Source organism: Nioella ostreopsis (assembly GCF_004000255.1).
Lineage (GTDB): Bacteria > Pseudomonadota > Alphaproteobacteria > Rhodobacterales > Rhodobacteraceae > Nioella > Nioella ostreopsis.
In genome coordinates this window covers 1-56430 of record NZ_RCIQ01000018.1, presented here as the reverse complement: position 1 = coordinate 56430, position 56430 = coordinate 1, and the positions used below count along the sequence as shown (strand labels likewise).

The window sequence follows — 56430 nt, the reverse complement described above, 5'->3', positions numbered from 1 at the left end:
GTTCGGTTTCGCGGCCCTCGGGCGCTTTCAACTCTCGGCCCACCACCGGGGCGCTGTCCGCCAGCAGCTTGGTGTAGGGATGCCGGGGGGCGGAGAAGATGCGTTCCGCCGGGCCAAGTTCCACCAGGTCGCCGAAATAGAGCACCGCGATGCGGTCGCTCACCGCCTCCACCACCGCGAGGTCATGGGTAATGAAGAGGTAGGTGAGGCCAAATTCCTGCTTCAGGTCCGCCAGCAGGTTCAGCACCTGCGCCTGAACCGACACGTCGAGCGCCGACACCGGTTCATCGAGGATCAGGATACGCGCCTCGGCGGCCAACGCCCGCGCGATGCCGATCCGCTGCGCCTGTCCGCCGGAGAATTCATGCGGGTAGCGGTCGAGGAATTCCTCCCGCAGGTTCACGGCGGCGAAGATCTCGGCGATCCGTTTGCGCCGCTCCGGTGCGGCCATCCCGTGCAGGTGTTTCAGCGGCGCGTCCATGATCTGGCGGATTGTCTTGCGCGGGTTGAGCGAGGACAGCGGGTCCTGAAAGACATACTGGATCTTCTTGCCGAACTCGGACGGATCGGCGGTGTCGAGCGCCGCGCCCTCGATCTCGATCGTGCCTTTCGTGGCGGGCAGAAGCCCCACCAGCATCCGCGCCAAAGTGGACTTGCCGCATCCGGATTCGCCCACGATGCCAAGGGTTTCGCCCTTGGCGACCTCCAGCGTCACCGGCTGCACCGCGTGCACCACCGCGCGGGGCGGGCCGAAGAGGCTCTTGCCGACGGGGAAATCTTTTTTTAGCTTGGTCAGCTTCAGGGCGGCGGTCATGCGGGCAGCTCCTCGATCTCCGGGGCAATGCAGCGGACCCGGCGGGTTGCACCGATTTCATCCAGCGTGATGTTGCCCTGACGGCAGGCCGCGCGGACCTTGTCGCAGCGGTCGGCGAAGGCGCAGCCTGCGGGCAATTTATCCACGACAGGGGGCAGGCCGGGAATGGCCTCCAGCCGCCTGCGCCCGCCGCCCAGTTCGGGGACGCAAGCCATCAGGCGGCGGGTGTAGGGATGGGCGGGGTGGGCCAGGATGTCATCCGTGGTGCCCTGTTCCACGATCCGGCCCGCATACATCACCGCCACCCGGTCACACAGCTGCGCGACGACGCCGAAATCATGAGTGATGAACAGAATCGCGACGCCACGATCCCGGCGCAAATCATCCAGCAGCGTCAGGATCTGCGCCTGCACGGTCACGTCAAGCGCGGTTGTCGGCTCATCCGCGATGATCACGTCGGGGTCATTGGCCAGCGCCATGGCAATGCCCACGCGCTGGCGCATGCCGCCCGACATCTCGTGCGGGTAATTGTCCACCCGGTCCTCGGCATTGGGAATTCGGACGGATTTCAGCAGCTCGATGGCATGGGCGCGGGCCTCGTGCTTCGGCACGCGGCGATGAACGCGGACCGCCTCGATCAGCTGATCGCCCACGGTATAAAGCGGATGGAGCGTCGCCAGCGGGTCCTGGAAGATATAGGCCACCTTGCGCCCGCGCAGGCTGCGCAGCAGTTCATAAGGCGCACCGACCAGTTCCTCGCCGCGATAATAGACGGACCCGCCGGTGATCTTGCCCGGCGGCGAGGCGACGAGCCCCATGATGGACAGCGCCGTGACCGACTTGCCGGACCCGCTTTCGCCAATGAGGCCGAGGCATTCGCCGGGCTGGATCTGCAGGTCGACGCCGCCCACGGCGCGGTAGATGCGCGGGCCGATATGGAACTGGGTTTCCAGCTGAGACAGCTCGAGCAGGGCGGTGCCATCTGCTGTATCGCCGGGTTGCCGATCCCGGTCCACCAGCGTGGCGGGAAGGGGGCGGCTGAGCGCGCCGGACTTCAGGCGCGGGTCCAGCGCATCGCGCACCCCGTCGCCAAGCAGGTTGATCGCCATGACGATGATCAGGATCATCACACCGGGAACCAGCGAGGTGTGCGGGTTGGTGATGAGCGCCGAGCGCGCCTCCCCCAGCATCGACCCCAGATCGGCCTGCGGCGGTTGAGACCCAAGCCCGAGGAAGGAGAGGCCAGCGGTTTCAAGGATCATCCAGCCCACGGTGGTGGACATGGCGATGACGATCACGGGCAGCACATTGGGCAGGATCTCGGTCAGGATGATCTTGGTATCCGACAGCCCCGCCAGCCGCGCCGCATCGACGAATTCCTTATGCGCAATGCCGACGGTGATGCCCCGGATATTCCTTGCGAAAAACGGGATGTTGACGGCAGCGACAGCAATCAGCGCGTTCATCAACCCGGGGCCGAGGGCCGCCACAATCGCCAGCGCCAGCAGGATATAGGGGAAGGCCATCAGCACATCGACGAAGCGCATGATGATGTTGTCGGTGCGCCCACCGTAGTAGCCCGAGATGATGCCGATCGCGGCCCCGATCGTGGCGGCGATGAAGGCGGCGGCGAAACCCACGGCGAGGGATAGCCGCGTGCCCCACATCAGGCGGGACAGCAGGTCGCGCCCCAGGTGATCGGTGCCCAGAAGCGCGCCTTCGGAAAAGGGCGGCGTGAAGCGGGCGGGGGTGTTCGTCACGTCCGGGTTGGCCAGCGGCAGGATCGGCGTCAGCACGGCCAGCAGCACGACAAGGCCCATGACGATCAGCCCCGCCAGCGCCAGCTGGTTGCGGGCGAGAAGCTTGAGGAACGCCATCATGTCTTGATCCTCGGATCGAGCAGGCTTTGCGCCACGTCGACGATGATGTTGAAAAGAACGTAACAGGCGGCGACGAAGACCACGCCGCCTTGGACCAGCAGGATGTCACGGCGCAGGATCGCCTCGACCAGCATCTGGCCGATGCCGGGCCATTGGAAGACGCGTTCGATATAGACTGCGCCCGACAGGACAAAGCCCGCCTGGATGCCGAGAACGGGGATGATCGAGACCATCGCGGCGCGCAGCGCGTGACGCCAGATGATGCCGCGCTCATGCACGCCCTTGGCGCGGGCGGTGCGGATGAAGTCCTGGCGCAGAACCTCCAGCATGGCCGACCGCGACAGGCGGGCGATCACGCCGGTGGCCACCACGGCGAGCGCCAGCGCGGGCATGGTCAGGTGATCAATGAGCGCCCAGATGTCGCGCGTGCCGTAGATCGGCCACATGCCCGAGACCGGGAACCAGCGCAGGTTCACCGCGAAAATCAGGATCATCATCATGCCAAGAAAGAAGGAAGGGATTGATATCCCTAGCAAAACCGCGAAGGTGATCGCCTTGTCCGCAAACCCGTACTGACGCGCGGCGGAGATCACGCCCGCCGCGATGCCGAGGAATGAACAGAGAATGAACGCCGTGCCCGCAAGGATCAGTGTTGCATTGAAGCGTTCCAGAACCTCGTCCAGTACCGGGCGGTTGAGGTTAAAGGACCGCCCCAGATCGCCTTGAACAAGGTTTCCGAGCCAGATGAAATAGCGTTGCACCAGCGGCTCATCGAGCCCCAGATCGCGGTTCAGTTCGGCCACGTTTTCGGGTGTCGCGTAGCTGCCCAGAATGGCGGTGGCGGGATCGCCGGGGATCATCGCCATGATCACGAAAACCACGATCGAGATGCCGATCAGCACCGGGATCGCGGAGAGAAGTCGGCGGAGGATGTAGCGGCCCATGGCGGGATTATCTCCGGTCGGCGGGGGCTGAAAAGAGGGGGGCGCCCCCCGTGCACCGGGCGTACACCCCCTGTACACCCCCCGTGCAGACAAAATCGCACCGCGGCGAGGGGAAGGGAGACCCCCGCCGCGGCGCTTAGCTTAGGCTCAGTTCTTCACCACGTCATGCAGCAGCAGGAAGAAGGAGGGTTCAAGCGCGAAGCCTTCGACCCGGTCATTGGTGACTGCGTTCTGCACCCAGTTTGCCACGAAGACCCACGGCGCGTCCTCCTGCACGATCACCTGCATCTGGCGATAGAGTTCCGCGCGGCGGTCCTGGTCGGTCGAGGTGCGGGCCTCTTCCAGCAAGGCGTCAACCTCGGGGTTGGAATAGTAGCCGGAGTTGAAGCCACCCTGATCGGGCCAGGCATCGGTGCGCAGCGCCAAGTAGGGCAGGGTGTCGGGGTCGTTCGTCATCCACGCCATTTCCGCCATGTCGGCCTCACCCTCAAGGCCCGGATTCACGCGGCCAAGGAAGGTGTTCCATTCATAGGTTTCGATGGTGACGTCGAAGCCCACGGCCTCCAGATCCGCCTGAATGGCGGTGCCCATGGCGACGGGGTCCAGCATGCCCGATCCGCCCTCGGTCACGTAGAAGGTGATCTCGGGGTTCTCGACACCGGCCTCGGCCAGCAGTTCACGGGCGCGGTCGGGGTCGTAGGGATAGGGCTCCAGTTCCTCGTTATAGGCCCATGCGAAGGCGGGCGGGGTCGGACCGGCCGCAACGGCGGCGGTGCCTTCCAGCACGTCATTCACGATGGCTTCCTTGTTGATCGCGTAGTTCGCGGCCTGACGGACGCGCACATCGGCAAACGGGCCTTCCAGAGCGTTGAGGATCAGGAACCAGACGTGGGGGCCTGCCTGTTCGACGATCTGGAAGCTGTCGCCGCCGAATTCGGACAGGGCCACCGGCGGAACTTCGACCATCATGTCGATGCCGCCAGCGAGCATTTCGGCCACGCGGGTGTTGGCGTCGGTGATCGGGCGGAAGACCACGGCCTCCAGCGCGGGCGCACCGCCCCAGTAATCGGGGTTACCGGTCACGACCACGGCCTCATTCGCGCGCCATTCCTCGAAGACGAAAGCGCCAGTGCCGGACGGGTTGCGGCCGAAGTCCTGGCCATGCTCCATCACAGCGGCGGGCGAAACGATGAGGCCGGTGGGATAGGCGAGGTTCGACAGGAACGGTGCGTAAGGCGCGTTCAGGGTGAACTGAACGGTCATGTCGTCGAGCGCTTCGACCTCTTCCACGGCCGAGAAGAAGAAGGACAGCGGGAAGGGGCCGGTGTCATGGTAGGGGTGGTCTTCATCGAGCATCCGGTCGAAGTTGAACACCACGGCCTCTGCATTGAAGGGAGAGCCGTCATGGAAGCTGACACCTTCGCGCAGGGTGAAGGTGTAGACGGTGCCGTCCTCGGAGATGTCCCAGGAGGTGGCCAGCGCGGGCTCCACTTCCAGAGTGCCGGAGGCGTAGCGCACCAGCCCGTCATAGACATTCATCAGAATGCGGAAGTCGTTGACGGCGGTCACGGCATGGGGGTCGAGCGCCTGTGGCTCGGCCACCTGGCCGACGACGAGAACGCCGGGCGGGGTTTGTGCGGCGGCGGGATTGGCCCCTATGGCCAGCGCCGAGGCCGCCACGGCGGCAAGCAGCGCGCGCCGTGTCATGGACAGCAGTTTCATGGCAGATCCTTCCCTGTGGAATTTATCATGATGAATTGCATTCACGCAAATGATCATGATAAATTCAAGAGAAATATTAGCGGGAGCCCGGCATGACCTTCTCGATTCTTGCCCATGACCAGAAAACAGGCACTTACGCGGCGGCGGCTGCGACAGGCAGCCTGTGCGTGGGCGGATGGGTCATTCGCGGCGATATCGAGCGCGGGCTGTCGGCCTCTCAGGGGACCGCGCCCAGTACGTTCTGGCGCGATGAGGCGATTCGCCTGATGGGTCAGGGGGTGAGCGCAGGCGATGCGGTTTTCGCTGTGACTCAAGGGGATGCGGGGCGCGGGCACCGGCAGCTGATCACGCTGGATGTGGCGGGCCGGGCCGGAGGTTTCACCGGCGGCAAAAGCGTGCCCGCCGCTGCGCATCGCTGCTTTGGCGGGCTGGCGGTGGCGGGGAACATGCTGAGTTCCGAGGCGGTTCTTGACGCGCTTGTCGCGCGCTACCGCGAGGGCGAGGGCGAGGACATGGCCGAGCGGCTGCTGGCGAGCCTGCGGGCGGCAGAGGTGGCAGGGGGTGATTCGCGCGGGCTGCTGTCTGCGGCGATGCTGGTGCTGCGCCCCGATGCGCCGCCGCTGGATCTGCGGATCGACCGGAGCGACCAGCCGCTCGACGATCTGGGCGCGTTGCTGCAGGCCGCCCGGACGCCCCCCTATGCGGACTGGCTGGACGAGGTGCCGGTGCTGACGGACAAGGTGCGCGCACCGGGATGAGCTGGGGCGAGAACGCGATTTCGAAATCGCGTCCCCCGCGCTCTGCAAGGCGTGCGGCTCCCCGGGTCGGACTGGTGCGCCTTGGCATCGGCAGGGGCGTGGCCTGGGATCTGGACACAAGGACGCGATTTCGAAATCGCGTGGTCGCGCTGACCTCACCGCCTATTCTGCGATGAAGCGGCGCATGACCTGCGCCTCCTGCCGCTGCATCAGGGCTTCGGCCCCCAGCATATGGGACCGCATGATCGCCTCGGCGCGCGCCGCATCGCCAGCCTCCAGCGCTTCCACCAGATCGAGCTGGTGCCTTTGGCCGCGCGCGCGCAGTTCCTCGTTATGGGGTTCATAGAGGCGGCGGTAAACGGTCAGATCGGTCAGGATCCGCGCCATGAAGGAGACCATGAAGGCGAGCAGCGGGTTGCGGGAATACTCCGCCAGCTTGGCGTGGAACTTGAGCGAGTCGATATGCTGGTCGCGTTCCTCTTCGGGTGTCTCCGCGGGCCGGTCATATTGCTGGACCAGCCCCCGCAGCTCGGCGATCTGGCCCGGGCTGAGTGTACCCGCAAGCGATGCGGCCAGTTCCGGCTCCACCACCTTGCGCATCTGGTAGATGTCGGACACCGACAGATCCTGGAAATAGAAATAGTTGGCCAGCAGCGACTTGGCGCGTTCAAGGCTGACCTCGCCCACGAAACTGCCGCCGCCGGGGCCGGTGCGGGTGACGATGAGGCCCTGCGCCTCAAGGATCCGCATCGCCTCGCGCACGGTGCCTTTCGAGACCCCGAAAAGCGTAATCATCTCGGCCTCATTGGGCAGCTTCGCGCCCTGTTTGAGGTCGCGTTCCACGACCCATTCCTTGATCTGGTCAGCCACTTTCACCGGTCGGGACCGTCTGGGAAGGGCTGGTTTCGAGGATGTGTCGGTCATGTGGCTCTGACGTTGATTTATCATGATGAACCTAGACCCAAGCGCCATGCTTGTGTAGGGCCTAATTTATCATGATAAATTTGGATAGCATCATGGATTGGGGAGAAGAGGCCGCGCGGCGGCTGCGGGAGATCGCCGGATGCAGCGGGCCCGGGCCGGGGGTGACGCGCTTTCCCGTCACGGCGGCGCATCGCGCGGGCGCTGGTGGAGATGTGACGCGGGGGAGCGCGCCTCCTCAAGCCCCCTTGTCAGGGGAGCCCTCGTCGGCGCGCGTTGCCACGGCTGCGTGGCGGGGGCGGTGCTCAACTAGCCCAGTTTCGGGTTTGGCACCGGTGCGCGGCGTCGGATCAGCCGATCTTGTCGCGCCATTGGGCGGCCTTGGCGGCAGCCTCGCGCCGCAGCAGCACCATGTCCACATCGACAGCGATGAATGTGCCGCCCGCCTCGTTCACCGCGTCCAGCATCACCGGATCGAGCGACAGGAACCCGGCGGGCAGACCGGCGGTGGTGATCCGTTTCACCGCATCGACAACGGCGGCCTTGACCTCCGGGTGCGAGCCCTGCCCGGGATAGCCCATGGAGGCCGCCAGATCGGCGGGGCCGATGAAGATGCCATCGACGCCGTCAACCGCCGCGATGGCCTCGATATTCGCAAGCGCCTCGGCGGTTTCGACCTGCACGAGCAGGCAAATCTCTTCCGAGGCCCGTGTCGCATAGTCCTTGACCGCACCATAGCGGGTGGCGCGTGTCGTCCCCGCCATGCCCCTTATGCCATGCGGCGGATAGCGGGTGGCGGCGACGGCGGCAGCGGCCTCATCCGCGTTCTGGACATAGGGAATGAGCAGCGACTGCGCCCCGCAATCCAGCAGCTTCTTGATTTCGACCGCGTCATTCCAGCCGGGCCGCACCACGGTGCTGATCGGGTAAGGCGCGGCGGCTTGCATCAGGGGCATCGTGTCGACGGCACCCATGGCGGAATGTTCCGTGTCGATCAGCAGCCAGTCATAGCCGCAACCGGCCAGCAGCTCGACCACGCCATTGTCGGGAATCGAGACCCACATGCCGATCTGTTTCTCGCCCGCCTTGATCGCGGCTTTGAAGGCATTCCTGGGCAGGTCCATGGCGGTGTGTCCTTTACGGTTGCGTGTTAGTTGACATGTTCAGAATTGCATGGGGACGCCGGGAAGGAAAGATGCTGTGCGGGGACTGTGCGGGCTTCTCAAGCCTGTGGGGGCGGGCTATGCCCTAGGGATGAGCACGGACCCTGACCATTTGCCGGGATTGCACCTGATCGTGGACCTTTACGGGGCCATCGGTCTGGATGACACGGAATTTCTTGAAACCACCCTTCACGCGGCGGCGGGGGCGGCGGGGGCCACTGTTCTGGCGGGGCATCTGCATCATTTCGGCGAGGGGCATGGGGTGACGGGCATTCTGCTGCTGGCGGAATCGCATATCTCGATCCACACCTGGCCCGAGACCGGCTATGCCGCCGTGGATATCTTCCTCTGTGGCCGATCCGATGCGCATCGGGCGGCGGCGTATCTGCGTGAGGTGTTGCGGCCCGAACGGGTGGTGATCACCGAGATCGCGCGCGGTCGGGGCTGATCAGGGGAACCACTGGTCCCAGCCATCGAGATAGTAGCCCACAAGCGCATGGGATTGCAGGGTGTTGGCCTCGGCCTCGATCCGCGAGACATCACCCCCGAAGAGCCGCGCGGCCTGCCATTCGTCTTCGTTCAGATAGCGCAGGCCCTCGGGCAGGGGCAGGTTGTCCGCCCCGTGTTCCAGGGGCGCGGCGATGATGAAGCCCCATTCGCCGAAACTGGGCACATAGGTGTGATAGGGCAGCGTCCAGAGACCCGCCGTGCCGGGGGTCAGGGGGTTGGTGGCGCTTTCAAACGTTTCGACGAGAGACCAGAAGGCCTGCCGCGCGAAGAGTGGTGATCCGGCCTGCGTCACGATCAGCCCGTGGGTGGAGAGACGCTCGGCCAGCAGCCCGTAGAAGCTGCGGGAATAGAGCCGCGACAGGGCGAGGTTCTTGGGGTCGGGCAGGTCGAGGATGATGACGTCATAGAGCGCGTCGGCATGTTCGATGAACTCCCACGCGTCGGAATTGATGATCGTCACGCGCGGGTCGCTGAAGGCGTGGTCGTTCAAGGGCGCGAGGTCGGGGTGGTCGCGGAAAAGCGTGGTCACGGCGGGATCGAGATCGACCAGCGTCACGGACTCAACACCATCGTGGCGCAGCACTTCGCGGGTGGCCATGCCGTCGCCGCCGCCGAGGATCAGGATGTTGCGGGCGCGCGGCGCAAGGCCCATGGCGGGATGCACCAGAAGCTCGTGATAGCGGTATTCGTCGATGCTGTCGAACTGGATGGAATGATCGAGGAACAAGCGCACCCGGTCCTGAAAGCGGGTGACGGTGATTTGCTGATAGGGAGTCGCCTGATCGAGGATGATGCTGTCTTCGTACAGCCCCGCATCGGCGATGGAGACCAGCCGTTCCGACATCACAAGTCCGGCCAGCGTGGCGGACAGCGCCAGCGCCCAGAAGGTCACCTGTGCGCGGGTCACGAGATCGCGGAAAATCCACAGAGACAGGCCCGCCACGGCAAGGTTCAGCGCCCCGAAGGTCAGGCTTGCCGACATCAGGCCCAGATGCGGGATGATCAGCAGCGGAAAGGCCAGCGAGGCGGCGAGCGCGCCCACATAATCCACTGTCAGCACGTTCTCAAACCGGAACTCGCTGGCGCCCTCGGACTTCAGGATGCGCACAATGAGCGGGATTTCCATCCCCGACAACACGCCCACGGCGATGAGCATGCCGTAGAGCGGCAGGCCCACATCGCCCAACCAGCCATAGATGATGAACAGCACCGGGGCCATGAAGCCACCGACCAGCCCCAGTAGGATCTGCGCCCAGACAAAGCCCGAAAACGCCTGCCCCACATAGCGCGACAGCCACGATCCCAGCCCCATGGAGGACAGGAAGATGCCGATCACCAGCGAGAACTGACGCACGGAATCGCCGAGCAGGTAGCTCGACACCGTGGCCGCGACCAGTTCGTAGATCAGCCCGGCAATGGCGACCAGAAAGGTCGCCGCCAGCAGCCAGACCTCGCGCAGGCGCGGGGCGTGGGCTGGTGTCATGAAACGATGACGGCCGCGATAATGATGGCGATGGACAGGAACAGCATGCCGATCATGACGGCCAGTGCAATGTTCTGGTCTTCCTCGATCTCCTTGATGATCGGGAAGGGCGAGGCCGCGACGATGATCTTCCACACGATCCACATCAGCACCATGCCGATGCCGGTATAGACGATGGTGCCGAGGATTTCGGCCAGTTGAAGCTCTGCAAACAGTTCCATTGGATCCTCTTTCTTATTTGACGCGACCGAAGCCGAAGAAGCCGCTATTGCCACCGCTGCCGGTCCTCAGCGAGACATGCCGACCGGTGGTGTCGGGGGCCGCGCCGCGATAGGCAACGTAAGAGACACCGAGAACGGCGATGATGGTGACGGCCAGGAATACGGTTCGAAACAGGTTCATGTCAGTCCTCGCTCGTCCAGTCGGACCCGCTCCAGCGTCGGCGGTTGAAGTTCCACCGGCGCAGGAAGCTGACCCCCACCACGATCAGGAAGGCGACGCCAAGCCAGTACAGCCAGTACCCCCGGGAAATGCCCGCGTAGGAGCGGATGGTGACGGTTCCTTCCGCGAAATGAAGCTGGCTGGCGCTGGTCAGATCCCCCTGAAATCCTGCCCGGTTGTTGGCAGAGCCCGGCCCCTGGCTCGACCAGCCAAGATTGAGCAGGTAGCTGCCGGACAGGGTAGAGGGGAAAAGCAGTTCGGTGTGGTTGTTGCCTCCCGGCAGACCGTTTTGACGCTGACCGCCAATTCTGACCCGCGCCCGGCTTGGTGCACCGGACACGGCGCTGCCATCGGCATTGGTCAGGGTAAGCGACGCATAGGCATAGACCGGCGCGCTCGGCGGGTTCGCAAGGGTTGGTTCGACATAGGGTGTGCCGTCAATGGTCAGCCTGACCGGGCCGGGGACATCCGGGATGGTGACAGGCACCGCCGAAGGAATGTCGCGCACATGGACGACGACAGGGTCGCCGACGACCGCGCCGGTCCGGGTGTCGAAGAACAAGGCCAGCGCGAAACAGGCAACCATGGCAATGAGGGCCACGATCTGAACGAAGCGGTCATTTCCGCCGCCCGTATCGGGCTGCATCGGGTGCGGAGCGCTTGGCACCGGCGGGTTTCTGACCCCGAAAGAGGCGGAGACCGCGGCGCTGTCCACCAGTTCCGAGCGATAGACTTCGCGTTCCTGATTGGTCTCCGAGAAGGCCAGCATCGCGTTGTCGGTCAGAACCGACACGGCGGTTGTCTTGTCGCCAATCTTGGGGGCCCAGGTGAACTCGCCTTCGGCAAAGGTGATTTCGCCGGTCGAGGTTTCGTAATAGCGATAGCGATCGCCATCGACGGTCACGGTAGGCGGATGATTGGCCCGCTCCACCTGCGCCGAGGATATCCAGACCGGCCGTCGGTAGCGGCGGGTAAAGACAAGATGCCCGTCCTCGATGGTCAGCCAGGCATAGCCATGGGTGGGTGAATACAGCTGGTGGTCGATCCAGCGCCAGGTCTGGCCGCGATAGCGCTCGGTATATTCCAGCATCCCGATGACTGTATAATCGACGCCCTTGATCTTGCCGGACATGCCGATGCGGAATGGGCTGTCGGGGCGTTTCAGCCCGTCGAACTTGGCGATGACCTTGTAGTTGTCCTGCGTGTCCAGCTCGGCCCCGCAATAGGGGCAGATATGGACCATGACCCGCCCGCCGCCGAGCACATCCAGCCCGGCCCCGCAGGAGGTGCAATTGACGGTGGTGGTGGTCGCGGCAAGGCTCATGACTGCCTCCTGACCGTGATCTCGAAGGGATCAAACCAGTAGCCCAGGAACCACGATTGCCCGCCCTCCCAGATTTCACCCGACAGAAGCAGGCCGTTTGACGCCTGAGCGTTCACGAACTCGTAGGTCTCGCCCACTTTCAGCTCTTCGTCGAAGCTGCCCCTCACCGCCACGCATTCGGCGCTGTCGACCTCGACCACGTTGAAGGACTTGTCCTGACAGTGCAGCGCCCGGCCCGGGCGGAAATCGCCCTCTGTGCGGGGGTAGTTGCGGGCGGGCACCGGTTTTTGCACCACGATATCGCCCTCGTCGACGGAGACCCACATGGGGTCGCCCGAGGGCGTTTCGCCCCAGAATTCCTCCCAGAAGCCGCGACCGTAGGAAAACCGCGCATGGCCATGCAGGGTGACCGTTGTTTCACCGCAGATCACGGTATCGCCAATGTCGAAAAGAAGCGGCACCTCATGCATCACGCCCTGTTCTCCGGCCAGCCGCACGGCGTCTGATTCGATCAGGATCGTCGAGTCGCACGAGGCGCAGGTGACCATGCGCGCGCGCGCTATGGTGGGGGTGACGTCATCGCCGCAATTGGGACAGCTGAATGTGCTCATGTGGCAATCAAGGATCTGCAATAGGCCCCGAAACGGGGCGGAAATCTGTAACACCTGCCAGCCTAAGCGCGGATGGACTCGAAATAAAGGCCGAATTTCCACCAGTGGGGTCAGTCGCGGTATCCGTAATCGGCGAATGCGGCCAGAGCCTCTTCGATCTGGAGCCGGTCAAGCACATGCGGCGTGCCGATGGAGAGGGACAGGATGTAGCCCCGCGCCAGCGTTTCAAGCTCGCCCATGCGCCAGAGCGCCTTGGGAAGCGTTTCGCCCACCACCGTGGCGCCGTGATTGGCCATCAGGCAGGCGTGGCGGTCTGTCATGGCGGTCACCACCTTGCGGGCCAGTTCCTCACCACCGAAAAGCGCATAGCCCGCCAACGGCACGTCATGGCCCCCGAAAGCCGCGACCATGTAATGCACTGCCGGAATGGTCATTCGGTTCTGCGCCAGCGCGGTGCAATGGACGGGATGGGCATGGACGACAGCGTGCATCTCGGGCTTCGCGGCCAGCAGCGCCTGGTGAAAGCGCCATTCGGAGGAGGGCCGGAGGTTGCCTTGCGGGGTCGGCTCGCCCGAGAGCGGCACCCTCTGGATCATGTCGGGCGTCATGGCCTCGTAAGGCACGCCCGAAGGGGTGATCAGCATGACGTCGCCCGCCCGGACCGAGACATTGCCCGAAGTGCCCTGATTGATGCCCTCGGCGTTGAGCCGCAGGCAGGCGTCGATGATCGCCTGCCGTGTGTCGGTCGTATCCGTGTAGGGCGGTGTCATCGCACAGCCATCTCGGGGAAGAGCCCGGTAAGCCCGGCCTCGGACGCCTCGCAGAGGCCGCGTTCGGTGATGAGCCCGGAGACGAGTCTTGCGGGCGTCACGTCAAAGGCGGGGTTGCCGGCGGGGGTGCCCTCGGGCGTGACCTGCACGCTGGTGATGCCGGTCGCGTCCCGGCCTTGGACATGGGTGATCTCGCGGGCGGGGCGATCCTCGATGGGGATCTCGGCCACGCCGTCCGAGACGGTCCAGTCGATGGTGGGCGAGGGCAGCGCGACGTAGAAGGGCACGCCATTGTCGCGCGCCGCAAGCGCCTTGAGATAGGTGCCGATCTTGTTGCAGACATCGCCCGTGCGGGTCGTGCGGTCGGTGCCGGTGATGACCATGTCAACCATCCCGCGCTGCATCAGATGCCCGCCCGCGTTGTCGGTGATGTAACTGTGGGAGATGCCATGGCTGCCCAGTTCCCATGCCGTCAGCGCACCCTGGTTGCGGGGCCGGGTTTCATCGACCCAGACATGGAGGGGAATGCCCGCCTCATGCGCGTGATACATCGGGCTGGTCGCGGTGCCCCAGTCCACTGTCGCCAGCCAGCCCGCGTTGCAATGGGTGAGCAGGCGGACCGGCTCGCCCGCCGGTTTTTTCTCCGCGATGGCCGTGATGAGGCTGAGGCCATGGAGGCCGATGCGGCGGTTGATCTCCACATCCTCGTCGGCGATGGCGTGGGCGAGTTGCAGCGCGGCGGCGGCGCGGTCCTGTTCGGGCAGGGGGCGCATGGCGGCGGTCGCCCGGTCGAGCGCCCATCTGAGGTTGATCGCCGTGGGCCGCGTGGCGTGGAGCCGGTCATAGGCTTTGGTCATTGCGCTGTCGGAGCTGTCCTGCGCCAGCGCGAAGGCCATGCCATAGGCGGCCGTCGCGCCGATGAGTGGCGCGCCGCGCACATGCATGTCGGTGATCGCGGTGCAATAGTCGGCGAGGCTGTCGAGCTGCTGGATACGGAATTCATGCGGGAGCCAGCGTTGGTCGATGATCTGCAGGGCGCTTGCATCATCGCTCCACCAGAGGGAGCGGTAGGGGGTACCATTGACTTTCATGGGGATATGGTTGGGCCGGGGCGGGCAGGGGGTCAAGCCGGTTTCGCCGCGCCTTTGGCGCGTCGACCGGGGAACGCGCCTCGTCACCCCCCGCTTGCGCGGGGACCTCCTCAGCGCGTGTTGCCACGGATGCGTGGTAAGGGACGGTCTTCGTGTCAGCCTGTCCGCTGGTGGCTGGGTCGGATGCCTCCGGCGGAGGTATTTTGGCCAAGATGAAAGCGAAAAGGCCGCCTGCGGGGTGCGGGCGGCCTTCTTGCGTGTGGTGTGTCGGCGGGGTTAGCCGATGATCGCGTTCAGCGTGGCAGAGGGGCGCATGACGGCGGCCTTCTTTTCCACCGAGGGCTTGTAGTAGCCGCCGATATCGGCCGCCGGGCCTTGCGCGGCCTTGAGTTCGGCCAGGATCGCCGCTTCGCCATCGGCCAGGGCCTTGGCTACGGGGGCGAAATGCGCTGCGAGATCCGCGTCGTCGGTCTGGGCCGCCAGTGCCTCGGCCCAGTAGCGGGCGAACCAGTAGTGGCTGTCGCGGTTGTCAGGCTCACCGACCTTGCGGGACGGGCTGCGGTTGTCGTCGAGGATGCCTTGCGTGGCGGCCTCGGCGGCGCGGCCCAGGACGCCCGCCTTGGCATTGCCACGGCTGTCGGCGAGGAAGTTGAGGCTTTCGCCAAGGGCGCAGAATTCGCCCATGGAGTCCCACCGCAGGTGGTTTTCCTCGACCAGTTGCTGCACATGCTTCGGCGCTGAGCCGCCCGCGCCGGTCTCGAAAAGCCCGCCGCCATTCATGAGCCCCACGATGGAGAGCATCTTGGCCGAGGTGCCGAGTTCGAGGATCGGGAAGAGGTCGGTCAGGTAGTCGCGCAGCACGTTGCCGGTGATGGCGATGGTGTTGCCGCCTGCGGTGATGGTTTCCAGCGAGGCGCGGGTGGCCTCGCGCGGGGCCATGATCTCGAACTTGTCGGCGACGCCTGCGGCCTCCACCGCGGGCTGCACGTATTTGATCAGCTCGGCGTCATGGGCACGGTTTGCGTCGAGCCAGAAAATCGACCGGAAGCCCGTGAGGCGCTGACGGTCGATGGAAAGCTGGATCCAGTTCTCGATCGGGGCTTTCTTGACGGTGCAGGCGCGCCAGATGTCGCCCTGTTCCACCTCGTGGGAATGCAGCGTCTCGCCATTTGCCAGCACGATGCGGATGGTGCCGTCGGCGGGCGCCTCAAACGTGGTGGGGTGGGAGCCGTATTCCTCGGCCTTCTGCGCCATCAGGCCGATATTCTGCACGGTGCCTGCGGTTGCCGGATCGAGCGCGCCATTGGCTTTGAAGAAGCTGATCGCCTCGTCATAGACCGGGGCGTAGCAATTGTCAGGGATGACGCAGTTGGTATCACCCTCGTTGCCATCAGGGCCCCAGCCCTTGCCACCGGCGCGGATCAGCGCGGGCATGGAGGCGTCGATGATGACGTCGGAGGGGATGTGCAGGTTGGTGATGCCCTTGTCGGAATTGACCATATACATCGGTGGGCGGTCGGCCGTGGCGGCCTCGATGGCGGCCATGATCTCTGCGTTGTCGGCCACGCGGGCCAGCACGTCGCCGAGCCCTGAGTTGGGGTTCACGCCGAGCGCGGCCAGCTCTTCGCCGAACTGGTCGAACACGGGGGCGAGCCAGGCTTTGACGGCATGGCCGAAGATGATGGGGTCGGACACCTTCATCATCGTGGCCTTCATGTGCAGCGAGAAGAGTGTGCCGTCGGACTTGGTGTCTTCGATGGCCTCAGTGAGGAAGGCGGAGAGCGCCTTGACCGACATGAAGGTGGCGTCGACGACTTCGCCTTCGATGAGCGGCCAGCTGTCCTTGAGCGTGGTGACCGTGCCATCCTTGCCCACGAATTCGATCTTGGCTGCACCGGCCTGTTCGGCGGTCAGCGTGGCCGACACCTCATTGGCGTAGAAGTCATTGCCGGGCATGGAGGACACCTTGGTCTTGCTGTCGGCAGACCATGTGCCCATGCGGTGCGGGTTCTTCTGGGCGAAGTTCTTGACGGCGGCGGCGGCGCGGCGGTCGGAGTTGCCTTCGCGCAGCACCGGGTTCACGGCAGAGCCCTTGAGCGTGTCATACTTGGCGCGGACGGCCTTTTCCTCGTCGGTCGCGGGGGCCTCGGGGTAGTCGGGCAGGGCGTAGCCTTGCGACTGGAGCTCTTTCACCGCGGCAACGAGCTGCGGGACCGAGGCCGAGACGTTCGGCAGCTTGATCACATTCGCTTCGGGCGTCTTCACCAGCTGGCCCAGTTCGGCCAGATCATCGGACTGGCGCTGATCTTCGGTCAGGTAGTCCGGGAAGGTCGCCAGGATGCGGCCGGCCAGCGAAATGTCCTTGGTGCCGACGCTAACGCCAGCGGCATCGGCGAATTTGCGGATGATCGGCAGGAACGAGGCCGAGGCCAGTTCGGGCGCTTCGTCTACAATGGTATACACAATGTCAGGTTGTTTTTGATCTGCCATGTTCCGTTCCCTTTTTCAAAGTTCCGAGGGGGTCTGGGGGCCTTGTGGCGCTGGCCGTTTCGGTGCGCGCGGGCAGGTCCCCGGGATTCGCCGTGGTTGCTTTCGCCGCTGGCCTAAATCAGCCGCGGGGAATGATCAACAGGACAAAGGCGCGCGTCTCGGGCTCAGGTGACGCGCGACCGGGTCTGGTATTCGGGGGCCTCGTAAGCGCGGGTCTTGATCACCTCTTCGAGGATCTCGGCGGCGCGGATCACGTCGCCCTCATCGAGATAGAGCGGCGTGAAGCCGAAGCGCATGATGTCGGGCGCGCGAAAATCGCCGATGACGCCACGCGCGATGAGCGCCTGCATGGCGGCGTAGCTGTGCGCGAAGGCAAAGGAAACCTGGCTGCCGCGCGTCGAGGGATCGGTGGGAGAGGCGAGGCGCAGCTCGGGGCATCGGGCGGTAACCTCGCGGATGAAGCAATCCGACAGGGCCAGTGAGGCCTTGCGCAGATCATCCATGTCGACCCCGTCCCAGGCCTTGAGCGCCTCTTGCAGAACCGCCAGCTGCAAGATCGGCGGCGTTCCAACGCGAAGCCGTTCGGTGGCCATGGCAGGGCGGTATCCCAGTTCCATCGCAAAGGGCGCGTCGTGGCCGAGCCAGCCGGAGAGCGCCGGTTGCACGCCCTCGATGATATCGGGGCGGGCATAGATGAAGGCCGGCGCGCCGGGGCCGCCGTTGAGGTATTTGTAGCTGCAGCCCACGGCGAATTCGGCATTGCTGGCGGCCATATCGACCGGCACGGCCCCCGCCGAATGGGCAAGATCCCAAATCATCACCGCGCCCATGGCATGGGCCTTTTCGGTGATCGCCTTCATGTCGTGCATCCGGCCGGACCGGTAATCCACATGGGTCAGCATGACGACGGCCACCTCTTCGGTGATCGCGTCGGCCACATCTTCGGGCGCGGGGGTGCGCAGCGCGTATCCCTTGTCGATAGTGCCGATCAGCCCCTGCGCCATATAGAGGTCGGAGGGGAAATTGCCATTGTCCGACAGGATCACGCGGCGGTCGGGGCGCATCTTCAGGGCGGCGGCCAGCGCCTGATAGACCTTGATCGACAGCGTGTCGCCGGTGGCAACAGACCCCGCAGGCGCGCCGATCAATTGCCCGATCCGGTCGCCCACCACGCGGGGCAGGTCCATCCAGCCCGCCACGTTCCAGGCGCGGATCAGCTGCCCGCCCCATTCCTGCTCGATCACGTGCGTTGCCCGCGCCGCAGCGCCCTTGGGCAGCACGCCAAGCGAGTTGCCATCCAGATAGATCACGCCTTCGGGGATCTCGAACAGGTCTTTGCGGGGCAGCGATACGCCCATGTTAAAGGTCTCCTCTGACATGCCAGAGCTCGGGGAACAGCTCCACCTCCAGCATTCGGCGCAGGTATTGCACGCCCGAGGTGCCGCCGGTACCCCGTTTGAAGCCGATGACACGTTCCACGGTGGTGACGTGGTTGAAGCGCCAGCGGCGGAAATAGTCCTCAAGGTCCACCAGCTTTTCACCCAATTCATAGAGCGTCCAGTGCCGGTCTACATTTTCATAGACGGTCTTCCAGCGCGCCTGAATTTCGGGGCGGGCGCTGTGTGGGGTATTCAATTGAGGGTCCGGGGTCGGGTCCGGCCCGTCGACCTCGGCAAACAGCAGCGTAACCACTTCGTCATAGAAACTTGGCCGGGCCAGTTCGGCCTCCAGTATAGCCGCGACGCCGGGCACATGGGCATGCGGTTTGACCATGTTCGGGTTGCGGTTGCCCAGGACGAACTCGATCAGTCGGTACTGGTAGGACTGAAACCCGGAGGACGGCCCGAGGGTCGCGCGGAACCGCGTGTAGTCCGCTGGCGTCATCGTGCGCAGCACGTCCCAGGCGTTGTTCAGCTGCTCGAAAATGCGGGCAACGCGGGCGAGCATCTTGAACATTTGCGACATCTGTCCCGCGTGCAGAGCGTCACGCGCCGCAGAAAGTTCATGGATCGCCAGTTTCATCCACAGCTCGCTGGTTTGGTGCTGGATGATGAACAGCATTTCGTCATGGGCATCCGACAGCGGGTGCTGCTGCTGCAAAATCCCGTCGAGATGCAGGTAGTCGCCGTAGGACATGGCGGCGCGGAAATCCATCTGCGCGCCGTCGCTGCCGGGGTTGTAAGGTTGGTCGCCCATGGCGCGCCTCCTGAGATCGGATGTGGTGCGAGTCTCCCTGTGCGCGACCCTATGGGCTGCCTGATTTTGTTTCAAGCTTAAAATAGTTGGAGATCAGGACCGGCGGTAGGCGGTCGGGGGCTGGCCGAATTCCCGGCGAAAGGCGCGGGTCATGGCACTTGCATCGCCATAGCCGCAGCGGGTGGCGATTTCGGCCACGGAAAGCGTTGTGCGCTCAGTCAGCAGCCGCGCCTGACGGAGCCTGAGCGCCGTATAGACCGCGCGCGGGGCCATGCCCGTTTCGCGGGCGAAATGCGCCTCCAGCCCCCGTTGGCTGAGCGACAGGCGCGCGGCGATCTCGCCCACGGGCAGGGGCGTTTCGATGTTACGGCGCATGATCGAGACGGCTGCCTGAACCAGCCGGTCGCGCGACAGGCGGGTCAGGGGATCGGCGCGCGGGTCGGCCTCGCCATGCATGAAGAGCGCGGCCACCTCCAGCCGCAGCATCGCCCCGTGATGGGTGTCGATCAGATGCAGCATCAGCTCAAACGTCGTCGTGGTGCCGCCGCAGCTGATCCGGTTGCCGTCAATGACGAAGCGATCTTCGGTCACCGTCACATCGGGGAAACGTTCGGCCAGCGTGTCCATCTCGTCCCAGTGGATCGTCGCGCACCGCCCGTCGAGCAGCCCCGCCGCCGCCATCAGATAGCTGCCGGTATCGAGCCCCACGACCGTCCGAAACCGCCCTGCCGCCGCCCGCAAGGCGCGGGTGAGGGCAGGGGTGGCATGGCGTTCGAACTCATAGCTCGGCATCACCAGCAGATAGTCGCCGCCCGGATGATCCGAGAGCCGCGCCTGCGGCTGCACGGTGAGGCCCGAGGAAGACGCCACGCCCGCCCCGTCGAGGCTGAGGAACTGCCAGTCATAGAGCCCCCGCCGTGACAGCATGTTGGCCCCGCGCAACGGTTCCACCGCGTTGGCGAGGCAGTGGTTGGAGAAGGCCGGGAAAAGCAGCACGCCGATGCTGCGGGGCGGCGTAATCTGTTGCGGATTCTGCATGGTTATTGGCTAATTCTGCATGATCGTCCAATGCGCATCTTCCATAGTCTCGGCAACAGGACAAGGGAGAAGGCTCATGCAGTTCGGTCTGACCGATGAACAGGAGATGATCGTCTCCACCGTGCGCAGCTTCGTGGAAAAGGAAATCTACCCCCATGAGGACCTGGTGGAACGCACCGGCGAAGTGCCGAAAGAGGTGGCCGACGAGATCAAGCGCAAGACGATCGAGCTGGGATTCTACGCCTGCAACTTCCCCGAGGAAGTGGGCGGCGCTGGTCTGAACCATCTGGAATTTGCCCTGGTGGAGCGGGAATTGGGGCGCGGGTCCATGGCGCTGAACCACTTCTTCGGGCGGCCCCAGAACATCCTGATGGCCTGCGAGGGCGATCAGAAGGAACGCTATTTGCTGCCCGCCGTGCGGGGCGAGCGGATGGATGCGCTGGCGATGACCGAACCGGGCGCAGGGTCCGACGTGCGGGGGATGAAATGTTCCGCCGTGCGCGATGGCGGCGATTGGGTCGTGAATGGCACCAAGCATTTCATTTCCGGCGCGGATCATGCGGATTTCATCATCGTCTTCATCGCCACGGGCGAGGACATGACGCCCAAGGGCCCCAAGAAGCGGATCACCGCGTTTCTGGTCGACAGGGGCACGCCCGGCTTCACCATCCGCGACGGCTACAAATCCGTCAGCCACCGGGGCTACAAGAACATGATCCTGGAATTCGACGATTGCCGCCTGCCCGACGCGCAGGTTCTGGGTGAGGTCGATGGCGGGTTCGAGGTGATGAACACCTGGCTCTATGCCACGCGGATCACGGTTGCCACGATGAGCGTCGGCCGCGCCCGGCGGGTCTTCGACTATGCGCTGACCTACGCGGCGGAGCGGGAACAGTTCGGCCAGCAGATTGCGAAATTCCAGGGCGTGAGCTTTCAGATCGCGGATATGATCACCGAGATCGACGCGGCGGACCTTCTGACGCTGAACTCCGCGTGGCGGCTCGACCAGGGGCTGCCCGCGAACCGCGAGATCGCCTCGGCCAAGGTTTACGCCACCGAGATGCTGGCACGGGTCACGGACGCGGCCCTGCAGATCTATGGCGGCATGGGGCTGATGAGCGACTATCCGATCGAGCGGTTCTGGCGCGATGCGCGGGTGGAACGGATCTGGGATGGCACCAGCGAGATTCAGCGCCATATCATCAGTCGCGAGCTGTTCCGGCCTTTGGGTGCATGATGAGAGGGATTTCGCCGCGCGTCGCGCGTCGATCCACGCGGTCCTGCGGACCGCGAAAAGGGGGCTCCGCCCCCGTCGCCTTGTGGCGACTCCCCCGAGGTATTTTTGCCAAGATGAAAGCAGGTGCGAGGTGATCTTTGGGACGTGATCTGAACCGGCTGCTGCGGCCCGCGAGCATTGCGGTGATTGGCGGTGGTGCGTGGTGTGCGAATGTGCTGCGCGAATGCCTCAAGATCGGGTTTTCGGGTGATCTGTGGCCCGTGCATCCGCGCCGGAGCGAGATGGCGGGCCTGCCGGTGTTCGCACGGGTCGAAGACCTGCCGGGGGTGCCCGATGCGGTTTTCATCGGCGTGAACCGGCATGTGACGGTGGAATCCGTGGCGCTGCTGTCGAAGATGGGCGCGGGCGGCGCGGTGTGTTTTGCCAGCGGCTTTTCGGAGGCAGAAGCCGAGCTGGCGGACGGGCCGGAACTGCAGCGTGCGTTGGTGGCGGCGGCGGGGGATATGCCGGTGCTGGGGCCCAATTGCTACGGGTTTCTCAATGCTTTGGACGGGGCGTTGCTGTGGCCCGATCAGCATGGGTTGGTGCCTGTGGACAGCGGTGTGGCGATTGTCACGCAAAGCTCCAACATCGCGTGCAACCTGTCGATGCAGGCCCGTGGGCTGCCGATTGCCTATATCATGACCGCCGGAAATCAGGCGCAGACCGATCTGGCGATGATGGGGCGGGGGCTGCTGGCCGATCCTCGCGTGACCGCGCTTGGGCTGCATATCGAGGGGATATCCGACCTGCGCGGGTTCGAGGCGCTGGCGGCCACGGCGCGTGAGCTCAGCAAACCCATCGTGGCGGTCCGGATCGGCGCGTCGGAACAGGCGCGGGCGGCGACGGTGTCGCACACGGCCTCGGTCGCGGGGAGCGATGCGGGGGGGCGGGCGCTGCTGGCGCGGCTCGGGATCGCGCAGGCGCGGACCCTGGCCGAGATGCTGGAGACGCTGAAACTGCTGCATGTGGGCGGGCCGCTCGTGTCGAACCGGATCGGGTCACTCTCCTGTTCGGGGGGCGAGGCGAGCCTGATGGCGGATCTGAGCGTCGATACCGGGCTGGTCTTTCCGCCGCTAGAACCGGGGCAGAGGGCTGCATTGGCGGAGGCTTTGGGGCCGAAGGTGGCGCTGGCCAACCCGTTGGATTACCACACCTATATCTGGGGCGATCAGCCTGCCACCACACGCTGTTTCAGCGCCATGATGCAAGGCGATCTGGCCATGGGTTGCGCGGTGCTGGACTTCCCGCGAGAGGACCGCTGCGACGCCAGTGACTGGCACAAGGTGGTGGAGGCCATCGCCGATACGCAGGCCGCGACCGGCAAGCGCATGTGCATTCTGGCGAGCCTGCCGGAAACCCTGCCGGAAGCAGTGGCGGACCGGGCCGTGGCGCGCGGGATCGTGCCGTTTTCGGGGATGGGCGAGGCGTTGGCGGCGCTCGACCTAGGGGCTTGGCTGGGACAGGCACGGAAGGTGGCGGAGCCAGTGCTGCTCCCGGGTGACCCCATGGGCGCGCGGACGCTGACCGAGGCGGAGGCCAAGGCGGCGCTGGCAGGGCATGGTGTGCGGGTGCCGGGATCAGGCCGGGCCATGGGGGCCGCCGAGGCGGCAGAGATCGCGGCGGGCATCGGCTTTCCGGTGGTGCTGAAGGGCGAAGGCGTGGCCCATAAGACCGAGGCGGGCGCGGTGGTGCTGAACCTCGCGGATGCGGCGGCGGTCGAGGCGGCTGCTGCGGGGATGCAGGCAGCGTCCTTTCTGGTGGAAGAGATGGTGACGGGCGCGGTGGTCGAGCTGCTGGTCGGCGTCGTGCGCGACCCGGCGCATGGCTTTGTCCTGACCCTCGGGGCGGGGGGGACGCTGACCGAGATCCTTCGCGATACGGTGTCCATGCTGGTGCCCTCGACCCGTGACGACATTCGCGACGCCTTGAAAAAACTGAAGATTTCACCGCTTCTGGCTGGATATCGCGGGGCTGCTGCGGCTAACGTGGAGGCGGTGGTGGAGGCCGTGATGGCGGTTCAGGGCTTTGTGGAAGCCGAGGCCGCGCGGCTGGAGGAGATCGAGATCAACCCGCTAATCTGTACGGCCACGGCAGCGATTGCCGCCGATGCGCTGATCACAATCGGAGAGGACAGATGACAGAAAACCCCGTCCGCACGGACCGCCGTGGCCATGTGCTGGAGGTCACGCTTGACCGTCCGAAAGCCAATGCGATCGACATGAAAACCAGCCAGATCATGGGCGAGGTCTTTACCGAATTCCGAGACGATCCAGAGCTGCGCGTGGCGATTGTCACGGGCGGTGGCGAGAAGTTCTTCTGCGCCGGGTGGGATCTGAAGGCGGCCGCCGAGGGCGACCCGGTCGACGCCTATTACGGCAAGGGCGGATTTGGCGGATTGCAGGAATTGCGGGGACTGAATAAGCCTGTGATTTCAGCGGTTAACGGGATCTGCTGCGGGGGTGGGCTGGAACTGGCTCTGTCCGCTGACATCATCCTGGCCGCCGATCACGCCAGTTTTGCGCTGCCCGAAATCCGGTCGGGCACCGTGGCCGATGCGGCCAGCGTCAAGCTGCCCAAGCGTATCCCCTATCACATCGCCATGGAGATGCTGTTCACGGGCCGCTGGCTGGATGCGGAAGAGGCGGCGAGATGGGGCTTCGTGAACCATATTTATCCGGCAGATCAATTGCTTGCCAAAGCGCGGGAGATGGCGGAGCTGCTGGCCTCCGGGCCACCGCTGGTCTATGCGGCGATCAAGGAGATCGTGCGTGAGGCGGAGGATATGAAGTTCCAGGACGCCATGAACAAGATCACCAAAAGCCAGTTCGAGACGGTCGAAACGCTCTACCGGTCTGAGGATCAGCTGGAGGGATCGAAGGCCTTTGCCGAGGGGCGCGACCCGGTCTGGAAGGGGCGCTAGGCCCCGCGAAAAGAGGGGGGTGCCATGCGTACACCCCCTGTACACCCCCCGTACACCGGGCGTGCAGACCAAACTCAGATTTCCGAGTTGACCTGATCGGGCGCGAAACCTTGCCGCTTGCGGGGGGAAGAGGTTTCGAAACCTCTTTGAAAGGGCCTTCGAAGGCCCTTCCCCGCGCGGGAGGAGAGCGGTCCGCACCGGGTCGGACGGGACGCGTATGTCAGGGGCGTCGCGCGGGGTCTGTGTGCCATCACTGGCAGCTGGATCGGTGGTGAGGGCGGGATGCCTCCGGCGGAGGTATTTGGGCCAAGATGAAAGCTGCGGGGTGGCGATGCCGGTTGAGCGCGGGGTGGGCGGCGTCTTCGTCAATGTCATCATCGGAGGCAAGGGGAACCCCGTCAGTTTTATCAGGGACGGTTTCGCGGCCCTCGCGGGCCGCGGTCCGGTGCCGTCGAGAGGGTCAGCCAACCACTCTGTGACCGCGCCCACGCAGGCATTCCACGACGATGGCCTCGCGCCGGTCGCTGGCCTCGCTTGCCCCGGCTGCGGTGCCGACCAATGCGCCGACGACCAGACCGGCGGCGATGCCTTCGGACTCGCTTACGTCGTCATCAGCCATACCGGCCAGCGCGCCCACGCCCGCGCCAAGCGCGGCACTGCCAGCGGTCTGGCGGTCGAACTGGCGCTGATTGGCGGCCAGTGTCTGGCAGGCGCGCAGATCCCGGGCATAGGCGGCGGTCGGCTCGCCATCGAGAATCGGCGCGTAGTTGGCGCCGCTTTCGGCGCAGGCAGAGACCAGGGCGACGATCAGCAGGGGAGAGAAGGTCAAGACAGGGTTCATGGAGGATGTCCTTTCAGAGTTTCATGAGTGGGGAGAGGAAGGGGAAGGGGTGAACCGGTAGATGCGCGGGGGGGTCGGGGAGGCCCATATCGGCGCGCAACCGGCCGGGCAGGGCGGCCAGCGGGTCGGTCCAAAGGGTAAAGCGTCGCCGGGACAGGCGGGTGATCAGGCAGGATTTCATGGGGGCCGTCCTTGGGGTGTTTCGATGGCAGCGATCTAGGCCCGGGGCCGCAGCCTCGCCATGACCTTGCGTTCCAACCTGTTGGCAATTCGTGCCAGCGCGGCTAGGTCTGGGACACAGCGATTGGAATGACGGTATGATTGCAGCGACAGGCCCGACGGCGGCGGCGGGGATCGTGAAGGGTTTTCTGGACTATGCGGTGGCCGAGGGCGCGGACCGGGCGGGGTTGCTTGCGGCCTCGGGGCTGGCAGGCATGGACCTGTCCGATCAGGATGCGCGGGTGCCGCTCGGGGCCTACAAGGCGCTGATCGAGGCGGCCTGTGCAGCCACCGGGGACGGGGCCTTGCCCATCCGCTACAGCCTTGGCACCAGGCTGGAGGAGGTCTCGATCGTCGGGCTGATCGTGCATTCCTCTGCCTCGATGGCGGAGTCGATGGCACAGCTCAATCGTTATGCCAAGCTGATGGTGGAGCTCGACATCATGAACGGGGCGGAACGCTATAGCGTCAGCCCGGAAAACGGCCAGATCTGGATTGTCGACAACCGGCCCGATCCCAACAGCTTTCCGGCGCTGACCGAAACCGCCTTCGCCCGCTTCATCGGAGAGTTCCGGCGCAGCTTCCCCAAGGCGGATTTCGCGCTGGAGATGGAGGTGAGCTATCCCGCCCCGCCGCATGCCGCCGCCTACGAGGACTTGTATCGCGTGCCGGTGCGCTTTGGCGCGGCGCGCAATGCGATCCGCATTGAACCCAGATGGCTGGAGGTCGAGTGGGAGGAAACCAGCCGCTATGTCTTCGGCATCTTCGCCAGCCGCGCCGATCAGTTGCTGGAGGAGCTGTCGCGCGACGGGTCGGTCAGGGCGCAGGTGGAAGCGCGGCTGATGGCGATCCTGCACGAGGGCGATATCTCGATGGACCAGATGGCGGCAGATCTGGGGATGAGCCGCCAGACGCTGTATCGGCGGCTGAAGGAAGAGGGCGCAACCTTTGGCGGGGTGCATGACGCGCTGCGCCAGCGGATGGCCTGCGATTACCTGTCGGCGCGCAAGGTGTCGGTCAACCAGACCGCCTATCTGGTGGGGTTTTCCGAACCCTCGTCCTTCGTGCGGGCCTTTCGCCGCTGGACCGGCCGAACCCCGAGCGATTTCCGCGCCGCCTGAGGGGAAATGAAAAACGGCACCCCGGAAGATGCCGTTTTCATGTCTCTGCTCGCGCCTCGCGGTGGCGCGTGGCTGTCATCAGACTTATGCCACAGCATCCGCGATGTCGCCCTTGTCTTCACGACGGGCAATGATGAACTTGTAGAGCGCGTTGGCGCCCATGGTGCAGCATACGACAGTGGCAATACAGGCCAGGTAGAGGGTCATTCTTAGTCTCCTTGCAATAATACGGGTCCGCAGAATGTGGCCCGGCTTTGTGGCAGGTTCGCGGCGCGGGCAGGGAAATTGGGGATCATTTTTTCAGTCAGGAAGGGGCAGGTCCGGGAGCGGGCAAATTTGGCGACCTCTTTCGCCCGGGAAGTCTGATAGACTTGTCTGGGCATTCCGGGGGCAGACAAGGATCGGAGATTTCGCATGCTGACGGCGTATGGGTGTGCAGGCCGTGCCTTGCAGGAGGCAGAGCCCGATCAGGCACTTTGGATCGACCTGTTCCAGCCCACACCCGAGGAGGTGGCGCTGCTGGCCGGGCTCGGGATTGACGTGCCGAGCCTTGCCGAGATGGAAGAGATCGAGCTGTCCAACCGGCTGTATCGCGACGAGGGGGCCGAGGTGCTGACCGTGGTGCTGACCGGTGAGAATGCAGAGGGAAACCAGGTGGCCGCACCGGTGGCCTTCATCCTGACGGCCAACCGTCTGGTCAGCGTGCGCCATCACCAGCCCCGCCCGTTCATTACCTATCCGGGTCGGGCCGGTCAGTCCTCGGCCGGGATCGACGCGCCGGATCGGGTTTTTCTGGGTCTGGCGCAAGAGATCGTGGCGCGGCTGGCCGATCTACTGGAAGGGGCTGGCCGGGTGCTGGACGACACCGCGCGGCAGGTCTTTGCGGGCGATGCCGGGCGCGACCCCGATGCGTTGCAGGCGACGTTGAGACAGGTGGGGTTGCAGGGCGAGGCGATTGGCCGGATCCGTCTGGCGCTGTTGACGCTGGAACGCGCCCTGAGCTTCTTCGATTCGGGCGACCGGGGCGCGGTGGTGGCCGGGCTGATCGCGGGGCTGCTGCGTGATGTCGAGGCGCTGTCGGAACATAGCGACTACCTGTCATCGCGCATCGGCCTGACCGTGGATGCGACGCTCGGGATGATCACCCTGGTGCAGAACTCCACGGTCCGCATCTTCTCGGTTCTGGCGGTGCTGTTCCTGCCGCCCACTTTGGTCGCGTCGATCTACGGAATGAATTTCGCGGTGATGCCGGAACTGGCGCAGCCATGGGGCTACCCGGGGGCGCTGGCGCTGATGCTGGCCTCGGCGGTCGGCTGCTATCTGGTGTTCAAGTGGAAAAAGTGGCTCTGATCAGCTCAGCATCCGGCGGAAGAGGCGGATGGGCAGGACGGATCCAAGCCGGAAGAAGGCAGCCATCGGCCACGGAAAGGACGTGGCGAAGCGGCGGGATTTCATCGCTTTCAGGGTGCGTGCGGCGGCGTCCTCGGGCGACAGGATGAAGGGCATATCGAAGCTGTTCTTCTCGGTCAGCCGGGTCTTGATGAAGCCGGGATTGATCTGTTGCACCTTCACGCCGGTGCCGCGCAGATCCATGTAGAGGTTTTCCGCCAGCTGCATCAGCGCGCCCTTGCTAGCGCTGTAGCCGATGGCACCCGGTAGCCCCCGGAACCCGGCGAGCGAGCCGATCAGCACGATATGGCCGCTGCCGCGGTCTGCCATCTGGGGCACCACGTGGCCGAGGCTGCGCAGGGCGCCGGTGAAATTGACCTCGGACACTTTCAGCGCCTGGTCGACGTCCCAATCCTGTGCGGTCATCGGCTCATAGGCCCCGGCGCAATAGATCACCCCGTCGATCTCGCCCAGATCCGCGACCGCCGCCTGCACCGATGCGCTGTCTGTCACGTCCATCGGCAGGGCGCGGGCGTGGGGCAGGGTGGCGGCAAGCGCCTCCAACCGGTCCGCATTGCGGGCCGACAGAATCATATGCGCGCCCTCGGCGGCCAACAGCCCGGCGAGGGCACGGCCAAGCCCTTCGGAGGCCCCGATCAGCCAATAGGTCTTGCCAGTGAACATATCAGGCCGCGGGGCGCATGGTGGCGATCAGTTCTGCCACCCGCAGACCGTATTTGCGCATCTCAGACCGGTTCATGATCACGCCATTGTCCATCAGATACATCCAGTCGGTCACGTCCAGAACATGCCCGCCCGCGTCTTCGGACAGTTTCAGCCGGTAGGTCATGCGCACCGTCGCGCCAGAGACCACGCCGCGCCCCGTGCCGATGATATCGTCTGCGGTGGCGGTGAAGGTTCCGTCATTGGCCACGTTGAGAAACCATTTGCGGTCCTGCGTGCCGCCGCCGGCGTAGCGGAAATGTTCCGCAAGCGTGCCGGTCGCCCCGGCCCATTCCCCCAGCATATCGGCAGTAAAGCGCGAGGTGACAGTGCCAAGCGGGCCGTAGATCACGCCCTCGCAATGGATGGGGCCGTTGAGGTGACGGCGGATGTCGAAATCGGGGCCGGTCTTTGCGTAGGCCTCTGGCGTCTGGCGGCGAAAGCTGAACCGCGCGCGGAAGGCGAGCCAAAGAACAAGCGTCAGGGCAAGCGCTGCAAAACCATAGCTCATCGGTTCGCCCCCCCGGCATGGGCCAGCGCCACCTGATGGACGCCGGTCTGGCCTGTCAGGAAGGCCGCCGTGCAGGAGCCCAGATAGAAGCGCCAGCCGCGCAGGAACTCTTCCGGCAGGCCAAGCCGGGCGATGCGGCGGCTCTCTGCATCCATCCGGGTCTGCCACGCCTTGGTGGTGGCGGCGTAGTGGTGCCCGAAGGCGAAATCATCGACCACCTGCAACCCGGCCCGCGCCGCCTGCTCCCGGATCACGGCCGGGGACAGCAGCATACCGCCGGGGAAGATATGCGAGCGGATGAAGTCGGACCCGCGCCGGTAGATACCGAAATAGTCATCGGGCACGGTAATGACCTGAAGCACCGCGCGGCCCCCGTCTGCCAGCCGATCCTTCAAGGCGCCGAAATAGGTGGGCCAATAGCGTTCGCCGACGGCCTCCACCATCTCGATCGACACGATATTGTCGAAGCGCCCACGCGTGTCGCGGTAGTCCTGAAGGCGGATCTCGGCCCGGCCATCAAGACGGGCATCGGCATAGCCCTTCTGGCTTGGCGAAAGGGTCAGGCCGGTCACCCGGCGGCCCCTGTCGGCGGCGGCCTCGGCGAAGCCGCCCCAGCCACAGCCGATCTCCAGCACGCTGTCCCCGGTCAACTGGTCGAGAATGCGGGCGTTCTTGCGGTCCTGCGCGCGGGCGAGGTCGCTGTCGCCCTCGGCAAAGAGTGCCGAGGAATAGGTCATCCCCCGGTCGAGCCAAAGGGAATAGAATTCGTTGCCCACATCGTAATGCTTGCGGATGTTGCGCGCGGCCCCGGTGCGGGAATTGGCCCGCATGACGGTGTTGAGCAGCCGGTAGCCGATGCGCGCCCAGAAGCCGCCATAGACGAAGCTTTCCAGCCGCTCCATGTTCTGCAGCGCCACCTGACAGAGGTCAGCGACCGAGGGCGTGTCCCAGAGCCCCGCCAGATAGGTCTCGCCCAAGCCGATATCGCCCTTCGCGGCGCAGGCGGTGACGACGGACCAGTCGTGGATCGTCATTTCCGCCTCGGGCAATCCAAGGCCAAAATCGTAGACCTCGCCCTCGGGCGTGCGCAGGCGCAGGCTGCCATGGGTGATCTGGCCACAGCTTTCCAGAAAGTCGCGTTTCACACGGGTGGTCAGGAACAGCATCAGCTTACCTCTTGGGTGGGGGCGTCGGGGCGGGGGCGGTAGACCGCCCCTTTCAGTTTCAGGCGAGCCGCGTGCCAATGGATCAGCAGCCATGTGCGCGCGGTGCCAAGTGGCCGGCGGATGGCGGCGGCCAGAAGCGTGGCGTTGGTCATCGGACGGCGCGCGCCGGTCAGGGTGGCAACGACGCCCTCGGGGCCGTTTTCATGGCCGATGCGGATGGCGATCCGATCTGGCGTGATGCGGAACTGAAAGCGGTAGCCGCCCTTGATCTCCTGGAAGGGGGACACATGCATCAGTTTGTCGGCCTCCAGCACATCCTGCGGCCGGATCGCGGCAAAGCCGGGATGGGCCGAGAGGTAGCTGTGGCGGTCGCCGAAAGTATTGGTGACCTCGGAAATGACCGCGACCAGATCGTCGCCCTGAAAGGCCAGCCAGAAGCTGACCGGGTTGAACACGCGGCCCAGAAAGGCTGGTTGCGTCAGCAGCAGGATGCGCGCGTCGGTCAGGCCGCGCTCTGCCAGCACCTCGCGCGCCCAGGCCACGCCGCGCCCCTTACCCGGTGCGCCGCCATGGTGGCGGTCCTGAGCGGAATAGATCCCCGCGCCGTTCCGGGCAAACAGCGCGGGGCCGTCACGGCTTTCGGGGTCGATCAGCACGAAATCCACCCCGTAGGTGAACGCATGCCTAATGCCCCCGCGCCGCGCATGGGTGGTCTGGCTTTTCAGATGTTCGGGCCAATGGCTCATGCCGCGATGACCTGCTGCTGGTCCTGCAACGCACGCGCAATGCGCACGGCGCTGGCGAACCCGTCCTCATGGAAGCCGTGGCGGGTATAGGCCCCGGCGAACCACGTGTTGTTGTGACCCTGCATCTCGCGCAGCTGCCCCTGCGCGCGCAGCGCGGCGAGGTCGAAGACCGGATGGGCAAAGGTGTTCTGATCATAGACCAGATCCTCGCGGATCGGGCGGGCGGGGTTGAGCGTGATGAAATGCGGGTCATCCTCGGGGATGTTCTGCAGCCGGTTCATCCAATAGCTGACGCCGATACGGGTGCTGTCGGCGGTTTTTTCGGCCTGATAGACCCAGGACGACCAGACCTTGCGCCGCTTGGGCATCTGGGCCGGATCGCGGTGCAGCCAGACCTCGTTATCCTGAAAACGGATCGCAGACAGCGCCTGCGCCTCGTCCTTGGTGGGCCGGTCCAGAAGCCGCAGGGCCTGATCGGAATGGCAGGCAAAGATGACGTGGTCGAAGACCTCGGCCGCGCCTTCGGTCACGATCGTGGCCGCGCCACCCGTCCGGCGTACGGATTTCACCGGCTGGCCGATGCGCAGATCGGTTCCGGTCTCACGCAAATATGCCTCCAACCGGCTGACATATTCGCGGCTGCCGCCATCGACCGTCCACCACTGGTGCTGGCCATGGGTCGACATCAGCGCATGGTTGCGGAAGAACTGAACCAGCGCCTTGGCCGGAAAGGACAGGATCTGTTCGGGCGGGGTGGACCAGATCGCGCCGGAGAGCGGCACAAGATAATAGTCGCGGAACCAGCGGCCCAGTTTCAGGTCGCGCATCAGGTCGGCGATCGTGGCGCTGTCGTCCTTGGCCAGTTCCTCGGCCCGCGCATTGAAGCGCAGGATATCGCGCAGCATCCGCAGGAAACCGGGGCGGGCGAGGTTCGACCTCTGCGCCAGAAGCGCGTCGAGATCCTTGAGCCCGTATTCGATGCGGCCATTATCCACCGTGGCCCCGAAGCTCATGTCGCTTTTCACGACCGGCACATCCAGATCCTGGAACATCCGGGTCATGTGCGGATAATTTGCGTAGTTGAAGACGATGAACCCGGTATCGACCGGCTGATCCCCGGTCTTTCCCGCCATCACGGTGCGGGCATGACCCCCAAGGCGCGGCTCGGCTTCATAAAGTGTCACCGCGTCGGTGCGCGACAGCAGCCATGCAGCGGCAAGCCCCGAGATGCCGCCACCGATGATGGCAATGCGGCGGGCGGGGCGAAAGGGGGCGTCAAAGGACATGGAAGTCTCCGCTGAGGTCGATTGCCTTGGATACGTGCCCGCAAAAACATCGGATCAATAATGATCCAGAATTTGCGCCCCCGCGTAGAAGTCGTATGTTGATGACGGTGGACATGACACGGGACGAGGCAGCGGCGCGGACACAGCGCCCGGTCCGTTTTGTGAAAAGGGAAAAGCGAACCGTGACCGACGGGCAGGAGATTTCGGACCAGACCGTTTGGATGCTGGCCGTTCGCGATGCGCGCGACAAGGCTGCCTTTGCGCGGCTGTTCGATTTCTACGGTCCGCGCCTGAAAGGGTTCGTCATGCGGGGCGGCATGGATGCGGCCCTGGCGGAAGAGATTGTGCAGGATGTGATGCTGACGGTCTGGCACAAAGCCGCGCAGTTCGATCCGGAACGGGCGCAGGTCTCGGGCTGGATCTACCAGATCACCCGCAACCGCCAGATCGACACGATCCGCCGCACGGGCCGCGCGATGCCCGAGGAGTTGAAGCACGAAGACGAGCACGAGCCGGATGCCGGGCAGGTGCTGGCGATGGAACAGGAAGCCGGAAAGTTGAAACAGGCGCTCGGCCGCCTAAAACCAGATCAGCGCGCGATGATCGAGAAAGCCTATCTGGGCGATCTCACACATCAGGAAATCCGCGAACAGACAGGGTTGCCACTTGGCACCATCAAATCCCGCATCCGGCTTGGGTTGGAACGGTTGCGGCACGAGTTGAAAGAGCTGCGAGAGCCATGAGTAACATTACCCATCACATTCCCGAGCCGATGCTTGCGGCCTATGCCGCCGGTACCCTGCCGCCGGTTTTTGAGACCGTCGTGGCCACCCATGTGTCGATGTGCGCGGCCTGCCGGGCCGGGATGCAGGCCCATGAGATTGCGGGCGGTGCGGTGCTGGAAGCGGGGGACGGGGCCGATCTGTCCGACGCTCTGAAATCGGATGTGCTGGCGCTGCTGGACGGGCCCGCGCCCGAAGATCGCCCCGCGCCCAAGCGCAAGGGCATCTATCCCGGTCCGGTGATGGCGGCTTTGAAAAACCGCGAACCGCGTTGGAAGAGCCTCGGCATGGGCGTGCGCCAGTCGATCCTCATGGACGGACCGGACGGCAGCCTGCGCTTGCTGCATATCCCGCCGGGCCGCGCGGTGCCCGATCATGGCCATAACGGGATCGAGATGACCCTGGTCCTGCAAGGCAGCTTCGCCGATGAAACCGGCACGTTTGGCGTCGGCGATCTGGAGGTCGCGGACGAAGAGCTGGAACACACACCCGTCGCGGGCGAGGGCCTGCCCTGCATCTGCCTGGCCGCAACGGACGCGCCCCTGCGGTTCCGCACGCTGATGCCGCGCCTGTTGCAGCCCCTGTTCCGGATCTGAGATCGTAGGGTGGGCAGTGTGCCCACCTTCCCAACTACCCCCTGAGCCGAATATCCGCCGTCCGCGCATGGCCTTCCATGCCTTCCAGCCTGGAAATCCGCGCCGCCGCTTCCGCGACCGGCCTTGCGCCTTCCTCGGTGGCCCGCTGCCAGGTCACGGTTTTCAGGAACTTGTGGACGGACAGCCCGCCCGTGTACCGTGCTGCGCCCGATGTGGGCAGCACGTGATTTGGCCCTGCGCATTTGTCGCCAAAGGCCACGGTGGTTTCTGCCCCCAGAAACAGCGAGCCATAGACCCGCAGCCGATTGAGCCACCAATCCAGCCCCTCGGCCTGCACATGCAGATGCTCGGGCGCATAGTCGTCGGCCACCCGCGCCATCTCCTCGAAACTGTCGCACAGGATGATCTCGCCATGGCGCGCCCAGGCCTGCCTTGCGTTTTCCGCATTGGGCTCGGGCAGCGTCTCGATCAGGCCCGGCACCATCGCCAGCACGCTCTGCGCCAGCGTCGCGTCATTCGTCACCAGCCACACGGGTGAGTTATAGCCATGCTCTGCCTGACCAACCAGATCCCAGGCCACGGTCTCGGGATTGGCCTTGGTATCGGCGATGACCATGCTGTCGGTCGGCCCCGCCACCATGTCGATGCCGATGGGGCCGAAAAGCTGCCTCTTCGCCTCGGCCACATACTGATTGCCCGGCCCCACCAGAATATCCGCCCCCGGCAGGCCGAAATGTCCATGCGCCATGGCCGCCACCGCCTGTACCCCGCCAAGCGCCAGGATTGCGTCGGCGCCCGCGAGGTCCATGGTGAAGACAATGGCATCGGGGATGCCCTGACCGGGCTTGGCCGGTGAGGTCGCGGTGATATGCGGCACGCCCGCGACCTTCGCCGTAGTGATCGTCATCAGGGCCGATGCCACATGCGCATAGCGCCCGCCCGGTACGTAGCATCCCGCCGCCGAGACCGGGATCAGCTTCTGCCCCGCCACCAGCCCCGGCGCCAGTTCGATCTCGCAATCCGTGACCGAGGCGCGCTGTGCTTCTGCAAAGCGGCGGATATTGTCATGGGCATAGCGGATGTCCTCTTTGACCGCGTCGGGCACGCGGGCGATGGCGCGGGCGCGGTCTTCGTCCGATAGCAGGATATCGCCCTCCCACTTGTCGAATTGCGCTGCCATGCGGCGGACTGCGGGTTCGCCTTCGGTCTCGATCACCCGCAGCATCAGGGCGACCTGATCGGACAGGTCCCGGTTGTCCTGAAGATCGGGCGCGGCGGCCTGCTTGATATAGGAAATCCCCATGTGCTGCGCTCCTGCACAAAGCTGAATTACCCTCTCTGAATGCGGGTGAATCCGGTTTTCGTCAATGAAATTAGTATTTTAGGACGTTCATTTCGATTTCTTGAAATCGCGGTTTTCGGGCCTCGAAAGGCAGTGCTGAAAAAGCGCGCGCCTGCTCAAAAGAAAATTTCACTTTCCTCCCAAGGAACGCGGCTTAGGCTGCGTCCAAGGAAAGACATGCGCATGAGTGTAACGGATCAGGATCTGGCCCTTGCGGCCGCCGGTGGCGACGAAGCAGCGTTCGAAGCGCTGCTGTCGCGCAACTATGACCGGCTGTTCGCGCTCTGCTTCAGACTGACTGGATCGCGGGCCGAGGCCGAGGATCTGACGCAGGATATCTGCGCCGTGCTGCCCGGAAAGCTCGCCAGCTACCGGGGGCAGGCGCAGGTGACGACATGGCTCTACCGGGTGGCCGTCAACGCCGCGACCGACCGCCGCCGCCGCGCTGCCGCCCATGCCCGCGCCGCCCAAGGCTGGGGCGATTGGGAAGTGAACCGCCGCAAGGCTGCCGCTGAAGAGAGCGAACAGGTGGCGTGGCTCTACCGCGCCATGGCGCAGCTCTCGGACACGTTGCGCGACACGCTGGCGCTGGTGCTCGACGACCTGACCCATGCCGAGGTGGCCGAGATCCTGGGTGTCTCCGAAGGCACGATCAGCTGGCGCATATCCGAGGCCAAGAAGGCGCTCGCCCGAATTCGAAACGAGGAGGAGTCGACATGACCCCCCGCAAGGATGACTTCGATCTGGACGACCTGAGGTCGGCCATGACAGCGGCCACCCCGGCCGCCGATCCCGCACGCCGGGCCGAAAATCTGGCCCTGGCGAAAAAAAATTTCCAAACGGCCCAAGGATCGCGGACCGAGGCCCGTCAAAGCTCTGATCGTCCCCAAACGGGGGGCTTTTTCAAAGGAGCTTTTGACATGCTGATTTCCCGCACTGCCCTTGGCGGATTGACCGCCACCACCGCCATCGTTGCCGTTGGCTTCCTGTTTCTCAGCCCGCAGGGGCAGAACCTGCTGCGCCCGCCCGCAGACAGCGGCCCCGTGATCGTGGAGCCGGAGGTTGTTCTGGGCGTGGACCGCGAACAGGCACAGGACACCGGGGCCACCCAGGACGGGGATCTCGCCGTGAGCGAGACCGCGGAAGAAGACGCACCGGAAGAGGACACACCCGTCGTCCTGCGGGATGCCGAGCGGGTCGAAATCGCACCGGTGATCCTGGCCGAGCCCATGGCCCCGCCGTCACCCGCCCCGACCGACGGGCTCTTCTCCTTGCATTCCAGCGGTAATGCAGCGGGCGGGGCCGTCCAGCAGCAGGGCTATGGCAACAGCGCCGTTCTGAATTCACGCGGCGCAACGCCGGGGTATGTCGGTGGCATTGTCGCCTCGCCCGATATCGTTGCCCCGCCTCCGGCCGATACCGAGGAATACGCCAACGACGACGACAACCCGCTGCGCGTCGTGGCCGATGACCCGGTCTCGACCTTCTCGATCGACGTCGACACGGCCTCCTGGTCGCTCCTGCGGTCCTCGCTCAACCGTGGCCAGATGCCCAACCCCGACGCCGTGCGCATCGAGGAGATGATCAACTATTTCCCCTATGATTACGCCGCCCCCGATGCCGACGACATCAGCCCGTTCCGCCCCACGGTGAACGTGTTCGAGACCCCGTGGAACCCCGATACCCGGCTGGTGCGCATCGGCTTGCAGGGCGACCTGCCTGCCATCGAGGATCGCCCGGCCCTGAACCTCGTCTTCCTGATCGACACCTCCGGCTCCATGAACGACCCGTCGAAGCTGCCACTTCTGATCCAGTCCTTCCGCCTGATGCTGGACCGGCTGGACCCCGAGGACGAGGTCGCCATCGTGACCTATGCGGGCTCTGCGGGCGTGGCGCTCGACCCGACGCCTGCCAGCGACCGCGACGCGATTGAGACGGCGCTCACCCGTCTTCAGGCCGGTGGCTCCACCAACGGCGCGGGCGGGCTGCGCGAGGCCTACCGCCTGGCCTCCGAGATGTCGGAGGAGGGTGAGGTCAGCCGCGTCCTGCTGGCCACTGACGGTGATTTCAATGTCGGCATCTCCAACCCCGATGAGCTGACCGACTTCATCGCCGACCAGCGCGACAGCGGCACCTATCTCTCCGTCCTCGGCTTCGGACGCGGCAACCTGCAGGACGACACGATGCAGGCGCTGGCCCAGAACGGCAACGGCACGGCCGCCTATATCGACACGCTGAGCGAGGCCCGCCGGGTGCTGGTCGACCAACTGGCCGGTGCGCTCTTCCCGATTGCCGATGACGTCAAGATCCAGGTGGAATTCAACCCCGCCGTGATCGCCGAGTACCGGCTCATCGGCTACGAAACCCGCGCGCTGGCGCGCGAGGATTTCAACAATGACGACGTGGACGCAGGCGAGCTTGGCGCGGGCCATTCCGTCACGGCGCTCTATGAGGTCACCCCCGTCGGCAGCCCCGCCCGCCTGACCGATCCGCTGCGCTACGCCAGCGACACGCCAGAGGCCGAAGCCGCCGACCATTCCGACGAATTGGGCTTCCTGCGCCTGCGCTGGAAGGAACCGGGCGCGGAAGAAAGCGAGCTGATCGAATTCCCCATCGAGATGACCGACAGCCCGGACCCGGAAGCTGCCTTCGCCGCCGCCATCGCAGGCTTCGGCCAGCTGCTGCGCGGCTCGGACTTCCTCGGCGACTGGACCTATGCGGATGCCATTGCGCTCGCCAATGCCAATCGCGGCGAGGATGAGTTTGGCTACCGGTTCGAAGCGGTGCAGCTGATGCGCCTTGCCGAAAGCCTCGACGCCGACTGAGGCCCCGCGAACACGGCGCGGAGCCTACGAGCAGCCTGTCCCCCCGCTTCTTCGCGCCGGAACCCCGGAGGATGTCCCGCCTCCGGGGTTTCTCTATTGCTGGATCGTCGCCAGATAGCCGGCGAGGGCCTGCAGCTCCTCGGCCGAATGACGCGTCCCCCAGACCGGCATGGGCGATCCATGGGCCCGCACATCCTGCCGCCCGTCGATGATTGCAATCACCTCCTCCATCGGAAAACTGCCGCCATTGACGGCGGACAGCGTGGTCAAATCGGGCGCAGAAGCCCCGGGCCCGGACCCCGCATGGCACAGAAGACAGGCGTCGCGATACACCTGTTCGGGGCCGGATGGAGCTTCTGCAGGGCTCTGGCACCCGGCGGTCGCAATGACACTCATCAGAATGGGTAGGATTGTTTTTCCTCTGGCAATCATTCTCCTGCCTCCTCCATATCGGGTCCGATGAAAGTGACGGTGGCAATTCCCTTGTTGCACGACAACGATCTTTCACCGTCACCCAAACCGCACCTTCAGCTCGACCACGCCGGCCTATTGTTGAATAGCGGCCAGATAGGCCGCAAGATCCCGAACCTCCGGGCCTGTCAGGATCGCGCCCCAGACCGGCATGGGCGATCCATGGGCACGCAGATCCGAACGACCGTCGATGATCCGGGTCACGCGGGCCATCGGAAACCGCCCGCCGTTCCTCGCTGCCAGCTCCGTCAGGTCGGGCGCTTGTGGGCTGCTGCCCGGCTCATGACAGGTTGCGCAGGTTGCCCGGTAGAACATTGCGCCCGTCCCCGCATCCGGCGCGTGTTGCTGGCAGGCAGTCAGGGCCACAAGGGCCATGGCGGCGGGTATCGAACGGCTGACCATCGGACCGGGGCCTCCCTCGGCTGCGCGGCTTTCGATTGACAATGCCAAGCAGCCCGCGTTCAGGCAACCTTTTTCCTCTTTCATCTTGGTGACAAATACCTCGGGGGAGTCGCCGTCAGGCGACGGGGGCAGCGCCCCCATGAACGCTCTTGCAAGAGCGTTCCCACCTACAGCTTGTCGCGCAGGGAAAACCACAGCATCGCCAGCACCAGAAGCGGCCAGCGCATCGCCACCCCACCGGGAAAGCGTGGTGTCGGAACCGATGCCATCACATCAAACCGTTCGGCCTGCCCTGCAATTGCCTCGGCGGCGATCTGACCGGCCAGCGTCGCCATCGCGACCCCGTGGCCGGAATAGCCCGACAGGCTCAGCACATTGCCCGCGACCCGCTCGAAATGCGGCATCCGGTTCATGGTGATGCCAAGCGTGCCGCCCCAGCCATGGGTGATCGCGACGCCCTTGAGCTGCGGAAAGATCTCCTCCAGCGGCTGTCGCACCGCGCCCTTGATATCGCGGGGGAAGCGGTAGCGATAGCTTTCGGTGCCGCCAAAGAGCAGCCTGTGATCGTCGGAAAAGCGGAAATAGTTCACCACGAACTTGCTGTCCGCCACCGCGTGATTGCCGCGAATGATCTCTTCCTGCCGCTCGGGGCCAAGCGGCTCCGTCGCCACCACGTAATTGTTGATCGGCATGACCCGCGCCGCGACCTGTGGCACCAGATGGCCCAGATAGCCATTGCAGCCAAGCACCACGTGGCGCGCGGTGACCTGTGCTTGATCTGTCACCAGCCGGGCAGGGTTGCCCTCTTCCAGCCGCTCAACCTTCGACATCTCGAAGATCCGCGCCCCCGCGCCGCTGGCCAGCCGGGCTAGGCCAAGTGCCAGTTCCAGCGGGTCGATATGGCCCGCGCCCATGTCGATGGTGCCGCCGTGATAGGCCGGGGAATTGACCAGCCCCCGCAACGCCTCCCGATCCAGCGCGCGGATCTGGTCATAGCCATATTCGTTTTGCAGCTTTTCCGCGTAGGCCACGTAATCGGGCACATAACGCGCCCGGTGCGCGGCATGGATCACGCCGGGATGGAAGTCGGCATGGATCTCGTCGCGGCTCGCGATTTCGCGCACCAGATCGACGGACTGGTTGGCGATATCCCACAGCGCGCGGGCGCTCTCGCGCCCCACCATGGCCTCCAGCTCATCCTGCTCCAGCCGCTGACCCTGTCCGACCTGCCCGCCATTGCGCCCGGACGCGCCGGACCCCACGCGGGACGCCTCCAGCAGCACAACATCATAGCCGCGCATTGCCAGATGCCAGGCGGCGGAGAGCCCCGTGAACCCACCACCCACCACGGCCACGTCGCAGGTGATCTCGCCCGTCGCCGTGGAAAACCGGGGCAGGGGGGTGGCCGCATGGGCGTAGAAGGACGGGGGGTATTCCCCCGGCCTGTCATTGACGGTCAGCAGGTCCATGGGGATCAGGCGCTTTCCAGCAGCCCCCGCTCCTTGACGATGGCATAGGTCTCGTCCAGCGCCTTGGTGGCCCGCGCGATCAGCGTGTCGATATGATCGGGCGTCATCACCAGCGGCGGTGAGATGATCATCCGATCCCCCACATGGCGCATCACCAGATTATTGGCGAAACAGCGGTCGCGCGCGATCAGCCCGACGGTGCCGGCGGGTGCCTTGAAGGCCGCGCGCTTTTCCTTGTCGGGGGTCATCGCGACCGAGCCCATCATGCCGACGATCTTCGCCTCGCCGATCAGCGGATGCTCGACCATCTTCTCCCATTTCGCCTTCAGGTAGGGCCCCACCACGTCGCGCACATGGCCGACGATGTTTTCCTCTTCCATGATCCGCAGGTTTTCCAGCGCTACGGCGGCGGCCACGGGGTGGCCGGAATAGGTGTAGCCATGGTTGAAATCGGCAGACCCGATCACCTCGGCCACCTCGTCGCACAGGATCGAGCCGCCAATCGGCGCGTAGCCGGAGCTCAGCCCCTTGGCGATGGTCATGATATGGGGGCGGATATTCACGGTCTGCGATCCGAACCAGTTGCCGGTGCGCCCAAAGCCGCAAATCACCTCATCGGCAATCAGCAGGATGTCATACTTGTCGCAGATGCGCTGCACCTCGGGCCAGTAGCTGTCCGGCGCTACGATCACGCCGCCCGCGCCCTGCACGGGTTCGGCGATGAAGGCCGCGACGCGGTCCTCGCCCAGTTCCAGGATCGCCTCTTCCAGCTCACGCGCACGCTTCAGGCCGAACGCCTCGGGGGTCATGTCGCCGCCCTCGGCCCACCAGTTGGGCTGGCCGATATGGTGGATATTCGGGATGGGGATGCCGCCCTGCGCATGCATCGCCGCCATGCCGCCAAGCGAGGCCGCGCCCACTGTGGACCCGTGATAGGCGTTCTTGCGGCTGATGATGACGTTCTTTTCCGGCTTGCCCTTGAACTGCCAATAGGTCCGCACCAGGCGGATATTGGTGTCATTGGCCTCGGACCCGCCGGCGGCAAAGAAAGTGTGGTTCAGATCGCCCGGCGCCAGCTCTGCCAGCTTTTTCGACAGCGCGATCACCGGCACATGGGTGGTCTTGAAGAAGGTGTTGTAGAAGGGCAGTTCGCGCATCTGGCGCGCCGCCACCTCGGCCAGCTCGTCACGGCCATAGCCGATATTGACGCACCACAGCCCCGCCATTCCGTCGAGGATCTCATGGCCGTCGCTGTCGGTCAGCGTGACCCCGGTGGCGCGGGTGATGACCCGGCTGCCTTCCTGTCCGAGCGCGGTATTGGCCGAGAACGGGTGCACGTGGTGGGCCGCGTCGAGCGCCTGCAATTCTGCCGTCGGCATGTGGTTGCTGATCATGTTCATTGTCTTCTCTCTCCCATCAGACCGTCAGACGTTCAGCAGCAGGTGCTGTCTTTCCCACGGTGAAATCTCTCGTTGGTATTCTTCATTCTCGGCACGCTTGATATCGCCGTAAAGCTGGCAGAACTCCTCGCCCAACACGGCGCGGATCTCCTTGGCCTCCTCGAAGATGTCCAGCGCCTCGCCGAGGCTGACCGGCAGCGATTCCTCCGCGTCCCAGACCTCGACCTCGACGGCGGGGCGCGGCTCCAGCTTGTTCATCATTCCCAGATAGCCCGCCGCCAGCGAAGCGGCGAAGGCGAGGTAGGGGTTGCAATCCATGCCGGTCACCCGGTTTTCCACCCGCCGGCCATCCGGGCCGGAATGGGGAATGCGCAGGCCGGTGGTGCGGTTGTCGCTGGCCCATTCCAGATTGGACGGCGCGCTTTGACCCTCGACCGTGATACGGCGATAGGAATTCACGTAAGGGGCCAGCAGCGGCACCAGTTCCATCAGGTATTTCTGCGACCCGCCGATAAAGTGGTGGAAGATATCGGACGGGCTGCCATCCTTGTTCGAAAAGATGTTCTTGCCGGTTTTGATATCGACCACGCTTTGGTGCAGATGCATGGCGCTGCCCGGCTCGTCGCGGATCGGCTTGGCCATGAAGGTGGCGAAGATGCCGTTCTTCAACGCCGCCTCGCGGATCGAGCGCTTGAAATAGAACACCTGGTCGGCCAGCCACAGCGGATCGCCATGCAGCAGGTTGATCTCGATCTGTCCGGCACCGCCTTCCTGGATCACCGTGTCGATGCGGAACCCCTGATCCTCGGCATAGTCGTAGATCGTGTCGATGACCGGCCCGTATTCATCCACGGCGGCCATGGAATAGACCTGACGGCTGGCGCCCTTGCGGCCCGTGCGGCCCAGAGGCGGCTGGATTTCCTCGTTCGGGTCGGTGTTCGGCTTGGTCAGGTAGAATTCGAGTTCCGGCGCGACCACGGGTTTCCAGCCCTGCGCCTTGTAAAGATCCAGAACCCGGCGCAGCACGTTGCGCGGGGCGATGGCCAGCGGCGCGCCCTCGCGGGTGCCCAGATCGCAGATGATCTGAAGGGTCGGGTCATCGGCCCAGGGCACGGCGGTGGCGGTGGACATATCGGGCGTCAGCACCACGTCGCGTTCCAGCCACTGGTTCTCGATCTCCATATCCACATATTCGCCGGAAATGGTCTGGTAGAAGAGCGAGATGGGCAGGAAGAAGGTTTCATCGGGGCGGAACTTGTAGGACGGCATCGCCTTGCCGCGCGAGGTGCCCGCGAGGTCGGGGATGATGCATTCCACCTCTTCCAGAGATCGCCCGTCCAGATATTCAAGGAAGGCTTCGGGCAGATCGGCGATCCAATCCGCCTCGGATTTCGCTTTACGGGGCGTTCTCATGTTGTCCTGCCGCGGTGGTGGTTCGGTAAAGGCCCGGTTCGGGTGCGGCCGCAGTGTCGCGGACCCCGTCCGGTCGCCTGTTGGCAGAATATGATCAAAAATTCGAGTCTGTCAATCGGGCTGTCACGGAGGTTTCGCCGTGCCTACGACACGTCGACCCGCCGGGGGGATCCTCCCCCGTCGCCATTGGGCTTGAACCAATGGCGCATCCAATGGCGACCCCCTGAGGTATTTGAGCCAAGATGAAAAGGATTTATTAAGGAAAAGCGCCGTTTCGGGCGGTCCTGTCTGCACAGGGGGTGTACGGGGGGTGTACGCCCGGTGCACGGGGGGTGCCGGGGTGTTTTCGGGCTCAGTTGCCCAGGGCCTGGGTCATCAGGTCGAGCCCCTGCTGGATGTCGTCTTCGATGGCGCGGGCGGCAGCGGTCGGGTCGCCCCGGCGCAGGGCCTCGATGGTTTCGGAATGCATGTCGGGCAGGTTCGAGGTGCCGAACCGGCCGCTGACCACGCGCAGCGAAGGGCCGAATTGCAGCCAGAGAGAGGTGACGATCTTGCGCAGGATGGGGGTGCCCGCCATGTCGTAGAGCGCGAAATGAAAGCGGAAATTGCTTTCAAGATAGGCCTCGATATTGCCGGTTGCGATGGCCTGATCCACCTTTGCGTCAAGGGCTTCGAGCAGGATGATGCCCTCTTGCGTGATCTTCTCGGCGGCCAGTTGCGCCATCTTGGGCTCCAGCGCGAAACGGGCGTAGTAGATTTCGTCGATGCGTTGCGGCGACAGTTGCGGGACACAGACCCGCCGGTTGCCAAGCGCCTCCAGCGCGCCCTCGGCAGTCAGCCTGCGGATCGCCTCGCGCACCGGCGTGACACCCGCCCCAACCGCATCCTTGAGCCCCAGAATCGTGACCCCCTGACCCGGCAGAACCTCGCCGAACAGAATCATGTTGCGGATCTTTTTGTAGATCGCCTCATGTTCAGGCAGTTTCGGATCACTTGCAGTCACGGCGCGGGCCTTTCATGATGAAATCCTGGTCATGGTTACCCGATCTGGCGGGTTTGGGGAGTGATTCTCACAAAATTCTTGCGCCGAATCGGGTTTTTGATCAAATAAAAAAGAAATCACTCAATCCAACGGGAGAATTTCGGATGTCTAACAGGGTACTCATGCTGGCGGCTGCGGGGTCGATGATCGCGCTCTCGGCGGCGGCAGAAGAAGTGCGGGTCTACAATTGGTCCGACTATATCGACGAGGCACTTCTGGCGCAGTTCGAGGAAGAGACGGGCTATGACCTGATCTATGACGTGTTCGATTCCAACGAGCTTCTGGAAACCCGGATGCTGGCCGGTGGGTCGGGCTATGACGTGGTTGTCCCCTCGGGTACCTTCCTGCAGCGCCAGATCGAGGCGGGCGCCTTCCAGCCGCTCGACTATGACCAACTGCCGAACTCGGCGAATATGTGGGACGTGATCAGCGAGCGCACCGCGCGCTATGACCCCGGCAATATCTACGCCATCAACTACATGTGGGGCACGACCGGGATCGGTGTGAATGTGGACCGGGTGCGTGAGATCCTGGGCGAGGACGCGCCGCTCGCCTCACTCGATCTGATCTTCAACCCGGAGAACATGGAACGTCTGGCGGAATGCGGCGTCTATTTCCTCGACGCGCCGACCGAGATGATCCCTGCCGCCCTGACCTATATCGGGGAAGATCCCGACAGCCACGACCCGGATGTTCTGGAACTGGCGGAGCCGGTGCTGACCGCCGTGCGCCCCTATGTGCAGAACTTCCACAGCTCGGAATATATCAACGCGCTGGCCAATGGCGATATCTGCGTGGCCTTCGGCTGGTCGGGGGATGTGTTGCAGGCGCAGGCCCGTGCGGTTGAGGCCAATAACGGCGTGAACATCGCCTATAACGCCCCGACCGAGGGTGCGATGATGTGGTTCGACATGATGGCGATCCCGGTCGACGCGCCGAACCCGGCGGGCGCCCATGCGTTCCTGAATTTCATCATGGACCCCGAAAACATGGCCGCCGCGTCGAACTATGTGTTCTATGCCAATGGCAACCTCGCCGCTCAGGAATTCCTGGTGCCTGAGGTGATCGGCGATCCGGCGATCTATCCGGATGAGGCGACGCTGGCCAATCTCTACAGCACCCGTCCCTATGACGCGCGCGTGCAGCGTCTGGTGACCCGCATGTGGACCCGGATCAAGTCGGGCACCTGAGGCCTGTCTTGAACCATACAATCATCGCGCCCGGTGACTGCACCGGGCGCGATGCCCCGCACGGGCCAAGGAGCCATCATGAAACCCGCCGCCAAACCTGCCGAGTTCGCCCCGTGGCTGGACCCGAACGAAACGCCCCTGATCCGCTTTGACGGGGTCACCAAGCGCTTCGGCGATTTCACCGCCATCGACGACATCGACCTCAAGATCTACCGCAAGGAATTCTACGCGCTGCTCGGGCCATCGGGTTGCGGCAAGACCACCCTGATGCGGATGCTGGCGGGGTTCGAGACTCCGACCGAGGGCACGATCACCATCGGCGGGCAGGACATGAAGGGCATTCCGCCCAATCGGCGCGAAGTGAACATGATGTTCCAGTCCTATGCGTTGTTCCCGCATCTGTCGGTCTGGGACAACATCGCTTTCGGGCTGAAACGCTCGAAGATGAGCAAGGAAGAAATCCCCGAGCGGGTGAAGGAAATGCTCCGCCTGACCCGGCTGGAGAAATTTGCCAAGCGCAAGCCGCACCAGATTTCCGGCGGTCAACGGCAGCGCGTGGCGCTGGCCCGGTCACTGGCCAAGGCGCCGAAACTGCTGCTGCTCGATGAACCGCTCGGCGCGCTTGACGCGAAGCTGCGCCAGCAGACCCAGTTCGAGCTGATGGATATCCAGGAAAAGACCGGCACCACCTTCGTGATCGTGACCCACGACCAGGAAGAGGCGATGACCGTGGCCAGCCGCGTGGCGGTGATGGACAATGGCAAGGTCATCCAGGTCGACACGCCCGCCCGCATCTACGAGACGCCCAATTCCGTCTATGTGGCCGATTTCATCGGCGATGTGAACCTGATCACCGGCAACGCCACGCTGAAGGATGAGGGCCTTGCCGCCCTGTCCTGGGCGGAAGGCCAGCCCGAGATCATCGGCACGGCGGGCGAGGGGCTGACGGCGGGCAACGCCACCTTCGTGATCCGGCCAGAGAAAGTGGCGATCAGCGCCGAGCGGCCCGAGGGCATGAACAATGTCGTGCAGGGCCGTATCCATGACATCGCCTATCTGGGCAACATCTCCACCTACCATGTGGCGCTGCCCGACGGCACGCTGATGAAAGCGCAGGCTGCCAATAACCGGCGGCTATCACGGCGCAGTTTCACCTGGGAAGACGAGGTCTGGCTGTCCTGGACGGACACCGCCGGCCTTGTGTTGGCCGGTTAGGGGGGCATCATGAACCTCGCCCGCCGCACCCTCATCGGAATCCCCTATCTCTGGCTTCTGCTGCTGTTCCTTGTGCCCTTCGGGATCATCTTCAAGATCTCGCTGTCGGATTATGCGGTCTCGATCCCGCCCTATACGCCGACGCTGGACCTGTCCGAAGGCTGGCAGGGCATCCGCGACTTTTTTGCTGCGCTGGACTGGGAAAACTATGTCTTCCTGACCGAGGATGACCTCTATTGGCGGGCCTACCTCTCGTCGCTGAAGATCGCCCTGATCTCGACTTTCCTGACACTTCTGGTGGGCTATCCGATCGCCTATGGCATGGCGAAAGCTGCCCCGGAATGGCGGCCGATGCTGATGATGCTGGTGATCCTGCCGTTCTGGACCAGCTTCCTCATTCGCGTCTACGCCTGGATCGGCATACTGTCGACCGAGGGCTATCTGAACCAACTGCTGCTGTGGATCGGCATCATTTCCGACCCGCTGCAGATCATGAACACGCCCACGGCGGTCTATATCGGCATCGTCTACACCTATCTGCCGTTCATGATCCTGCCCATCTACGCGACGCTGGAACGCATGGATGACAGCCTGCTGGAAGCGGCCGAGGATCTGGGATGTTCGCGCCTGTCGGCCTTCTGGATCATCACCCTGCCGCTGTCGCGGTCTGGCATCATCGCGGGCAGTTTCCTGGTCTTCATCCCGGCCCTTGGCGAGTTCGTGATCCCCTCGCTTCTGGGCGGGTCGTCCACGCTGATGATCGGCAAGGTGCTGTGGGAGGAATTCTTCTCGAACCGCGATTGGCCGGTGGCCTCTGCGGTTGCCATCATCCTGCTGCTGATCCTCGTGATCCCCATCATCCTGTTCCAGAAGAACCAGGAAAAGAACCAGGAGGCCGACGCATGAGACGCTTTTCCTGGTTCAACGCAACCGCGCTGACGGCGGGCTTTGCCTTCCTCTACATCCCGATGATCATCCTGGTGATCTACAGCTTCAACTCCTCGCGGCTGGTGACGGTCTGGGCCGGGTTCTCGACCCATTGGTATGGCGAGCTGTTTCGCGATCAGGCGTTCCTTGACGCGGCCTGGGTGACGCTGCGGGTGGCCTTCGTGTCCTCGTCCATCGCCACGATCCTGGGCACCATGGCGGCCTATGTGCTGGTGCGCGGCGGCAAGTTCATGGGGCGGACGCTGTTTTCGGGCATGATCTACGCGCCGCTGGTGATGCCAGAGGTGATCACCGGCCTGTCGCTGTTGCTGCTGTTCATCTCGATTGGGCTCGACCGGGGGATCGTCACCATCATCCTCGCGCATACGACCTTCTCGATGTGCTACGTGTCGGTGGTGGTGTCCTCGCGTCTGGTCAGCTTTGACCGGTCGGTCGAGGAAGCGGCGCTCGATCTGGGCTGCACGCCCTGGGATGCGTTCAAATCCGTCACCCTGCCGCTCATCGCGCCCGCTGTCATCGCCGGCTGGCTCCTGGCCTTCACCCTGTCGCTGGACGATCTGGTGATCGCGTCCTTCACCGCCGGTCCCTCGGCCACCACGTTGCCGATCAAGATCTTCTCGTCGGTGCGCCTTGGCGTCAGTCCGGAAATCAACGCGCTGTCGACGATCCTCATCCTCATCGTGACCATCGGGGTGATCTCTGCCTCGCTGGTCAGTAAACGCCGGATCGTGCAGCAGCAGCGCGACGAACAAATGGCGGAACAGGCACAGCAATGAACCAGGAATACGAGGCCTATTGCGCAGCGCACGGGCGGCCCGAGCGCATCGAGCTGATGCTGTGCGATATCAACGCGGTGTTGCGCGGCAAATGGCTGCCGGGCGATGCCATCGGCAAGCTGGAGGCGGGCACCGTTCGCCTGCCCTATTCCACCTATGCGCCCGCGATCATGGGCAACGAGGTGGAGGCAACCGGGCTTGGCATCGTTGTGGGTGATCCTGACGGGGTCCTGGTGCCCGTGCCCGGCACATTGTGCCCGGTGCCGTGGATGCCCGGCAATGTGGCGCAGCTTCAGGTGGAAATGCTGACGCCAGAGGGCGGGGCCAGCCCGATTTCTCCGCGCGAATTGCTCAAGAACATGCTGGAACGCTTCAAGGAGCGCGGCTGGCATCCGGTTGTCGCGACCGAGCTGGAGTTCTACATCCTGCGCCCGCGCGAACGTGGCGACGACGCGCCCATACCGCCTGCGCGCACCCCCATGGCCCAGAATTACGATCTGGAGGTCGTCTCGCGGCAAGAGGCGATCCTGACCGAGATCCTCAATGCCTGTGAAACGCAAGGTCTGGAGACCGATACGCTGATCGCCGAATACGGGCCCGGTCAGTTCGAGGTGAATTTCCACCATACCGACGACGTCCTGCGCGCCGCCGAGACCGCGATTTTCTTCCGCCGTCTGGTGCGCGGGATCGTGGCGCGGCACGGGATGGAAGCCACCTTCATGGCCAAACCCTATGCGGATGCGCCGGGCAACGGGATGCATGTGCATTGCTCGATCATTGATGATGAGGGCAACAACATCTTCACCCCCGAACCCGGTCAGACCGGCCCCTCGCCGGTTCTCAAACAGGCGGTGGCAGGCGTGCTGGACACCATGGCCGATCTTCAGGTGATCTTTGCCCCGCATATGAATTCCTACCGCCGGTTCCAGCGGATGAGCTTCGCGCCCTCCGGCCCCGATTGGGGGCTCGACAACAGGTCCGCCGGGGTGCGCCTGCCGGAGATCGGCGGCAAGGGCGCGCGGCTGGAACATCGGATCGCCGGGGCCGATGTGAACCCCTATCTGGTGCTGACCGCGATCCTGGGCGGCATTTTGCACGGCATCGACACCGACCCCGAGCTGCCGCCGTCTCTGGATGAACCGGGGGCAGAGCCTGCCGATCCCCTGGGCCATGACTGGTTCGATGCGGTGGAACGGTTCGCGGAGTCCGACCACGCGGCGGAGATCTTCGGGGAGGAATACCGCTTCGTCTACACCGCCGTGAAAAACGATGAGGTTCAGACCCTGACCAGCCTGATCACGCCCGTGGAATACCGCTACTATCTGAGCCGCCTCTGACCCCATGCGCCGCCTCTATGAACCTATGGCCTACGGGCCGGACCCGATTGCGCAAAGCTTCTGGCCCACCACGGTGGACGAGGTGCCGGAGCATTCCCCGGTTGAGGGTGCGCATGAGGCGGAAATTGCCATCATCGGCGCGGGCTTCACCGGCCTGAATGCCGCGCTTGCCCTGGCCGAGGCGGGGCGTGACGTGGTGGTTCTGGAGGCCGAACAGCCTGGATGGGGCGCCTCTGGGCGCAATGGCGGGTTCTGCTGCTTGGGCGGGGCGAAGGCGGGGCCGGCCCAGTTGCTGAAGCGGTTCGGCGAGGCGGACACGCGGGCCTACTACCACACCGAACGGGCGGCGGTGGATCATGTCGCGGCGCTGCTCGACCGGCACGGGATCGAGGCCGACACCCATTCAGACGGCGAAACCCTGCTGGCCTTCCGGCCAAAGGATATCGCTGTGCTGAACGGGCTGGCCGAGGAGATGCAGCGTTTCCAGCAGGTGACCTGCGAGTTGATCCCGCAGGAGGCCCTGGCCGAACGGGGCTTTGCCAGCCCCGAGTTCCACGGCGCGTTGACCACGCCCATTGGCTTCGCGCTCAACCCGATGAAATACGCGCTTGGGCTGGCCCGCGCGGTTGCCACTGCCGGGGGGCGGATTTTCGGCGGCTCCCCGGTGACGCGCATCGGGTCGGAGAACGGGCGACACGTGCTGACCATGCCACAGGGCAGCGTCACGGCGAAAACGATGATCGTGGCGACGAACGGCTATAGCTCTGACGATCTGCCCGGCTGGCTTTCGGGGCGCTATCTGCCGGTGCAGTCCAACGTTCTGGTCACCCGCCCGCTGACGGAGGATGAATTGGCCGCTCAGGGCTGGACCAGCCTGCAGATGTGCTATGACACCCGCCACCTGCTGCATTATTTCCGCCTGATGCCTGACCGCCGGATGCTGTTCGGTCTGCGCGGCGCGATGAAGACAACGCCCCGCGCCCATGCCCAGACCCGCGCCATCGCGCGTGCCGATTTCGAGCGGATCTTCCCCGAATGGCGGCATGTGGAGACCCCACATTTCTGGTCGGGCCTTCTGGCGCTGGCGCGCGATCTGGTGCCCTATGCAGGCCCCATCGAGGGGATGGACAACGCCTGGACGGCCATGTGCTACCACGGCAATGGCGTCGCCATGGGCAGCTATGCCGGGCGGCTTCTGGCCGCGCAGATCCTTGGCGAGGGGCCAGCCACACCCGCCCCCTTGCGTTCCGTCCCAGGACGGTTTGAACTGGGTCGCTGGCGGCGCGCCGTGCTGCCCTTCGCCTATACGTTTTACGGCCTACAGGACCGGGGATAAGAGATGAGCAAGACACCCGTGATCGGCATTCTGGAAACCGGCCGCCCACCCGAGCATCTGGCGCCGGAACATGGAAATTATCCTTCCATGGTAAGGGATTGGCTGGACTTTCCCGAAGCGGACTACATCAGTTTCGCGGCGCTCGATGGCGAGTTGCCAGCCGACCCGCGCGCGGCTGACCTCTGGATCATCACCGGCTCGCGTTTCGGGGTTTACGAGGGGCATCCCTGGATCGCCCCGCTGGAGGGGTTCGTGCGGGCCTGCCGCGATGCGAGTGTGCCGATGGTGGGCATTTGCTTCGGCCATCAGGTGATCGCGCAGGCACTTGGCGGCGATGTCGGGAAATCCGACAAGGGCTGGGGCCTGGGCGTGCATGACTACACGCCTCGTGACTGGCCCGAAGCGCTTGGCCAAGCCCCTGAAAAGATTGCCATTCAGGCCTATCACCAGGATCAGGTCTTCACCCCGCCCGTAGGGGCTGAAACGATTGCCAGCAGTCCGTTCTGCGAACATGCGGCGCTGTGGTATCCCGGTTTCGCGCTGACCGTTCAGGGCCACCCGGAATTCGGCAAACCCTACACGCAGGCGCTTCTGGAAAGCCGCCGGGGCACGGTGCTGAAACCTGAGGAGGTGGATGTTGCGCAGGGCTCCATGGGCAAGGATGTGACACGGGCGGACCTCGCGCGGATCGTGCGGGACCACCTGCTGCCGGCAAGGTAATGAGCGACGCGGAAGCCATCGCTGCGAACCGCGCGGCCTGGGATCATTCGGCGCAGCATCACCGGGGCAATGCGGAGTGGCAGCGGCTGGTGGCGGGCTTTGCCGATCCCGGCTTTTCGTGCTTTGACGCGACCGCGACGCAGGTTCTTCAGGCCGTTGATGTGGCAGGGAAATCCTGCGTTCAGATCGGCTGCAACAATGGCCGCGAATGCCTGTCGCTGAAGGCGCTCGGGGCGGGCCGGGTTCTGGGGATCGACCAGTCACGGGCCTTCCTCGATCAGGCGCGGGATTTGGCCGCGCTCTCTGGGCGCGAGGTCGCGTTTCTTTGCGCTGATATCCATGATCTGCCCGATGGGGTAGGGCAGTTTGACCGCGCGCTCATCACCATTGGCGTTCTCAACTGGATGCCGGATTTGTCGAAGTTTTTCAACGCGGTGGCAGGGTTGATTGCGCCCGGCGGGGCGCTGGTGATCTACGAGACCCACCCGTTTCTGGAAATGTTCGACCCCGATGCCGCGGACCCGTTCACGCCCGCGATCAGCTATTTTCCATCGGGTCCCGACGTGGCGGCGGAAAGCATCACTTATGACGGCAGCGTGCCCGAGGATGAGGCGCCGGTCAGCTACTGGTTCGCGCACAGGCTTGGGCAGGTGATCAGCGCCGTGGCGGGGGCGGGGCTGAGGATCGAGCGGTTGGAGGAGTACCCCCACTGCAACCGGGAGGTGGCCTATGAGCAGTACGAAAACCGCCCCGCGCAACTGCCGCTGTGCTATGTTCTGACGGCGCATAAGACAGCCTGAAAACAGGGGGGTGCCATGCGTACACCCCCTGTACACCCCCCGTACACCGGGCGTGCAGACGAAACGCCTGTTCCGGGCGGGGGACGGCTGTTCGAACAGCCGTGAAAAGATCCTTCGAAGGATCTTCCCCGCGCCCTGCCTCAACGGTTTGCGATCTCCTCGGCCAGCCAGTCGCGCAGCGCAACGAGCGGCGGATACTCGGCGCCTGCTTCGGGCCAGACCAGGTAGTAGGACCCAAACCGCCCGGCCTGCGATTGCGGCAGCGGCACCAGAGCGCCAGAGGCCAGTTCCCCCCCGATAAGAAAGCGCGGCACCAGCGCCGCCCCAAGCCCCTGTTTGGCCGCCTCGATCATCGTCGCGAACTGGTCGAACTGCACCGCCACCCGATCCTCTGCCCCGAGCCCATGCGCCATGAACCAGCGCCGCCACGCCCCCTTGCGGCTTTCGATCTGAAGCCGGGGCAGGGGGGCGACATCCGACGGGGTTTCTACCTTGCGGCCCGCCAGTAGCACGGGGGCGGCGACGGCGACGTTTTCCTCCTCCATCAGCTTCAGGAACCCCGCGCCGGGCCAGTCGCGCTGGCCGAAATGGATCGCTGCGTGGAAGTCCTCTCGCGCGAAGTCGAACGGGTGGGTGCGGGTGGCGAGGTTCACGGTCACACCGGGATGGGCGGCCATGAATCCGGGCAGGCGCGGGGCGAGCCAATAGGTGCCGAAAGCGGGCAGGATCGCGAGGTTCAGCAGGCCCCCGTGCGGGTTGGAGCTGAGCGACAGGGTGGCGCTGGCGATTGTGGCGAGCGCCCCGCGCAGCTCCTTTGCATAGGCCGCGCCCGCCGGGGTCAGGGTGAGGCGCTGGCGGTCGCGGATGAAGAGGCGTTGCCCGAGCCGCTCCTCCAGTTTCTGCACCTGACGGCTAACGGCGCCTTGGGTCAGGTCAAGCTCGGCCGCGGCCTGCGTGACCGAGCCAAGGCGGGCCACGGCCTCAAAGGCTGAAAGCCAGGGCAGTGGCGGAAGAAAGCGGCGTGACAAGCTCATTCCGTTTTGTAATGAGTATCTGCCGGAATGTCGATGGATTGTGCTGCTTCTCTGCGCTATCCCATGCGAAATCGTCAAAAAGGTTCTCTGTGATGACTGATTTCCGCCGCTCCCGCCGCGCCAGCAACCTCGCCCTGTCCGAGATCGTGCGCATTTCCGAGGCCGCCCGCGCATTGCGCGCCGAGGGGCGCGACGTGCTGACCTTCGGCACCGGCGAGCCGGATTTTCCGACGCCGGGGCCTGTGATCGAGGCCGCGCATGAGGCCGCGCTGCATGGCGAAACGACCTATCCGCCGACCCAAGGCACGCCCGCGCTGCGCAAGGCGATTGCTGAAAGCGCCGGGTTTGCCGCCGATCCGGGCGAGGTCATCGTGTCCACCGGCGCCAAGCAGGTGATCGCCAACGCCTTCCTTGCCACGCTCGATCCGTGCGACGAGGTGATCCTGCCCGCGCCCTATTGGACGAGCTACGCAGATATCCTGACGATTTGCGAGGCGGACCTGGTCGCGCCGCCATGCGGGGCGGAAACGGGCTTCAAACTGACGGCGGAGGCGCTGGCCGCCGCGATAACGCCGAAAACCCGCTGGCTGCTGCTCAATAATCCCGGCAACCCGTCCGGGGCGCTCTATTCCAAAGCCGATCTGGAAGCGCTGGCCGAGGTGCTGCGCGCCAACCCGCATGTCTGGGTGATGGCCGACGAGATCTATGAGCATATCGCGTTCGACCCCTTTACCTCGTTCCGCAACGCGGCCCCCGATCTGTCGGATCGCACGCTGGTGGTGAACGGGGCCTCCAAGGCCTATGCGATGACCGGCTGGCGGCTTGGCTGGGGCATCGGGCCTGTGCCGCTGATCAAGGCGATGACGGCGGTGCAGGGCACGTCCACCTCCGGCGCGTCCTCGATTTCACAAGCCGCGGCGCTCGCCGCTTTGACCGGCCCACAGGACCTGCTGGCTGAGCGCTGTGATGCCTTCCGCGCCCGGCGGGACATGGTGGTTGCGGCGTTGAACGCGATCCCCGGCATCGAGTGCCCCAATCCGGGCGGGGCGTTCTATGTCTTCCCCTCCTGCGCGGGGCTGATCGGCACGCGCCGCCCGACGGGCGAGGTGATCGAAACCGATGCCGATGTCTGCGACTACATCCTGAGCGCCGAGGCCGTGGCGCTGGTGCCGGGCCGCGCCTTCGGGCTGCCCGGGCATTTTCGCCTGTCCTACGCCTATTCCACCGATGACCTGACCGAAGGCCTTGCGCGGATCGCCCGCGCCGTGGCCGCCCTGACCTGAGGAGACACCCGATGAGCCTGAAAGCCAAAGACCGCCCCGACCTGAGTTCCTTCCAGTGGGACGATGCCTTGATGCTGGAAACGCAGCTGACCGAAGACGAGCGCATGCTGCGCGACGCGGCGCGGGAGTTTGCGCAATCCGAACTGCAGCCGCGCGTGATCAAGGCCTATGCCGAGGAAACCGTCGCGCCGGAGCTCTTCCCGCTGATGGGGCAGGCGGGGCTTCTGGGCGCGACCCTGCCCGAGGAATATGGCGGGCTTGGCGCGAACTATGTCACCTACGGCCTGATCGCGCGTGAAATCGAGCGGGTGGATAGCGGCTATCGCTCGATGATGTCGGTGCAGTCCAGCCTCGTGATTTATCCGATCTATGCCTATGGCTCCGAGGAGCAGCGGCAGAAATACCTGCCGGGGTTGTGCTCCGGCGAGCTGATCGGGTGCTTCGGCCTGACCGAGCCCGATGCCGGGTCGGACCCTGCGGGCATGAAGACGCGGGCCGAGAAGACCGACAATGGCTATCGCATCAGCGGCTCGAAAATGTGGATTTCCAACGCGCCGATCGCCGATGTCTTCGTGGTCTGGGCCAAGTCCGAGGCGCATGGCGGCAAGATCCGGGGCTTCGTGCTGGAAAAGGGCATGAAGGGGCTCAGTGCCCCCAAGATCGCGGGCAAGCAGTCGCTGCGGGCGTCTGTCACCGGGGAAATCGTGATGGATGGCGTGGAAGTGGGCGAGGACGCGCTGCTGCCGAATGTGCAGGGTCTCAAGGGGCCGTTCGGGTGCCTCAACCGGGCGCGCTATGGCATCGCTTGGGGCGTGATGGGCGCGGCGGAGTTCAGCTGGCACGCGGCGCGGCAATATGGGCTCGACCGCAAGCAGTTCAACAAGCCCTTGGCGCAGACGCAGCTTTTCCAGAAGAAGCTGGCGGATATGCAGACCGAAATCACGCTTGGCTTGCAGGCCGCGCTGCGCGTCGGGCGGTTGATGGACGAGGCGCAGGCGGCGCCCGAGATGATCAGCCTGATCAAGCGGAACAATTGCGGCAAGGCTCTCGATATCGCGCGGATGGCGCGGGACATGCATGGCGGCAACGGAATCTCCGAGGAGTTTCAGGTCATTCGTCACATGATGAACCTTGAAACGGTGAACACCTATGAGGGCACCCATGACGTGCACGCGCTGATCCTTGGCCGCGCGCAGACAGGGTTGCAGGCGTTCTTCTGAACTTTTGGCGACATCGTCCGGTAAATGACCCGGGGCGCGGCAAGACTGCGCCCCGGGTTTTCTGTTTGAAGGAGGGAGGTCCGGGGGCAAGCGTCGGCCAAGAGAATGTCGGGGGACCGGAGACCGGACCAGGACCGGCGCAGACAGGAGCGCGCGGCTGGCTCACCATGGGCCGAGCGGCTCGATCCGCATCGGTTCGGCTGGAGGTCCCTTGCTGCGCAAGGCCACCGAGTCGCCCGTTCCTGAGGTGATTCACGGGCGCAAATCCCATGATCTGTGGATAAGTTTGTGGATAGCGCAAGATATGGGGGTGCGAGTCGGGTGGCGTGTGCTGCGGGGGGTCATCTGCGCCACTGTTAGCGGCAGTCAGTGCGGGTAGCGTGTCTGGTAATATATTGATTTTGTTGAGATATTTCACCTTCTTCAAAAAACTTTCGAGAAAGGTGTAAAAAGCGCTTGCGGGTTTTGTTTG

Annotated in this window: 54 protein-coding genes (1 of these 54 only partly in view); 21 read left to right on the top strand and 33 right to left on the bottom strand. The window is 64.6% G+C overall.

Features of this window, described 5'->3' with window-relative positions; translation table 11 throughout:
• The 4 genes from EP237_RS17080 to EP237_RS17065 form a co-directional block, all read right to left on the bottom strand.
• A protein-coding gene (locus tag EP237_RS17080) for an ABC transporter ATP-binding protein (RefSeq protein WP_127562112.1) crosses the window boundary here: on the bottom strand, positions 1-814 show its 5' portion. Its footprint begins 146 nt before the window's first position; the window shows 814 of its 960 coding nt (coding positions 1-814); the start codon lies at positions 812-814; its stop codon lies off the left edge, out of view.
• Positions 811-2691 (bottom strand): dipeptide/oligopeptide/nickel ABC transporter permease/ATP-binding protein, encoded by a 1881-nt coding sequence (locus tag EP237_RS17075; protein ID WP_127562139.1) that lies wholly within the window; start codon positions 2689-2691, stop codon positions 811-813. Before EP237_RS17075 ends, EP237_RS17080 begins: the two co-directional genes overlap by 4 nt.
• Positions 2691-3638 (bottom strand): ABC transporter permease, encoded by a 948-nt coding sequence (locus EP237_RS17070; protein ID WP_127562111.1) that lies wholly within the window; start codon positions 3636-3638, stop codon positions 2691-2693. Before EP237_RS17070 ends, EP237_RS17075 begins: the two co-directional genes overlap by 1 nt.
• A 147-nt stretch (positions 3639-3785) precedes the next feature.
• A complete protein-coding gene (locus tag EP237_RS17065; RefSeq protein ID WP_127562110.1) occupies positions 3786-5360 on the bottom strand; it encodes an ABC transporter substrate-binding protein in 1575 nt (524 codons plus the stop codon).
• Between the two features lie 92 nt (positions 5361-5452).
• Between EP237_RS17065 and EP237_RS17060 the strand changes: the two genes are divergently transcribed.
• A complete protein-coding gene (locus EP237_RS17060) occupies positions 5453-6118 on the top strand; it encodes a DUF1028 domain-containing protein (RefSeq protein WP_127562109.1) in 666 nt (221 codons plus the stop codon).
• Between the two features lie 162 nt (positions 6119-6280).
• Here the strand turns inward: EP237_RS17060 and EP237_RS17055 are convergent, their stop codons facing one another.
• Entirely contained in the window at positions 6281-7042 is a 762-nt protein-coding gene (locus EP237_RS17055) for a FadR/GntR family transcriptional regulator (RefSeq protein ID WP_240661678.1), read from the bottom strand.
• 347 nt (positions 7043-7389) lie between these two features.
• Positions 7390-8163, bottom strand: a complete 774-nt coding sequence (locus EP237_RS17050) for an HpcH/HpaI aldolase family protein (RefSeq protein ID WP_127562107.1) — start codon at positions 8161-8163, stop codon at positions 7390-7392.
• A 130-nt stretch (positions 8164-8293) separates the two neighbouring features.
• Here EP237_RS17050 and speD point away from each other — a divergent pair, with 130 nt between their 5' ends.
• Positions 8294-8650 (top strand): adenosylmethionine decarboxylase, encoded by a 357-nt coding sequence (gene speD / locus EP237_RS17045; RefSeq protein WP_127562106.1) that lies wholly within the window; start codon positions 8294-8296, stop codon positions 8648-8650.
• Here the strand turns inward: speD and EP237_RS17040 are convergent, their stop codons facing one another.
• The 11 genes from EP237_RS17040 to EP237_RS16995 all read right to left on the bottom strand — a co-directional run bounded on the left by EP237_RS17040 (position 8651) and on the right by EP237_RS16995 (position 20156).
• Positions 8651-10195: a polyamine aminopropyltransferase gene (locus EP237_RS17040; RefSeq protein ID WP_127562105.1), complete on the bottom strand. Its 1545-nt coding sequence runs from the start codon at positions 10193-10195 to the stop codon at positions 8651-8653.
• Positions 10192-10416: a DUF350 domain-containing protein gene (locus EP237_RS17035; protein WP_071690706.1), complete on the bottom strand. Its 225-nt coding sequence runs from the start codon at positions 10414-10416 to the stop codon at positions 10192-10194. The genes EP237_RS17040 and EP237_RS17035 overlap by 4 nt, the downstream gene beginning before the upstream one ends.
• Before the next feature lie 13 nt (positions 10417-10429).
• Positions 10430-10597 carry a hypothetical protein gene (locus tag EP237_RS23175; RefSeq protein ID WP_164744746.1) on the bottom strand — a complete coding sequence of 56 codons (168 nt, stop codon included), beginning with the start codon at positions 10595-10597 and terminating at the stop codon, positions 10430-10432.
• A gap of 1 nt (position 10598) precedes the next feature.
• Complete coding sequence (locus EP237_RS17030) at positions 10599-11960, bottom strand: DUF4178 domain-containing protein (protein ID WP_127562104.1); 1362 nt, start codon at positions 11958-11960, stop codon at positions 10599-10601.
• Complete coding sequence (locus EP237_RS17025; RefSeq protein ID WP_127562103.1) at positions 11957-12571, bottom strand: DUF4178 domain-containing protein; 615 nt, start codon at positions 12569-12571, stop codon at positions 11957-11959. The genes EP237_RS17030 and EP237_RS17025 overlap by 4 nt, the downstream gene beginning before the upstream one ends.
• A gap of 110 nt (positions 12572-12681) precedes the next feature.
• Positions 12682-13341, bottom strand: a complete 660-nt coding sequence (locus EP237_RS17020; RefSeq protein WP_127562102.1) for a class II aldolase/adducin family protein — start codon at positions 13339-13341, stop codon at positions 12682-12684.
• Positions 13338-14432, bottom strand: a complete 1095-nt coding sequence (mtnA, locus tag EP237_RS17015) for an S-methyl-5-thioribose-1-phosphate isomerase (RefSeq protein ID WP_127562101.1) — start codon at positions 14430-14432, stop codon at positions 13338-13340. Before mtnA ends, EP237_RS17020 begins: the two co-directional genes overlap by 4 nt.
• A 276-nt stretch (positions 14433-14708) precedes the next feature.
• Entirely contained in the window at positions 14709-16922 is a 2214-nt protein-coding gene (locus tag EP237_RS17010) for an NADP-dependent isocitrate dehydrogenase (protein ID WP_127562100.1), read from the bottom strand.
• 164 nt (positions 16923-17086) lie between these two features.
• Positions 17087-18280, bottom strand: a complete 1194-nt coding sequence (kynU, locus tag EP237_RS17005; RefSeq protein ID WP_127562099.1) for a kynureninase — start codon at positions 18278-18280, stop codon at positions 17087-17089.
• Position 18281: 1 nt separating this feature from the next.
• On the bottom strand, positions 18282-19118 hold the full coding sequence (locus tag EP237_RS17000) for a tryptophan 2,3-dioxygenase (protein ID WP_127562098.1): 837 nt from the start codon (positions 19116-19118) through the stop codon (positions 18282-18284).
• Positions 19119-19211: 93 nt separating this feature from the next.
• Positions 19212-20156, bottom strand: coding sequence for a GlxA family transcriptional regulator (locus EP237_RS16995; protein ID WP_127562097.1), 945 nt, complete (start codon positions 20154-20156; stop codon positions 19212-19214).
• Positions 20157-20232: 76 nt separating this feature from the next.
• Between EP237_RS16995 and EP237_RS16990 the strand changes: the two genes are divergently transcribed.
• The 3 genes from EP237_RS16990 (at position 20233) to EP237_RS16980 (ending at position 24355) form a co-directional block, all read left to right on the top strand.
• Positions 20233-21393: an acyl-CoA dehydrogenase family protein gene (locus EP237_RS16990; RefSeq protein WP_127562096.1), complete on the top strand. Its 1161-nt coding sequence runs from the start codon at positions 20233-20235 to the stop codon at positions 21391-21393.
• A gap of 137 nt (positions 21394-21530) precedes the next feature.
• On the top strand, positions 21531-23573 hold the full coding sequence (locus tag EP237_RS16985; RefSeq protein WP_127562095.1) for an acetate--CoA ligase family protein: 2043 nt from the start codon (positions 21531-21533) through the stop codon (positions 23571-23573).
• Positions 23570-24355: a carnitinyl-CoA dehydratase gene (locus EP237_RS16980; RefSeq protein WP_127562094.1), complete on the top strand. Its 786-nt coding sequence runs from the start codon at positions 23570-23572 to the stop codon at positions 24353-24355. Before EP237_RS16985 ends, EP237_RS16980 begins: the two co-directional genes overlap by 4 nt.
• Before the next feature lie 460 nt (positions 24356-24815).
• On the opposite strand, the gene EP237_RS16975 is transcribed toward EP237_RS16980, so the two are convergent.
• Positions 24816-25196 carry a glycine zipper family protein gene (locus EP237_RS16975; RefSeq protein ID WP_127562093.1) on the bottom strand — a complete coding sequence of 127 codons (381 nt, stop codon included), beginning with the start codon at positions 25194-25196 and terminating at the stop codon, positions 24816-24818.
• 13 nt (positions 25197-25209) lie between these two features.
• Positions 25210-25377 carry a hypothetical protein gene (locus EP237_RS23170; RefSeq protein WP_164744745.1) on the bottom strand — a complete coding sequence of 56 codons (168 nt, stop codon included), beginning with the start codon at positions 25375-25377 and terminating at the stop codon, positions 25210-25212.
• Positions 25378-25513: 136 nt separating this feature from the next.
• Between EP237_RS23170 and EP237_RS16970 the strand changes: the two genes are divergently transcribed.
• Positions 25514-26536, top strand: coding sequence for an AraC family transcriptional regulator (locus EP237_RS16970; RefSeq protein ID WP_127562092.1), 1023 nt, complete (start codon positions 25514-25516; stop codon positions 26534-26536).
• Positions 26537-26620: 84 nt separating this feature from the next.
• Here EP237_RS16970 and EP237_RS23715 read toward each other — a convergent pair whose 3' ends face one another.
• The gene (locus tag EP237_RS23715; RefSeq protein WP_276317009.1) at positions 26621-26743 is read right to left on the bottom strand and encodes a hypothetical protein; all 123 of its coding nucleotides are present in this window, start codon (positions 26741-26743) and stop codon (positions 26621-26623) included.
• Between the two features lie 207 nt (positions 26744-26950).
• Between EP237_RS23715 and EP237_RS16965 the strand changes: the two genes are divergently transcribed.
• The gene (locus EP237_RS16965; protein WP_127562091.1) at positions 26951-27886 is read left to right on the top strand and encodes a magnesium transporter CorA family protein; all 936 of its coding nucleotides are present in this window, start codon (positions 26951-26953) and stop codon (positions 27884-27886) included.
• Here EP237_RS16965 and EP237_RS16960 read toward each other — a convergent pair whose 3' ends face one another.
• From EP237_RS16960 to EP237_RS16940, 5 genes are read right to left on the bottom strand one after another with little or no spacing between them, the layout of a single operon-like run.
• Positions 27887-28609, bottom strand: coding sequence for an SDR family NAD(P)-dependent oxidoreductase (locus EP237_RS16960; RefSeq protein WP_127562090.1), 723 nt, complete (start codon positions 28607-28609; stop codon positions 27887-27889).
• A gap of 1 nt (position 28610) precedes the next feature.
• Positions 28611-29159: a DUF3833 domain-containing protein gene (locus EP237_RS16955; RefSeq protein ID WP_127562089.1), complete on the bottom strand. Its 549-nt coding sequence runs from the start codon at positions 29157-29159 to the stop codon at positions 28611-28613.
• Entirely contained in the window at positions 29156-30325 is a 1170-nt protein-coding gene (locus EP237_RS16950) for an SAM-dependent methyltransferase (protein WP_127562088.1), read from the bottom strand. Before EP237_RS16950 ends, EP237_RS16955 begins: the two co-directional genes overlap by 4 nt.
• Complete coding sequence (locus EP237_RS16945; protein ID WP_127562087.1) at positions 30325-31071, bottom strand: DUF1365 domain-containing protein; 747 nt, start codon at positions 31069-31071, stop codon at positions 30325-30327. Before EP237_RS16945 ends, EP237_RS16950 begins: the two co-directional genes overlap by 1 nt.
• On the bottom strand, positions 31068-32357 hold the full coding sequence (locus tag EP237_RS16940) for an NAD(P)/FAD-dependent oxidoreductase (protein ID WP_127562086.1): 1290 nt from the start codon (positions 32355-32357) through the stop codon (positions 31068-31070). Before EP237_RS16940 ends, EP237_RS16945 begins: the two co-directional genes overlap by 4 nt.
• Before the next feature lie 221 nt (positions 32358-32578).
• On the opposite strand from EP237_RS16940, the gene EP237_RS16935 reads away from it, so the two are divergent.
• Together EP237_RS16935 and EP237_RS16930 are read left to right on the top strand one after the other, a co-directional pair.
• The gene (locus EP237_RS16935; RefSeq protein ID WP_127562138.1) at positions 32579-33100 is read left to right on the top strand and encodes a sigma-70 family RNA polymerase sigma factor; all 522 of its coding nucleotides are present in this window, start codon (positions 32579-32581) and stop codon (positions 33098-33100) included.
• Positions 33097-33735 carry a ChrR family anti-sigma-E factor gene (locus tag EP237_RS16930; RefSeq protein WP_127562085.1) on the top strand — a complete coding sequence of 213 codons (639 nt, stop codon included), beginning with the start codon at positions 33097-33099 and terminating at the stop codon, positions 33733-33735. Before EP237_RS16935 ends, EP237_RS16930 begins: the two co-directional genes overlap by 4 nt.
• A gap of 34 nt (positions 33736-33769) precedes the next feature.
• Here EP237_RS16930 and hisD read toward each other — a convergent pair whose 3' ends face one another.
• A complete protein-coding gene (gene hisD / locus EP237_RS16925; RefSeq protein WP_127562084.1) occupies positions 33770-35038 on the bottom strand; it encodes a histidinol dehydrogenase in 1269 nt (422 codons plus the stop codon).
• A gap of 222 nt (positions 35039-35260) precedes the next feature.
• Between hisD and EP237_RS16920 the strand changes: the two genes are divergently transcribed.
• Both EP237_RS16920 and EP237_RS16915 read left to right on the top strand, forming a co-directional pair.
• Positions 35261-35797 (top strand): RNA polymerase sigma factor, encoded by a 537-nt coding sequence (locus tag EP237_RS16920; RefSeq protein WP_164744744.1) that lies wholly within the window; start codon positions 35261-35263, stop codon positions 35795-35797.
• A gap of 200 nt (positions 35798-35997) precedes the next feature.
• A complete protein-coding gene (locus EP237_RS16915; RefSeq protein WP_420812532.1) occupies positions 35998-37902 on the top strand; it encodes a vWA domain-containing protein in 1905 nt (634 codons plus the stop codon).
• 93 nt (positions 37903-37995) lie between these two features.
• On the opposite strand, the gene EP237_RS16910 is transcribed toward EP237_RS16915, so the two are convergent.
• From EP237_RS16910 to EP237_RS16885, 6 genes are all read right to left on the bottom strand, one after another.
• A complete protein-coding gene (locus EP237_RS16910) occupies positions 37996-38298 on the bottom strand; it encodes a c-type cytochrome (RefSeq protein ID WP_240661677.1) in 303 nt (100 codons plus the stop codon).
• A gap of 150 nt (positions 38299-38448) precedes the next feature.
• Positions 38449-38859, bottom strand: coding sequence for a c-type cytochrome (locus EP237_RS16905; RefSeq protein ID WP_240661676.1), 411 nt, complete (start codon positions 38857-38859; stop codon positions 38449-38451).
• An 83-nt stretch (positions 38860-38942) separates the two neighbouring features.
• The gene (locus tag EP237_RS16900) at positions 38943-40244 is read right to left on the bottom strand and encodes an NAD(P)/FAD-dependent oxidoreductase (RefSeq protein WP_127562080.1); all 1302 of its coding nucleotides are present in this window, start codon (positions 40242-40244) and stop codon (positions 38943-38945) included.
• 5 nt (positions 40245-40249) lie between these two features.
• On the bottom strand, positions 40250-41644 hold the full coding sequence (locus tag EP237_RS16895) for an aspartate aminotransferase family protein (RefSeq protein WP_127562079.1): 1395 nt from the start codon (positions 41642-41644) through the stop codon (positions 40250-40252).
• 24 nt (positions 41645-41668) lie between these two features.
• Positions 41669-43057, bottom strand: coding sequence for a glutamine synthetase family protein (locus EP237_RS16890; protein WP_127562078.1), 1389 nt, complete (start codon positions 43055-43057; stop codon positions 41669-41671).
• Between the two features lie 352 nt (positions 43058-43409).
• On the bottom strand, positions 43410-44060 hold the full coding sequence (locus tag EP237_RS16885; RefSeq protein ID WP_127562077.1) for a GntR family transcriptional regulator: 651 nt from the start codon (positions 44058-44060) through the stop codon (positions 43410-43412).
• 143 nt (positions 44061-44203) lie between these two features.
• Here EP237_RS16885 and EP237_RS16880 point away from each other — a divergent pair, with 143 nt between their 5' ends.
• The 8 genes from EP237_RS16880 (at position 44204) to EP237_RS16845 (ending at position 52421) form a co-directional block, all read left to right on the top strand.
• Positions 44204-45289 (top strand): polyamine ABC transporter substrate-binding protein, encoded by a 1086-nt coding sequence (locus tag EP237_RS16880; RefSeq protein WP_127562076.1) that lies wholly within the window; start codon positions 44204-44206, stop codon positions 45287-45289.
• Positions 45290-45367: 78 nt separating this feature from the next.
• Complete coding sequence (locus EP237_RS16875) at positions 45368-46504, top strand: ABC transporter ATP-binding protein (RefSeq protein WP_127562075.1); 1137 nt, start codon at positions 45368-45370, stop codon at positions 46502-46504.
• 9 nt (positions 46505-46513) lie between these two features.
• Complete coding sequence (locus tag EP237_RS16870; RefSeq protein WP_127562074.1) at positions 46514-47410, top strand: ABC transporter permease subunit; 897 nt, start codon at positions 46514-46516, stop codon at positions 47408-47410.
• Positions 47407-48228, top strand: a complete 822-nt coding sequence (locus tag EP237_RS16865; protein ID WP_127562073.1) for an ABC transporter permease — start codon at positions 47407-47409, stop codon at positions 48226-48228. Before EP237_RS16870 ends, EP237_RS16865 begins: the two co-directional genes overlap by 4 nt.
• On the top strand, positions 48225-49565 hold the full coding sequence (locus EP237_RS16860) for a glutamine synthetase family protein (RefSeq protein WP_127562072.1): 1341 nt from the start codon (positions 48225-48227) through the stop codon (positions 49563-49565). Before EP237_RS16865 ends, EP237_RS16860 begins: the two co-directional genes overlap by 4 nt.
• Positions 49566-49569: 4 nt before the next feature.
• Complete coding sequence (locus EP237_RS16855) at positions 49570-50901, top strand: NAD(P)/FAD-dependent oxidoreductase (RefSeq protein ID WP_127562071.1); 1332 nt, start codon at positions 49570-49572, stop codon at positions 50899-50901.
• Positions 50902-50904: 3 nt separating this feature from the next.
• Positions 50905-51621 carry a type 1 glutamine amidotransferase gene (locus EP237_RS16850; protein ID WP_164744743.1) on the top strand — a complete coding sequence of 239 codons (717 nt, stop codon included), beginning with the start codon at positions 50905-50907 and terminating at the stop codon, positions 51619-51621.
• Complete coding sequence (locus EP237_RS16845) at positions 51621-52421, top strand: class I SAM-dependent methyltransferase (protein WP_127562070.1); 801 nt, start codon at positions 51621-51623, stop codon at positions 52419-52421. The genes EP237_RS16850 and EP237_RS16845 overlap by 1 nt, the downstream gene beginning before the upstream one ends.
• 140 nt (positions 52422-52561) lie before the next feature.
• Here EP237_RS16845 and EP237_RS16840 read toward each other — a convergent pair whose 3' ends face one another.
• Positions 52562-53455 (bottom strand): LysR family transcriptional regulator, encoded by an 894-nt coding sequence (locus EP237_RS16840; RefSeq protein ID WP_127562069.1) that lies wholly within the window; start codon positions 53453-53455, stop codon positions 52562-52564.
• Positions 53456-53547: 92 nt separating this feature from the next.
• On the opposite strand from EP237_RS16840, the gene EP237_RS16835 reads away from it, so the two are divergent.
• Positions 53548-54738, top strand: a complete 1191-nt coding sequence (locus tag EP237_RS16835; RefSeq protein ID WP_127562068.1) for a pyridoxal phosphate-dependent aminotransferase — start codon at positions 53548-53550, stop codon at positions 54736-54738.
• Positions 54739-54749: 11 nt separating this feature from the next.
• Positions 54750-55958 carry an acyl-CoA dehydrogenase gene (locus tag EP237_RS16830; protein WP_127562067.1) on the top strand — a complete coding sequence of 403 codons (1209 nt, stop codon included), beginning with the start codon at positions 54750-54752 and terminating at the stop codon, positions 55956-55958.
• Positions 55959-56430 lie beyond the last annotated feature (472 nt).

Coding starts and splice junctions, on each gene's coding strand:
- EP237_RS17075 (WP_127562139.1), bottom strand. CDS start 2,691: ATGGCGTTCCTCAAGCTTCTCGCCCGCAACCAGCTGGCGCTGGCGGGG.
- EP237_RS17070 (WP_127562111.1), bottom strand. CDS start 3,638: ATGGGCCGCTACATCCTCCGCCGACTTCTCTCCGCGATCCCGGTGCTG.
- EP237_RS17065 (WP_127562110.1), bottom strand. CDS start 5,360: ATGAAACTGCTGTCCATGACACGGCGCGCGCTGCTTGCCGCCGTGGCG.
- EP237_RS17060 (WP_127562109.1), top strand. CDS start 5,453: ATGACCTTCTCGATTCTTGCCCATGACCAGAAAACAGGCACTTACGCG.
- EP237_RS17055 (WP_240661678.1), bottom strand. CDS start 7,042: ATGACCGACACATCCTCGAAACCAGCCCTTCCCAGACGGTCCCGACCG.
- EP237_RS17050 (WP_127562107.1), bottom strand. CDS start 8,163: ATGGACCTGCCCAGGAATGCCTTCAAAGCCGCGATCAAGGCGGGCGAG.
- speD (WP_127562106.1), top strand. CDS start 8,294: ATGAGCACGGACCCTGACCATTTGCCGGGATTGCACCTGATCGTGGAC.
- EP237_RS17040 (WP_127562105.1), bottom strand. CDS start 10,195: ATGACACCAGCCCACGCCCCGCGCCTGCGCGAGGTCTGGCTGCTGGCG.
- EP237_RS17035 (WP_071690706.1), bottom strand. CDS start 10,416: ATGGAACTGTTTGCAGAGCTTCAACTGGCCGAAATCCTCGGCACCATC.
- EP237_RS23175 (WP_164744746.1), bottom strand. CDS start 10,597: ATGAACCTGTTTCGAACCGTATTCCTGGCCGTCACCATCATCGCCGTT.
- EP237_RS17030 (WP_127562104.1), bottom strand. CDS start 11,960: ATGAGCCTTGCCGCGACCACCACCACCGTCAATTGCACCTCCTGCGGG.
- EP237_RS17025 (WP_127562103.1), bottom strand. CDS start 12,571: ATGAGCACATTCAGCTGTCCCAATTGCGGCGATGACGTCACCCCCACC.
- EP237_RS17020 (WP_127562102.1), bottom strand. CDS start 13,341: ATGACACCGCCCTACACGGATACGACCGACACACGGCAGGCGATCATC.
- mtnA (WP_127562101.1), bottom strand. CDS start 14,432: ATGAAAGTCAATGGTACCCCCTACCGCTCCCTCTGGTGGAGCGATGAT.
- EP237_RS17010 (WP_127562100.1), bottom strand. CDS start 16,922: ATGGCAGATCAAAAACAACCTGACATTGTGTATACCATTGTAGACGAA.
- kynU (WP_127562099.1), bottom strand. CDS start 18,280: ATGGGCGTATCGCTGCCCCGCAAAGACCTGTTCGAGATCCCCGAAGGC.
- EP237_RS17000 (WP_127562098.1), bottom strand. CDS start 19,118: ATGGGCGACCAACCTTACAACCCCGGCAGCGACGGCGCGCAGATGGAT.
- EP237_RS16995 (WP_127562097.1), bottom strand. CDS start 20,156: ATGCAGAATCCGCAACAGATTACGCCGCCCCGCAGCATCGGCGTGCTG.
- EP237_RS16990 (WP_127562096.1), top strand. CDS start 20,233: ATGCAGTTCGGTCTGACCGATGAACAGGAGATGATCGTCTCCACCGTG.
- EP237_RS16980 (WP_127562094.1), top strand. CDS start 23,570: ATGACAGAAAACCCCGTCCGCACGGACCGCCGTGGCCATGTGCTGGAG.
- EP237_RS16975 (WP_127562093.1), bottom strand. CDS start 25,196: ATGAACCCTGTCTTGACCTTCTCTCCCCTGCTGATCGTCGCCCTGGTC.
- EP237_RS23170 (WP_164744745.1), bottom strand. CDS start 25,377: ATGAAATCCTGCCTGATCACCCGCCTGTCCCGGCGACGCTTTACCCTT.
- EP237_RS16970 (WP_127562092.1), top strand. CDS start 25,514: ATGATTGCAGCGACAGGCCCGACGGCGGCGGCGGGGATCGTGAAGGGT.
- EP237_RS23715 (WP_276317009.1), bottom strand. CDS start 26,743: ATGACCCTCTACCTGGCCTGTATTGCCACTGTCGTATGCTGCACCATG.
- EP237_RS16965 (WP_127562091.1), top strand. CDS start 26,951: ATGCTGACGGCGTATGGGTGTGCAGGCCGTGCCTTGCAGGAGGCAGAG.
- EP237_RS16960 (WP_127562090.1), bottom strand. CDS start 28,609: ATGTTCACTGGCAAGACCTATTGGCTGATCGGGGCCTCCGAAGGGCTT.
- EP237_RS16955 (WP_127562089.1), bottom strand. CDS start 29,159: ATGAGCTATGGTTTTGCAGCGCTTGCCCTGACGCTTGTTCTTTGGCTC.
- EP237_RS16950 (WP_127562088.1), bottom strand. CDS start 30,325: ATGCTGTTCCTGACCACCCGTGTGAAACGCGACTTTCTGGAAAGCTGT.
- EP237_RS16945 (WP_127562087.1), bottom strand. CDS start 31,071: ATGAGCCATTGGCCCGAACATCTGAAAAGCCAGACCACCCATGCGCGG.
- EP237_RS16940 (WP_127562086.1), bottom strand. CDS start 32,357: ATGTCCTTTGACGCCCCCTTTCGCCCCGCCCGCCGCATTGCCATCATC.
- EP237_RS16935 (WP_127562138.1), top strand. CDS start 32,579: ATGCTGGCCGTTCGCGATGCGCGCGACAAGGCTGCCTTTGCGCGGCTG.
- EP237_RS16930 (WP_127562085.1), top strand. CDS start 33,097: ATGAGTAACATTACCCATCACATTCCCGAGCCGATGCTTGCGGCCTAT.
- hisD (WP_127562084.1), bottom strand. CDS start 35,038: ATGGGGATTTCCTATATCAAGCAGGCCGCCGCGCCCGATCTTCAGGAC.
- EP237_RS16920 (WP_164744744.1), top strand. CDS start 35,261: ATGAGTGTAACGGATCAGGATCTGGCCCTTGCGGCCGCCGGTGGCGAC.
- EP237_RS16915 (WP_420812532.1), top strand. CDS start 35,998: ATGCTGATTTCCCGCACTGCCCTTGGCGGATTGACCGCCACCACCGCC.
- EP237_RS16910 (WP_240661677.1), bottom strand. CDS start 38,298: ATGAGTGTCATTGCGACCGCCGGGTGCCAGAGCCCTGCAGAAGCTCCA.
- EP237_RS16905 (WP_240661676.1), bottom strand. CDS start 38,859: ATGAAAGAGGAAAAAGGTTGCCTGAACGCGGGCTGCTTGGCATTGTCA.
- EP237_RS16900 (WP_127562080.1), bottom strand. CDS start 40,244: ATGGACCTGCTGACCGTCAATGACAGGCCGGGGGAATACCCCCCGTCC.
- EP237_RS16895 (WP_127562079.1), bottom strand. CDS start 41,644: ATGAACATGATCAGCAACCACATGCCGACGGCAGAATTGCAGGCGCTC.
- EP237_RS16890 (WP_127562078.1), bottom strand. CDS start 43,057: ATGAGAACGCCCCGTAAAGCGAAATCCGAGGCGGATTGGATCGCCGAT.
- EP237_RS16880 (WP_127562076.1), top strand. CDS start 44,204: ATGTCTAACAGGGTACTCATGCTGGCGGCTGCGGGGTCGATGATCGCG.
- EP237_RS16875 (WP_127562075.1), top strand. CDS start 45,368: ATGAAACCCGCCGCCAAACCTGCCGAGTTCGCCCCGTGGCTGGACCCG.
- EP237_RS16870 (WP_127562074.1), top strand. CDS start 46,514: ATGAACCTCGCCCGCCGCACCCTCATCGGAATCCCCTATCTCTGGCTT.
- EP237_RS16865 (WP_127562073.1), top strand. CDS start 47,407: ATGAGACGCTTTTCCTGGTTCAACGCAACCGCGCTGACGGCGGGCTTT.
- EP237_RS16860 (WP_127562072.1), top strand. CDS start 48,225: ATGAACCAGGAATACGAGGCCTATTGCGCAGCGCACGGGCGGCCCGAG.
- EP237_RS16855 (WP_127562071.1), top strand. CDS start 49,570: ATGCGCCGCCTCTATGAACCTATGGCCTACGGGCCGGACCCGATTGCG.
- EP237_RS16850 (WP_164744743.1), top strand. CDS start 50,905: ATGAGCAAGACACCCGTGATCGGCATTCTGGAAACCGGCCGCCCACCC.
- EP237_RS16845 (WP_127562070.1), top strand. CDS start 51,621: ATGAGCGACGCGGAAGCCATCGCTGCGAACCGCGCGGCCTGGGATCAT.
- EP237_RS16840 (WP_127562069.1), bottom strand. CDS start 53,455: ATGAGCTTGTCACGCCGCTTTCTTCCGCCACTGCCCTGGCTTTCAGCC.
- EP237_RS16835 (WP_127562068.1), top strand. CDS start 53,548: ATGACTGATTTCCGCCGCTCCCGCCGCGCCAGCAACCTCGCCCTGTCC.
- EP237_RS16830 (WP_127562067.1), top strand. CDS start 54,750: ATGAGCCTGAAAGCCAAAGACCGCCCCGACCTGAGTTCCTTCCAGTGG.